Annotated in this window: 45 protein-coding genes (1 of these 45 running past the window's edge); 29 read left to right on the top strand and 16 right to left on the bottom strand. The window is 71.3% G+C overall.

Going from position 1 to position 57,671, the window contains the following annotated elements:
- The 7 genes from ACGWYJ_RS16190 to ACGWYJ_RS16160 form a co-directional block, all read left to right on the top strand.
- A protein-coding gene (locus ACGWYJ_RS16190) for a family 78 glycoside hydrolase catalytic domain (RefSeq protein ID WP_395106801.1) crosses the window boundary here: on the top strand, positions 1 to 1,051 show its 3' end. It extends 2,120 nt beyond the left edge of the window; 1,051 of the gene's 3,171 nt are visible here — the last part of the coding sequence; the start codon falls outside the window, past its left edge; the stop codon is at positions 1,049 to 1,051.
- 63 nt (positions 1,052 to 1,114) lie between these two features.
- Complete coding sequence (locus ACGWYJ_RS16185; protein WP_395106800.1) at positions 1,115 to 4,096, top strand: glycosyl hydrolase; 2,982 nt, start codon at positions 1,115 to 1,117, stop codon at positions 4,094 to 4,096.
- Between the two features lie 89 nt (positions 4,097 to 4,185).
- Positions 4,186 to 6,249, top strand: a complete 2,064-nt coding sequence (locus ACGWYJ_RS16180; RefSeq protein WP_395106799.1) for an alpha-L-rhamnosidase C-terminal domain-containing protein — start codon at positions 4,186 to 4,188, stop codon at positions 6,247 to 6,249.
- Positions 6,250 to 6,390: 141 nt separating this feature from the next.
- Positions 6,391 to 7,062, top strand: a complete 672-nt coding sequence (locus tag ACGWYJ_RS16175; protein WP_395106798.1) for a dienelactone hydrolase family protein — start codon at positions 6,391 to 6,393, stop codon at positions 7,060 to 7,062.
- Positions 7,059 to 7,424 carry a hypothetical protein gene (locus ACGWYJ_RS16170; RefSeq protein WP_395106797.1) on the top strand — a complete coding sequence of 122 codons (366 nt, stop codon included), beginning with the start codon at positions 7,059 to 7,061 and terminating at the stop codon, positions 7,422 to 7,424. The genes ACGWYJ_RS16175 and ACGWYJ_RS16170 overlap by 4 nt, the downstream gene beginning before the upstream one ends.
- 39 nt (positions 7,425 to 7,463) lie before the next feature.
- Positions 7,464 to 7,751, top strand: coding sequence for an ArsR/SmtB family transcription factor (locus ACGWYJ_RS16165; RefSeq protein WP_395106796.1), 288 nt, complete (start codon positions 7,464 to 7,466; stop codon positions 7,749 to 7,751).
- Complete coding sequence (locus ACGWYJ_RS16160; protein WP_395106795.1) at positions 7,748 to 8,134, top strand: VOC family protein; 387 nt, start codon at positions 7,748 to 7,750, stop codon at positions 8,132 to 8,134. The genes ACGWYJ_RS16165 and ACGWYJ_RS16160 overlap by 4 nt, the downstream gene beginning before the upstream one ends.
- 410 nt (positions 8,135 to 8,544) lie before the next feature.
- Here the strand turns inward: ACGWYJ_RS16160 and ACGWYJ_RS16155 are convergent, their stop codons facing one another.
- Together ACGWYJ_RS16155 and ACGWYJ_RS16150 are read right to left on the bottom strand one after the other, a co-directional pair.
- Entirely contained in the window at positions 8,545 to 8,916 is a 372-nt protein-coding gene (locus ACGWYJ_RS16155; protein ID WP_395106794.1) for a VOC family protein, read from the bottom strand.
- A gap of 500 nt (positions 8,917 to 9,416) precedes the next feature.
- On the bottom strand, positions 9,417 to 10,121 hold the full coding sequence (locus ACGWYJ_RS16150; RefSeq protein ID WP_395106793.1) for a TetR/AcrR family transcriptional regulator: 705 nt from the start codon (positions 10,119 to 10,121) through the stop codon (positions 9,417 to 9,419).
- Positions 10,122 to 10,243: 122 nt separating this feature from the next.
- Between ACGWYJ_RS16150 and ACGWYJ_RS16145 the strand changes: the two genes are divergently transcribed.
- Together ACGWYJ_RS16145 and ACGWYJ_RS16140 are read left to right on the top strand one after the other, a co-directional pair.
- Positions 10,244 to 10,687, top strand: a complete 444-nt coding sequence (locus ACGWYJ_RS16145) for a nitroreductase/quinone reductase family protein (RefSeq protein ID WP_395106792.1) — start codon at positions 10,244 to 10,246, stop codon at positions 10,685 to 10,687.
- Between the two features lie 273 nt (positions 10,688 to 10,960).
- The gene (locus ACGWYJ_RS16140) at positions 10,961 to 11,395 is read left to right on the top strand and encodes an SgcJ/EcaC family oxidoreductase (protein ID WP_395106791.1); all 435 of its coding nucleotides are present in this window, start codon (positions 10,961 to 10,963) and stop codon (positions 11,393 to 11,395) included.
- Between the two features lie 942 nt (positions 11,396 to 12,337).
- On the opposite strand, the gene ACGWYJ_RS16135 is transcribed toward ACGWYJ_RS16140, so the two are convergent.
- Positions 12,338 to 12,736, bottom strand: a complete 399-nt coding sequence (locus tag ACGWYJ_RS16135; protein WP_395106790.1) for a hypothetical protein — start codon at positions 12,734 to 12,736, stop codon at positions 12,338 to 12,340.
- 148 nt (positions 12,737 to 12,884) lie between these two features.
- Between ACGWYJ_RS16135 and ACGWYJ_RS16130 the strand changes: the two genes are divergently transcribed.
- From ACGWYJ_RS16130 to ACGWYJ_RS16120, 3 genes are all read left to right on the top strand, one after another.
- On the top strand, positions 12,885 to 13,718 hold the full coding sequence (locus ACGWYJ_RS16130; protein WP_395106789.1) for an aldo/keto reductase: 834 nt from the start codon (positions 12,885 to 12,887) through the stop codon (positions 13,716 to 13,718).
- 208 nt (positions 13,719 to 13,926) lie between these two features.
- Entirely contained in the window at positions 13,927 to 14,307 is a 381-nt protein-coding gene (locus ACGWYJ_RS16125) for a hypothetical protein (protein WP_395106788.1), read from the top strand.
- Positions 14,308 to 14,512: 205 nt separating this feature from the next.
- Positions 14,513 to 15,679 carry a glycerophosphodiester phosphodiesterase gene (locus tag ACGWYJ_RS16120; protein ID WP_395106787.1) on the top strand — a complete coding sequence of 389 codons (1,167 nt, stop codon included), beginning with the start codon at positions 14,513 to 14,515 and terminating at the stop codon, positions 15,677 to 15,679.
- Positions 15,680 to 15,728: 49 nt separating this feature from the next.
- Here the strand turns inward: ACGWYJ_RS16120 and ACGWYJ_RS16115 are convergent, their stop codons facing one another.
- The gene (locus tag ACGWYJ_RS16115) at positions 15,729 to 16,817 is read right to left on the bottom strand and encodes a DUF2293 domain-containing protein (protein WP_395106786.1); all 1,089 of its coding nucleotides are present in this window, start codon (positions 16,815 to 16,817) and stop codon (positions 15,729 to 15,731) included.
- A 66-nt stretch (positions 16,818 to 16,883) separates the two neighbouring features.
- On the opposite strand from ACGWYJ_RS16115, the gene ACGWYJ_RS16110 reads away from it, so the two are divergent.
- The gene (locus tag ACGWYJ_RS16110; RefSeq protein WP_395106785.1) at positions 16,884 to 17,147 is read left to right on the top strand and encodes a hypothetical protein; all 264 of its coding nucleotides are present in this window, start codon (positions 16,884 to 16,886) and stop codon (positions 17,145 to 17,147) included.
- 104 nt (positions 17,148 to 17,251) lie between these two features.
- A complete protein-coding gene (locus ACGWYJ_RS16105) occupies positions 17,252 to 18,172 on the top strand; it encodes a ribokinase (protein WP_395106784.1) in 921 nt (306 codons plus the stop codon).
- A gap of 10 nt (positions 18,173 to 18,182) precedes the next feature.
- Here the strand turns inward: ACGWYJ_RS16105 and ACGWYJ_RS16100 are convergent, their stop codons facing one another.
- Together ACGWYJ_RS16100 and ACGWYJ_RS16095 are read right to left on the bottom strand one after the other, a co-directional pair.
- Positions 18,183 to 18,617, bottom strand: coding sequence for a PH domain-containing protein (locus ACGWYJ_RS16100; RefSeq protein WP_395106783.1), 435 nt, complete (start codon positions 18,615 to 18,617; stop codon positions 18,183 to 18,185).
- A gap of 23 nt (positions 18,618 to 18,640) precedes the next feature.
- Complete coding sequence (locus ACGWYJ_RS16095; RefSeq protein WP_395106782.1) at positions 18,641 to 19,564, bottom strand: RDD family protein; 924 nt, start codon at positions 19,562 to 19,564, stop codon at positions 18,641 to 18,643.
- A 153-nt stretch (positions 19,565 to 19,717) separates the two neighbouring features.
- Between ACGWYJ_RS16095 and ACGWYJ_RS16090 the strand changes: the two genes are divergently transcribed.
- The gene (locus ACGWYJ_RS16090; RefSeq protein ID WP_395106781.1) at positions 19,718 to 20,647 is read left to right on the top strand and encodes a Ppx/GppA phosphatase family protein; all 930 of its coding nucleotides are present in this window, start codon (positions 19,718 to 19,720) and stop codon (positions 20,645 to 20,647) included.
- 208 nt (positions 20,648 to 20,855) lie between these two features.
- A complete protein-coding gene (locus ACGWYJ_RS16085) occupies positions 20,856 to 22,976 on the top strand; it encodes a protein kinase (RefSeq protein ID WP_395106780.1) in 2,121 nt (706 codons plus the stop codon).
- A 38-nt stretch (positions 22,977 to 23,014) separates the two neighbouring features.
- On the opposite strand, the gene ACGWYJ_RS16080 is transcribed toward ACGWYJ_RS16085, so the two are convergent.
- The 4 genes from ACGWYJ_RS16080 to ACGWYJ_RS16065 form a co-directional block, all read right to left on the bottom strand.
- Positions 23,015 to 26,224 carry an error-prone DNA polymerase gene (locus ACGWYJ_RS16080; protein ID WP_395106779.1) on the bottom strand — a complete coding sequence of 1,070 codons (3,210 nt, stop codon included), beginning with the start codon at positions 26,222 to 26,224 and terminating at the stop codon, positions 23,015 to 23,017.
- A gap of 161 nt (positions 26,225 to 26,385) precedes the next feature.
- Entirely contained in the window at positions 26,386 to 27,945 is a 1,560-nt protein-coding gene (locus ACGWYJ_RS16075; RefSeq protein ID WP_395106778.1) for a DNA polymerase Y family protein, read from the bottom strand.
- Positions 27,942 to 28,493 (bottom strand): hypothetical protein, encoded by a 552-nt coding sequence (locus ACGWYJ_RS16070; RefSeq protein WP_395106777.1) that lies wholly within the window; start codon positions 28,491 to 28,493, stop codon positions 27,942 to 27,944. The genes ACGWYJ_RS16075 and ACGWYJ_RS16070 overlap by 4 nt, the downstream gene beginning before the upstream one ends.
- 891 nt (positions 28,494 to 29,384) lie before the next feature.
- On the bottom strand, positions 29,385 to 29,810 hold the full coding sequence (locus tag ACGWYJ_RS16065; protein ID WP_395106776.1) for a YybH family protein: 426 nt from the start codon (positions 29,808 to 29,810) through the stop codon (positions 29,385 to 29,387).
- 182 nt (positions 29,811 to 29,992) lie between these two features.
- Here ACGWYJ_RS16065 and mtnA point away from each other — a divergent pair, with 182 nt between their 5' ends.
- Positions 29,993 to 31,039, top strand: a complete 1,047-nt coding sequence (gene mtnA, locus ACGWYJ_RS16060) for an S-methyl-5-thioribose-1-phosphate isomerase (protein WP_395106844.1) — start codon at positions 29,993 to 29,995, stop codon at positions 31,037 to 31,039.
- Between the two features lie 174 nt (positions 31,040 to 31,213).
- Here the strand turns inward: mtnA and ACGWYJ_RS16055 are convergent, their stop codons facing one another.
- Complete coding sequence (locus tag ACGWYJ_RS16055) at positions 31,214 to 32,506, bottom strand: glycosyltransferase (protein WP_395106775.1); 1,293 nt, start codon at positions 32,504 to 32,506, stop codon at positions 31,214 to 31,216.
- Between the two features lie 206 nt (positions 32,507 to 32,712).
- Positions 32,713 to 33,795, bottom strand: a complete 1,083-nt coding sequence (locus ACGWYJ_RS16050; RefSeq protein ID WP_395106774.1) for a transferrin receptor-like dimerization domain-containing protein — start codon at positions 33,793 to 33,795, stop codon at positions 32,713 to 32,715.
- A gap of 149 nt (positions 33,796 to 33,944) precedes the next feature.
- On the opposite strand from ACGWYJ_RS16050, the gene ACGWYJ_RS16045 reads away from it, so the two are divergent.
- Entirely contained in the window at positions 33,945 to 36,164 is a 2,220-nt protein-coding gene (locus ACGWYJ_RS16045; protein ID WP_395106773.1) for an ATP-dependent RecD-like DNA helicase, read from the top strand.
- Here ACGWYJ_RS16045 and ACGWYJ_RS16040 read toward each other — a convergent pair.
- Positions 36,154 to 37,674, bottom strand: a complete 1,521-nt coding sequence (locus ACGWYJ_RS16040; protein WP_395106772.1) for an ABC transporter substrate-binding protein — start codon at positions 37,672 to 37,674, stop codon at positions 36,154 to 36,156. The two genes, ACGWYJ_RS16045 and ACGWYJ_RS16040, sit on opposite strands and share 11 nt — an antisense overlap.
- A gap of 309 nt (positions 37,675 to 37,983) precedes the next feature.
- Between ACGWYJ_RS16040 and ACGWYJ_RS16035 the strand changes: the two genes are divergently transcribed.
- From ACGWYJ_RS16035 to ACGWYJ_RS16025, 3 genes are all read left to right on the top strand, one after another.
- Positions 37,984 to 38,739 (top strand): hypothetical protein, encoded by a 756-nt coding sequence (locus ACGWYJ_RS16035; protein WP_395106771.1) that lies wholly within the window; start codon positions 37,984 to 37,986, stop codon positions 38,737 to 38,739.
- Positions 38,736 to 39,425, top strand: coding sequence for a hypothetical protein (locus tag ACGWYJ_RS16030; RefSeq protein ID WP_395106770.1), 690 nt, complete (start codon positions 38,736 to 38,738; stop codon positions 39,423 to 39,425). The genes ACGWYJ_RS16035 and ACGWYJ_RS16030 overlap by 4 nt, the downstream gene beginning before the upstream one ends.
- Before the next feature lie 99 nt (positions 39,426 to 39,524).
- Entirely contained in the window at positions 39,525 to 40,595 is a 1,071-nt protein-coding gene (locus tag ACGWYJ_RS16025) for a M14 family zinc carboxypeptidase (RefSeq protein WP_395106769.1), read from the top strand.
- A gap of 21 nt (positions 40,596 to 40,616) precedes the next feature.
- On the opposite strand, the gene ACGWYJ_RS16020 is transcribed toward ACGWYJ_RS16025, so the two are convergent.
- Positions 40,617 to 41,165, bottom strand: coding sequence for a CGNR zinc finger domain-containing protein (locus tag ACGWYJ_RS16020; RefSeq protein WP_395106768.1), 549 nt, complete (start codon positions 41,163 to 41,165; stop codon positions 40,617 to 40,619).
- A 60-nt stretch (positions 41,166 to 41,225) separates the two neighbouring features.
- Between ACGWYJ_RS16020 and ACGWYJ_RS16015 the strand changes: the two genes are divergently transcribed.
- Positions 41,226 to 41,477: a hypothetical protein gene (locus ACGWYJ_RS16015; RefSeq protein ID WP_395106767.1), complete on the top strand. Its 252-nt coding sequence runs from the start codon at positions 41,226 to 41,228 to the stop codon at positions 41,475 to 41,477.
- 133 nt (positions 41,478 to 41,610) lie between these two features.
- Entirely contained in the window at positions 41,611 to 43,158 is a 1,548-nt protein-coding gene (locus ACGWYJ_RS16010) for an Nramp family divalent metal transporter (protein ID WP_395106766.1), read from the top strand.
- Positions 43,159 to 43,204: 46 nt separating this feature from the next.
- Here ACGWYJ_RS16010 and ACGWYJ_RS16005 read toward each other — a convergent pair whose 3' ends face one another.
- Positions 43,205 to 44,635 carry a glutamine synthetase family protein gene (locus ACGWYJ_RS16005; RefSeq protein WP_395106765.1) on the bottom strand — a complete coding sequence of 477 codons (1,431 nt, stop codon included), beginning with the start codon at positions 44,633 to 44,635 and terminating at the stop codon, positions 43,205 to 43,207.
- 126 nt (positions 44,636 to 44,761) lie between these two features.
- On the bottom strand, positions 44,762 to 45,157 hold the full coding sequence (locus ACGWYJ_RS16000) for an acyl-CoA thioesterase (protein WP_395106764.1): 396 nt from the start codon (positions 45,155 to 45,157) through the stop codon (positions 44,762 to 44,764).
- A 121-nt stretch (positions 45,158 to 45,278) separates the two neighbouring features.
- Between ACGWYJ_RS16000 and ACGWYJ_RS15995 the strand changes: the two genes are divergently transcribed.
- The 6 genes from ACGWYJ_RS15995 to ACGWYJ_RS15970 form a co-directional block, all read left to right on the top strand.
- The gene (locus ACGWYJ_RS15995) at positions 45,279 to 48,650 is read left to right on the top strand and encodes a DUF4132 domain-containing protein (RefSeq protein ID WP_395106763.1); all 3,372 of its coding nucleotides are present in this window, start codon (positions 45,279 to 45,281) and stop codon (positions 48,648 to 48,650) included.
- Positions 48,647 to 52,012, top strand: coding sequence for a DUF4132 domain-containing protein (locus ACGWYJ_RS15990; RefSeq protein WP_395106762.1), 3,366 nt, complete (start codon positions 48,647 to 48,649; stop codon positions 52,010 to 52,012). Before ACGWYJ_RS15995 ends, ACGWYJ_RS15990 begins: the two co-directional genes overlap by 4 nt.
- A 57-nt stretch (positions 52,013 to 52,069) precedes the next feature.
- A complete protein-coding gene (locus ACGWYJ_RS15985; RefSeq protein WP_395106761.1) occupies positions 52,070 to 53,176 on the top strand; it encodes an AAA family ATPase in 1,107 nt (368 codons plus the stop codon).
- Positions 53,176 to 55,575, top strand: a complete 2,400-nt coding sequence (locus tag ACGWYJ_RS15980) for a DUF5682 family protein (RefSeq protein WP_395106760.1) — start codon at positions 53,176 to 53,178, stop codon at positions 55,573 to 55,575. The genes ACGWYJ_RS15985 and ACGWYJ_RS15980 overlap by 1 nt, the downstream gene beginning before the upstream one ends.
- Positions 55,572 to 56,726, top strand: a complete 1,155-nt coding sequence (locus ACGWYJ_RS15975) for a VWA domain-containing protein (RefSeq protein ID WP_395106759.1) — start codon at positions 55,572 to 55,574, stop codon at positions 56,724 to 56,726. The genes ACGWYJ_RS15980 and ACGWYJ_RS15975 overlap by 4 nt, the downstream gene beginning before the upstream one ends.
- The coding region (locus ACGWYJ_RS15970) for a hypothetical protein (protein ID WP_395106758.1) at positions 56,723 to 57,671 on the top strand (949 nt) is incomplete at its 3' end. The genes ACGWYJ_RS15975 and ACGWYJ_RS15970, both read left to right, overlap by 4 nt.

The raw sequence follows: 57,671 nt of genomic DNA, 5'->3' as shown, positions 1-57,671 counted from the left end.
GGAGTACACCGTGTTCGGCGGCGGGTTCCGCGACGACCCCAACTGGGGCAACGTCATCATCTTCGCGCCGTGGCAGATGTACCGCGCCTACGGCGACACCGCCACGCTGCGCACCTACTACGGCAACATGCGGCGGTACCTGGACTACCTGTCCGGCAAGGCCGAGGGCGACCTGCTCGACTACGGGCTGGGGGACTGGATCACCTTCGACCCGAGCACCCCGGTCGGCGTCACCGCCACCTTCGGCTACCACCGCGCCGCCACGGCCCTCGCGCGGATCGCCGAGGTCATCGGCGAGGACGCGGACGCCTCCCGCTACACCGCGCTGGCCGCCCGCATCGGCGACGCGTTCAACGCCAAGTACCTCAAGGAGAACACCTACGGGTCCGGCAGCCAGGCATGCGACGCCCTGGCCCTGGACATGGGGATCGTGCCGGCCGACCGGCGCCAGGCCGTCCTCGACCACCTGATCGGGAGCATCCGCGACAAGGGCTACCACCTCACCGTCGGGGAGATCGCCCTGCCGTCGGTGTTCCGCGTGCTGTCGGCGGCGGGCCGCGACGACATCGTGTACGCGGTCGCCACGCAGACCACCAGCCCCAGCTACGGCTACCAGGTGGTGCACGGCGCCACCGCCCTCACCGAGAACTGGGACGGCCCGACCTCCGGCAACTCTCAGAACCACTTCATGCTCGGCGCGATCGACGAGTGGTTCGCCGCCGGGCTGGCCGGGCTGGGCCAGGCGGACGACTCGGTCGCGTACCGGAAACTGCTGATCCGCCCGGCGGTGGTGGGGGACCTGACCTCCGCGGGCGCCGACCACCAGACCCCCTTCGGCAAGGCGTCCAGCTCATGGCGCCGGACCGGCACCACCCTCCGCCTGGACGTGACCGTCCCGCCGGGCGCCACCGCCCGCGTGGAGGTCCCGCTGCTGGGCGGCACCAAACGTCCCGACGCCACCAAGGGCGCCCGCTGGACCGGCGTCCGGAACGGGCGCGGGATCTTCGAGGTCGGCTCCGGCACATGGACCTTCGAGGTGTCCCGCCGCTGACGACCCCTCCGACCCCCCGAGTCACCGATAACACGCAAGAACCGAGAACACGCAAGGAAACCCATGGAACAACACGGATTCGCCCGGCCGCTGAGCAGGCGCCGGGTGATGCAGGCAGGGCTCGCGGCGGGCGCCGTCGCGGCACTGCCCCTTTCGGTACGGCCGGGCACCGCCGCCGCGGACCCCGCGCCGTTCCCCGCCGCCCACTTCGCCCGTCCCGGCGCGGAGGTACGGCCGCGGTTCCGCTGGTGGTGGCCCGACGCGCACGTCACCCCCGCCGAGATCCGGCGGGAGATCGACCAGATCGCCGACGCCGGGTTCGGCGGCGCCGAGATCGTCGCGCTGCACCACAGCATCAAGGACAAGTCCGTCCTCGACCCGGTACACCACGGCTGGGGCACCCCGGCCTGGAACGCGGGCGTCGAGGCCGCGCTGGACCAGGCCCGCAAGCGCGGCATCACCGTGGACCTCACCATCGGCCCCGCCTGGCCCGCGGCCGTGCCCTCCATCACGCCCGACAGCCCCGCCGCCGTGCAGGAACTGGCGTACGGGATGGTCACGCTGGCCGGGGGAGCGACCCACGACGGCCCCGTTCCCGACCCCGTCGTCGCACCCCAGCCCGGGGTGACCCAGCGGCACCTGGAGGCCGTCCACGCCGTCCGCAAAGACCCGGCTTACGACAACCGTGACGTGATCGGCCTCGCCCGCGACTCCTGGCAGGACCTCACCTCCCGCGTCCGGAACGGCCGGATCACCTGGACGGCGCCGGACGACGGCGAGTGGGTGCTGCTGTCGTACTGGCGGCGCGGCAGCGGGCAGCGTCCCGAGTCGGGCCCGCACAGCGCCCCCGACGCGGCGGTCGTGGACCACTTCAGCCGCGCCGGGACGCAGGCCGTCATCGACTTCTGGGAGAAGCGGCTGCTCACCCCGAAGATCCGCAAGCTGCTCCGGCAGGCGGGCGGCGCGCTGTTCGAGGACTCGATCGAGCTGGAGACCGAGGCGCTGAACTGGACGCCCGGCCTGGCCGCCGAGTTCCGCAAGCGGCGCGGCTACGACCTGGGCCCCTACCTGCCGGTCGTCCTCCTGAACGACGAGGACCCGGTGTTCGCCTACGACGCGGAGACCACCGAGCACGCCCGGCACGACTTCTGGCTGACGGTCTCCGACCTGTTCCACGACAACCACTTCAAGCCGCTGGCCGACTGGGCGCACTCGATCGGCCTGGAGCTGAGCGGCCAGCCGTACGGGCTCCAGACCGACTCCATCCGGGTGGCGGCGACCCTGGACAGGCCGGAGGGCGAGTCGCTCGGGTTCAAGAACCTCGACGACTACCGCGCCCTGATGGGCGGCCGCGACATGGGCGGGCGCAAGGTGCTGTCCTGCGAGGCCGGGGCCTACCAGGGTGGCGCCTACAGCACCACCTGGAAGAAGCTGCTGCTCACCATGGGCGGCGCGTACGCCGCCGGGCTCAACCAGACGACCCTGCACGGCTTCTCGTACGCGACGGCGCCCGGCGTCAACTGGCCGGGGTTCGCCGGGTTCACCCCGTACAACGGCGGGATCGGGTACGCCGAGTCGTGGGGGCCGCGCCAGCCCACCTGGCGGCACGTCCCGGACGTCGCCGACTACTTCGCGCGGGTCCACGGCATCACGCAGGCCGGCAAGAACCGGATCGACGTGGCCGTGTTCCGGCAGAAGGGCTACAGCAAGACCGGCATCGGCGCCGGCTGGTTCACCGCCAACGGCATCCCGATCGGCTGGACCCACTCGTTCGCCAGCGAGCCGATCCTGTCGCTGCCCAGCGCCACCGTCTCCGGCGGGCGGCTGGCGCCGAACGGCCCCGCCTACAAGGCGCTGTTCGTCGAGGGCGACCGCTTCGCCGGGAAGAAGAGCACCCTCACCGTGTCCGCGGCCGAGCGGATCCTCGCGCTCACCCGCAAGGGCCTGCCGGTGGTGTTCATGGGCGACTGGAGCGCCGCCACCGTCCCGGGCGTCGCCAAGGACGGCGAGAACGAGCGGCTGCGGGCGGTCCTGCGGCAGCTGTTCGACCAGCCGAAGGTGAAGGTCGTCGCCACCGAGCCCGAGGTGCCCGGCGCCCTCGAAGCCCTCGGCGTGCGGCGGGACGTCACCCACGAGACCTCCACCCTCCTGCACGCCCGGCGGGTGGACGGGAACGTGGACTACTACTACCTGGTCAACGGGCGGCACAACGAGACGCCGAAGCCGCCGATCGCGCCCATCGACCACGAGGTCACCCTCACCCGCACCGACCGGAAGGCCGTGCCGTACCGGCTCGACCTGTGGACGGGCGAGATCGAGCCGGTCGCCCTCTACCGGGCGGACGGCGACACGGTCACGCTGCGGGTGGCGCTGCAGCCGGGCGAGGCCACGGTGTTCGTCCTGGCGCCTCCCAAGGGACACGCGACCCCGTACGCGACCGCCAGCGAGGCGGCCGAGGTCCGCGTCGCCTCGACGAACCGGCTGGCGATCCGCGACACCCGGCCCGGGACGTACACCACGACCCTGGAGGGCGGCCGCACCGTCCGCTCCACGATCGGGGAGCTGCCCGCCGCGCTGACCCTGTCGAAGTGGCGGCTTCAGGTCGAGGACTTCCAGCCGGGACGCACCCCGACCGAGACGGTGACCACCCGGCACGACCTCGTCCTGGACGAGCTCAAGCCGTGGCCGCAGATCCCGGAGCTGGCCGACGTGTCCGGGGTCGGCCGCTACACCGCGACCGTCGACCTGGGCAAGGACGGCTGGCCGGGCGCCTACCTGGAGCTCGGTGAGGTGTTCGACACGTGCAGGGTCACGGTCAACGGGCACCGGCTGCCCGGCGTGGACCTGCTCAACCCGATCGTGGACGTCGGCCCGTACCTGCGGCGCGGCACCAACACGATCGAGGTCGAGGTCGCCACCACCCTGATCAACCGGCTGCGGGTGGCCGACGCCGCCGTCTACGGCGGGGCGTCCCGGCAGAACTACGGGCTGCTCGGCCCGGTCCGGCTGGTCCCGTACGGCGAAGCGGTGATCAAGCACCCCTGAGCCGACACATGTGCGGGAGGGCGCGGCAACGCCCTCCCGCACACGAACTCCCCATCCCGTCCTGTCACGAACCGGAACACGAGGAATCCATGACCACCAGCGTAGTCAACCGGCTGAGGGGGAAAACCGCCCTCACGCTGGGCCTGGCCGCCGTCACCGTCCCTCTCATGATCAGCGCCCCGGCGGCGACGGCCGAAGGGCCGCGCCACGCCAAGCCCTGGGACGCCTACAACCTGTCCCCGGCCACCCGCACGGTCCGCCCGGTCGCGGTCTTCGCCACCCAGGGCGAGGTGATCGATCCGCAGGCCGTGCTCAAAGGACGCCGCACCACGCTCAGCGGTGCCGGGGCGTCCCTCACGCTGGACTTCGGCAAGGAGGTCAGCGGCCTGACCACGGTGAGCTTCGCCGGGTCGGACGGGCCCCAGACGGTCGGGCTGGCCTTCGCCGAGTCGTCCCGGTACGCGGGCTTCCCCACCAGCGACGCCTCCACCGGCGGGCCGCGCAGCCGGGACGGCGCGCTGACCACCGCCGTCGACGGCCGCACCACGTACACGACCCCGGCCCGGTACCTGCGCGGCGGCTACCGCTACCTGACGATCTTCCTGGAGTCGGCGGGCCGGGTGGAGCTGGACGGGGTCTCCCTCCACTTCACCGCCGCCCCCAAGATGAAGGACCCGGCCCGCTACGCCAACCACTTCTATTCGAGCGACGACCTGCTCAACCGGATCTGGTACGCGGGCGCCTACACCGTCCAGCTCAACACCATCGCCCCCAAGACCGGCCGGATCTGGGAGCCGCCCGCCGAGCTGTGGGACAACGGCGGCACCGTCGGCGTCGGCGACACGATCCTGGTGGACGGCGCCAAGCGCGACCGCACCGTGTGGCCGGGCGACCTGGGCATCGAGATCCCGGCGGCGTACGCGGCGTTCGACGACACCGAGTCGGCCCGCAACGCGCTCACCACCCTCTACCAGCACCAGCGGGACACCGGTGAGCTGCCCTACTCGGGGCCGATGATGAACAAGTACGGCTCGGACACCTACCACCTGTGGACCCTGGCCGCCACCTGGGACTACTACAACTACACCGGCGACCGGCGGTGGCTGGACCAGGTGTGGGACGGCTACAAGCGCGGCATCGACTTCAGCACGGCGAAGCTCAGCGACCGGGGGCTGCTGTCCATCACCGGCACGTCCGACTCGGTGCGGATCCTGGAGAAGGGCGAGAACCTCATCGCCAACGTGCTGCTGTGGCGCGCGCTGGACGCCGGTTCGCGCCTGGCCACCGCACAGGGCGACAAGGCGCTGGCCAAGTCGTACGCCGGCCGGGCCGCGGCCTTGCGCACCGCCGTGAACACCCATTTGTGGGACGAGGCCGCCGGGGCGTACAGGTTCTACCCTGACTCCACCATCCACCCCCAGGACGGCAACTCCCTCGCCGCCTGGTACGGCCTCGCCGACCGCGCCAAGGCCCGCCGCATCAGCCACTACCTGACCGGCAACTGGACCTCCATCGGCACCACCGCCCCGGAGAACAAGGGCAACCCGGGCGTGTTCTCCGGCTCGATGGAGGTCAACGCCCACTTCCAGGCGGGCGGCCAGGCCGCCGACAAGGCCGGTGTGGAGATCATCCGGCGCCAGTGGGGCTACATGCTCGACCACCCCGAGGGCACCAAGAGCACGTTCTGGGAGTCGTTCCGCAACCCCGAGGACGGCTGCGCCACCTGTAGCTCCTACACGAGCATGGCGCACTCCTGGGCGACCGGCCCCACCCCCGCGCTCACCTTCTACGTGCTGGGCCTCAACCCCACCGGCACCGCGGGCCGGACGTTCGACTTCGTGCCGCACACCGCCGACCTGTCGTTCGCCCAGGGCAACATCACCACCACCTACGGCCCGGTGAACGCGTCCTGGAAGGTCACCAAGGGGACCTACCGCGCCTCGCTGGAGGCTCCTCGTGGCACCGAGGGACGCGCGGGCGTGCCGACCTTCGGCTCACGCGTCGACGTCTACGTCGACGGGCGCCTGGTCTGGGACGGGAAGAAGGGCAAGGCCCGCGGGCCTCACCACGCGTACAGCGATGGCGAGTACATCTACGTGCAGAAGTTGCGCGGGGACCACAGCATCGAGAGCAAGCCGGTGGGGCGCTCGTAACCGTCAGTCGGCGCGCGTTCATCGGCACGGCAGGGGCGGCGGCGACCTCGATCGGCGCCGCCCCCGCCGCGGCCTCGCCCGCCCGGACGCCCCCGCCGGGCCGCCCTTGCAGGGCGTCCCGGCGGGGGCCAAGATCGGTGCATGGCTTCCCGACAGAACATGAGCTTCGACAACGGACACGGCTACCTGGCCATGCCTCCCTCGGGGCGTGGCCCCGGGCTGATCGTGATCCAGGAATGGTGGGGGCTCGACGACCATATCGCCGATGTCACCGACCGCTTCGCCGCCGAGGGGTTCGTGGCGCTCGCCCCCGACCTGTACGGCGGCCGGGTCGTGCACGAGACCAGCGACGCCGCCAGGCTGGCGCGTGAACTGCCCGTGGGGGAGGCCGTCGACCTGCTGTCCAGCGCGGTCGACCACCTGCTCGCGATGGACGAGGTCACCGGCGACCGCGTCGGGGCCGTCGGGTTCTGCATGGGCGGCGCGTTCGTCCTCACCCTCGCCGCCCGCGCCGGAGAGAAGATCGCGGCGGCCGTCCCGTTCTACGGCGGCGCCGGGGAGAGCCCCGACTTCAGCAACCTCAAGGCGCAGATCATGGGGCACTACGGGGAGAAGGACCAATCCGTCCCCGTGGATGCGCTGCCCGACCTCAAGGCCGCCATCGAGCGCGACTCCGGCATCACCCCGACCTTCCACGTCTACCCGGCCGGGCACGCCTTCTTCAACGACCAGCGTCCCTCGTACCACGAGGAGTCCGCCCGCCTGGCATGGAACCGCACCCTGGAATTCCTCCGCGCCAACCTCGCGGGGTGACCGCGGAGGCCGCCTGGCCCAAAAGCAAGCTGAGCGCGTTACGGCTCGGCGGGCGCCTGGTCGCCGAGGTGCCGTCCACCGGCCCCGGCCGCCGGGCGTTCGTCGAGATCCTTCCGCTCCTCACCCCGGCCGACGAGCAGGCCGAACGTGAGGGCTGGAAGCGATCCGACCGTGCCCGCGTCTACCGCGTGAGGCACTGGGACTACGACGCCGACTACCTGGACGGAGAGGACTACGACCTGGGCGCCGTCCTGGTCCGGCAGGTGATGGCCGACGGTGAGGCCGCGCTGACGGCCGTGCTCGGCGCATGGGGCGTGCCTCCCGAACGGTTCGACCATCCGTGGCGTACGGATGCCCCGTGACATTGACAGGCAAGTCGTTGCTTGCCTAACGTTCGGTGAGTGGGTGACGTCTTCAAAGCACTGGCGGACCCCACCCGCAGGGCGATCCTTGACGAGCTGACCGAACGGGACGGGCAGACGCTGTTCGAGATCTGCACCCGGCTCATCAACAAACACGGGCTCGGTTCGTCCCGGCAGGCGATCTCGCAGCATCTCGCGGTGCTGGAGGACGCGGGACTGGTCGAGACCCGGCGGGAGGGCCGGTACAAGTTCCACCACATCAACGTCGGCCCGCTCGAACCGATCGTCACGCGGTGGCTCAGCCCCAACGGACGGAGAACCACATGAGGATCAACGTGACCAGCGTCCTCGTCGACGACCAGGAGAAGGCGCTCCGCTTCTACACCGAGACGCTCGGCTTCCAGAAGAAGAACGACCTGCCGGCAGGCGAGTCCCGCTGGCTGACGGTGGTGTCCCCCGAAGAGCCCGACGGCGTCGAGCTGGTCCTCGAACCCGACGAGCACCCCGCCGCCAAGCCCTTCAAGGAGGCCCTGGCCGGCGACGGCATCCCCTTCACCTCCTTCGCCGTCGACGACGTCCACAAGGAGTACGAGCGCCTGCGCGGACTCGGCGTGCGCTTCACCCAGGAGCCCACCCAGATGGGTCCGCTGACCACCGCGGTACTCGACGACACCTGCGGCAACCTCATCATGATCGCCAGCCACGCCTAGAACCCGTGCCACGGACCCTCGGCCGGACAAACCCCGTCCGGCCGAGGAATCACACCCGACAATGGGCACCGACGGTGCGATGAGCCGACCGCACGACTTGAGCGAGACGGCGCCCCACCCGGGTCATTCGCCCATGTCGGCTACAGCGGCTTCTACTGGGTATCTGCGCCCACACGGCATTCCCAGAACATCGCCCGTCCAGAGTCCGTCGTCTTCAACCCCGAAGCGCCGACCGGGTAGGCCAGGCCGTCTACGTTTCCACGCATGCCTGCGCCGGGGCTTCCCACCCATGCTTGCGGAGCCAAGAGCTTTCAGCCGCGCGAACTCTGGCGAAGCCGAATCAGCCCCGGCCGGAATCCGTATTACGGCGCCGGCATCGACGCCATGTCAGCAGATAGGGGCCGCGCGGCTCAAGAGACACGTGACCGAAGCAGGCAGAACTCATTCCCCTCCGGGTCGGCGAGCACATACCAGGGCTCGTCGCCGGTCTGGCCGACGTCGGCGTGCCGCGCCCCCGCGGCGAGAAGGCGTTCAAGCTCGGCTTCCTGCTCGCGGTCGGTGGCGTTGACATCGATGTGCAGGGGCAACTTGCCGTTCTTGGGCTCGTCGGTCCGGCTGAGCACAAGGATGGGCTGGAGACCGCCGAACCCCTCTTGAGGTCCGATCGCGATATCGTCCCCCTCCTTTTCCAGGACGACATAATCCAAGACCTCACACCAGAATGCAGCGAGTTTCTCCGGCTCGCGGCAATCCAACACCAGCTCCGTGATACGGCATGCCATGCGCCGACACTACCCCGCCCCCGCCCGCACCCCCTCACTACAGGGCTCCGCCCACCCCGTTCGCCTCACAGCCAACCGGAACGGCCCGCTTAACACCCCGCCCGCACCTCGACACCCCGCCATAACGCTGCGTGACTCCGGTGCAAACCGACCCCGCAACCGTGGCCCGGACGGCGACGCCTGCCAAGCCGCTCAATCTGAACGGGGCAGTGGCCTGCGGGACGGTGCCGCACCGCTCACGAGGGCCGAGGCGAGGACGATCGCGGCGTTCTGGCGCGCTGCCCTGGTCTTCACGGCCTCACCGTTCCAGCAGGTGATCGCAATGGCCGGGGTGTCCAGGCCGCCCGATGCCCGTGTCTCGATTCCATCGTCGTGCCGCCGGATCTCGATGGCCTCGCCGTACTGCGGCGGGATCGCCGGTGTAAGTCGACCTCCTCTACCGGTCCGCGGCTGTGGCCGGGGGCGGGCGGAGGAGCGGGGGCGAAGGTCCGTTTCCTCGGTCAGGTGGGGAGGCCGAGGAAGTCGGCGATCAGGTCGGTGGTGTGGGTGAAGATCGGCTCGGCGGGGTCGAAGCTGTTGGCGAAATGGCCGAACAGCTCGAAGCTGATCAGGCCGAAGACCTGGGTCCAGGCGACGCCGAACCGGACCATCACGGGTGGTGGAAGCTCAGGACCGACCAGCGAGGCGGCTTTGGCCGCCTGCTCCGTGAGTTCGGGTGACAGGTCGTCCTGGGGCGGGGTCAGGACGCCGGCCTTCAAGGCGTCGCGCAGGGGGGCGGCGAGGACGATGGGTATACGGGCGGCCGGGGCGATGGTGTCCTCGGGCGCCTGGTAACCGGGGACGGGTGAGCCGTAGATGAGCGCGTACTCGTGCGGGTGCTCGCGTGCCCACTCCCGGATGGCGGCGCAGCAGGCGCGCCAGCGCTGGCGGAAGTCCCGGAACTCGGTGGTCTCGGCGGACGCCGACGCGGCCTCGACCCGGTCGGCCAGGGCGTTGTAGGCGTCGATGATCAAAGCTGTGAGCAACTCGTCCCGGCTGGGGAAGTAGCGGTACAGGGCCGAGGAGACCATGCCGAGCTCGCGCGCCACCGCGCGCAGCGACAGGCCGTTGGGGCCCGAGGCCCGTAGCTGGCGCCGGGCCTCCTCCTTGATCTCCCGTGTCAGCTCGGCACGGGCTCGTTCCCTGGCGGTACGGCCGGCGTTCATGGGGCCAGTCTGCCAGAAACAAGAGCGCCGAACAAAAGAGAGAGCACTGCTCTTGCGAAGTGGGGTGGGTATGGTGCACACTGATCTCAACGGAGAGCAGTGCTCACACTCGGAGAAGAGTCATGACCAACGCCAATCGCCACGTCCAGGCCAGCGGCATCGAGGTGTACTTCAACAAGGCCGTCGCCTTCCTGACCCGGCACGGGATCAGCCTCATGGGCACGCGCATCCTCGCCGTGCGAGGGCGCACCAGCGGGAAGTGGCGCACCGCCCCGATCAACCTGCTCACCCTGGATGGGACGCGCTACCTGGTGGCCCCGCGCGGCCACACTCACTGGGTCCGCAACATCCGCGTCTCGGGCGAGGGCGAGCTGCGCCTGGGCCGGAAGGTCGAGCCGATCACGGTCACCGAACTTCCGGACGCCGACAAGCTGCCGATGCTGCGCGCCTACCTCAAGCGCTGGGGCTGGGAGGTCGGTCGCTTCTTCGACAACCTGCCCAAGAACCCGACCGACGAGCAACTGCTCGACGCCGCCCCCGGCATTCCCGTCTTCCGCATCAACTGAGAGACCTGGTTGCCCGGGGGATGAGTTGAAGACTCCGCCATCCCGTCCATCTCACTCGGACCGCATCATCGAGGGCGCCGCGCCGTGACGGAGCACCAGGTCCCAGGCGAATCGTGGCAGCCGTCCCAGCGCGTGGTGCCGCATGCACCGACACGGCGGCAGGCGGTGTTCGGGCGAGATTGGGCTTGACCTCAAGATGACTTCAGGTTGTTGAATCGTTTTTAGGTGTTCATCGCCGGTTCGAGGGGACTTCGGCTACGGGGAGGCACGGGCATGGTGAGCGATGTTCTCGTGGTGGGGGAGATCCCGCCGGAGACGCAGGAAGCGGTCACCGGTGTGGTGAAGGCATTGGAAAAGGCGTTCAACACAAAGGACCCCATCGCTCTCAGCGAGCAGTACGCGGAAGAGACGTCCTGGTCGAACGCCAGGGGCGTGCGCCTGGACGGCCGCCAGGCGATCGCCGAGTCCGGCGCTCCCGCGATGAAGGGCTTCCTGCGGGATTCCTACGCTCGCTACGACGTGGTCAAGCTGCTGGAGATCGCACCCGACGTGATCGCGGTGAACGTGAGGCAGACACCCACCGACAGCGCGGGCTCGCCCATCCAGGGCACCGGAGGAGTAACCCTCTACGTGATCGCCCGACGCGGGAGCGGCTGGAAGATCGTGGCCGGTCAGAACACGCCGGTCGAGCCCGCTCCCGCTTCCTGAACACTCCGGGGCTACCGGGCCGGGCGCAGTTCTTTGGACGACCGGCGTCCCTTGTACTGCGGGAGCCTGTCCGCCTGGCATGGGAGCGCGGCTCGGAGTTCGTTTGCGCCAATCTCGCCTCACCGTGACCGCAGTAGAGCCGGTGGGCGATGCCGCCTGACCTATGGGCAGGCTGAGCGCGTTACGGCTCGGTGGGCGCTTGGGGGCGTCCACCGGTGCCGCGCATTCGTCGAGATCCTCCCGTTTCTCGCCGCGGTCGACGAGGAGACCGCATGGGTGTTAGAAGCCGTTCGGCGGTATTCCTCGCGCGGAGGGATGCGTCGGCTTCCAGCGGGTCGCCGACCAGTTTCCTGGCCGTGACGTTGGCCGCGGATGAAATGCGCGGCAGTGACCAGGCGGCCGGGGCCGGTTGTGCGCCACCGGCCCCGTGCGTCGGTCTCGGCTGCGCCCTGATCGGCGCCGTCCAGGTGAACGTGCCGCCTTCGCCCTGGCCGGGGTACAAGCGCCCGCGGTACGGCCGCCCACGGCGGGCCAAGTGCGCTGGCCTGGGACCACCTCGGCGGCTCCTCGACCAAGACGCCGCTCGTACCGTCTGGGCTGGACGATGGCCGATATCCCGCTCTCCCTCTATGGCCTCGGCCCGTTGACGGGCTTGGGATGCTGGTCGCGGACGCCGCAGGACGCCGACGGGGTCACGACCGCGTCGTACCCCGCGAACGCCTCGGCGAAGCCGCGCGCCAGGGCGCGGCCTGGGAACGGTATCCGGTGTTGAAGTGCATCTGGCCGCAGCAGGTTTCGCTTCGGGAAGTCGACCTCCTGGCCAAGCCTGCGCAGCGGCCGGGCGGTCGTATTGCTTGGCTCGGGGACAGGGCGACCCTGCGCCACGGGCAGGGCGGCTGTTCACCGGTGTCCACGCCGGCTGGGCGGCTTTGAGCGGAGTGGTCAGTTGGGGTGGTTCGGGGTCCAGGGTCGGGGGTCGTGAGGTTGTCCGTTGGAGGGTGGTGCTTGGTCGGCGGGGGGTTCTGGCTGCGCCTCTGGGGCAGGGCGTGGTGGGGTGCCGCCGGTTGACTTCTTGCGGCGGGGGGACGACTGGCGGGGACGTCCGCGGGGGCGCCGTTCCGGGTCGGGGAAGTCCAGTTCCCTCAGTTCGGACTCCTGCCATCCGGCGCGCTCCGCCTCGGCGTACAGGGTGCCGTATCGGCGTTCCGCCTCGTCCAGTTCGGCTTTGAGCCGGTCGCGTGCCTGCTTGGCCACGGCCAGTTCGCGGATCGCCGCCACGCGTCCGTCCAGTAGCCGCTGTGCCGCCCGCTCCAGTTCCGCGATGTCGTCTGAGGCTGTCATGCGCGGCAGCGTACGGGGTCGGTCACGCGCGGCGGAAGCGGGCACGGCGCGTGCTTGGGCGACGGCTGGGTATGGGGCGGGCGACCCGTCTCGGAACGTGAGGAGGCGGGCTTGAAATGATCTTGGATGTGTGTCCACAGGAGGGACCGTGACCGTTTCCGGCGTCGAGCTCAACAACGGGATCACCATGCCGCAGCTCGGATTGGGCCTGTGGCTGGTGCCGCAGGAGGACACCGAGAACGTGGTGCGGACGGCGCTGGACATCGGTTACCGGAGCGTCGACACCGCCTCGGCGTACGAGAACGAGGAGGGCACCGGGCGTGCCCTGCGGGCGTCCGGGATACCGCGCGAGGAGCTGTTCGTCACCACGAAGCTGCGGAACGGCGACCAGGGCTACGACTCGACGTTGCGCGCCTTCGACACCAGCATGCGCCTCCTCGGACTGGACTACCTGGACCTGTACCTGATCCATTGGCCGATGCCGTCCCGGGACAGGTACATGGACACCTGGCGGGCGTTCGAGAAGCTGCTGGAGGGCGGGCGGGTGCGGTCCATCGGAGTGTCCAACTTCACCGCCGGGACGCTGCGCCGGGTCGTCGACGAGGGGGACGTGGTGCCGGCGGTCAACCAGATCGAGCTGCACCCGTACTTCCAGCAGGCCGACATGCGCGCCGTGAACAGCGAGTACGACGTGCGCACCGAGGCGTACAGCCCGCTGGGGCACGGCGGGAAGCTGCTGCGGGACCCGGTGCTGACCTCCCTGGCCGAGAAGTACGACCGGACACCGGCGCAGATCGCGTTGCGCTGGCAGATACAGCTCGGGAACATCGTGATCCCGAAGTCGGTGACGCCGTCCCGGATCGCCGAGAACTTCGACGTGTTCGGGTTCGAGCTGGCCGACGACGACATGGCGGCCATCAGGAAGATGGACAGGGGCGCCCGTGTCGGCGAGGATCCCGAGACCTTCGATCTGATCTTCTGATCGGGGCGTCGTCCCCGATCCCGTTCCAGAGTCTCCGGCCCGTCGGCCGGGGACTCCGGATTCTCCGCTCATGGTGAGCCTGCGGTTTCCCATCGCCGGTCGCCACGCTCGCGAGGTACTACGCCTACAGCTCGCTGTCTCTCGTCGGCAATGACATGCCCCCATCTCGTCCAAGCCCGTCCAGGATCCGCACGGCTTCGCCGCGTACGTGGACCTGCCCGGTGCCCTCCCGGCCGTTCCGAAGCACCTGGTGTGGCTGCTGGCGCACCGCTCGGCGTACGGGCGGAGGCCGTACGCCGACCAACGAGACCGCCCCCGGTTCGCGAGCCTGTCCGTGGCGGGCGTGCGCTTCCGCGCCTACACCCTCGCGGGGCTGCCGTCGGGCGTGGCGGAGATCGTGATCGGCGCCCGGTTCGCGTCCGCCCGCCCGGACGCCGGGACGGCCGGCAACGGCATGGCGCTGCCCGCCATCACCATCGCCGTGCTGGGCGGCGTGGCCATCACCGGCGGCCTCCTCGTGGCCGCTCTCCTGGTCGTCTGGCTGAACGCGGGCATCCTGCTCTCGGCCAGTACCAGTTGCCGGTGTTGAGACTGCTGCTCGCCGTGGCCGTGCGGTGGTCGGGCGGATCCCCGAAGGCGGGCATCGGCGGCCGCGTTCACCGTGGGGACGATCAAGGTTGGCCGTGCCGTCATCGTGGAGGTCCTGGCTCGGTCGTCCCCCGCTCGGTACGTTGCGGGCGCGCGGTGATCTCCGGGCGAGGGTCGTCCGGGGACCCCGCCGGAAAGGAGCCGACATGGCCGCCCGGAGCACGAGGACGACACGACGCACATGGCGCGGAGCGGCTCTGCTGGGGGCGGGCGCCGTCCTGCTGCCGCTGCTGACGGTGGCGGGCCCGGCCGGCGCGGCGTCCCCCGGGGCGTCCCTGGCGTTCGTGGCGAAGGAGCGCGGCAGGGCACGGCCGCTCGTCGTCGGCCACCGCGGAGCCTCCGGTTACCGTCCGGAGCACACCCTGGCCGCCTACGAGCTGGCCGTGCGGATGGGCGCGGACGTCATCGAGCCCGACCTCGTCCCGACCAAGGACGGGCAGCTGGTCGCCAGGCACGAGAACGAGATCGGCGGGACGACCGACGTGGCGGACCATCCCGAGTTCGCGAACCGCCGCACCACCAAGACCATCGACGGCGTCAGCGTCACCGGCTGGTTCACCGAGGACTTCACGCTCGCGGAGCTCAGGACGCTGCGCGTGGTCGAGCGGATCCCGGCGGTCCGCCAGCGCAACACCCTCTACAACGGGCTCTTCCAGGTGCCGACGTTGCAGGAGGTCATCGATCTGGCCAAGCGCCTGAGCCGCGAGCACGGCCGCACCATCGCGATCATCCCGGAGACCAAGCACCCGACGTACTTCCGCAAGAGCGCGGGACTGCCGCTGGAACCCCGGGTCATCGAGATCATCAAGCGCAACGGCCTGGACCGGCCCGACGGCCGCGTGATCCTCCAGTCCTTCGAGCCCACCAGCGCCCGCATGCTGGACAAGGCGCTGCGCGTCCAGGTCACCCAGCTCATCTCCGCCAGCGGCGCCCCGTTCGACACGATCGACAACGGCCACGGACCGACCTACGCCGACATGCTGACCCCGCAGGGCCTGAAGGAGATCAGCACCTACGCCGACTGGATCGGGCCGGAGAAGACCCTGATCATCCCGAACGGGCCGGACGGCACGATCGGCGCCCCGACCACGCTGGTACGGGACGCGCACGGCGCCGGGCTCAAGCTCGCGCCGTACACGTTCCGCAACGAGAACCAGTTCCTGCCGGTCGACCTGCGCAACGGCACCGTCCCCAGCGACTACGGGCAGGCGCTGAGGGAGTACGAGCTCTTCTACAGGACGGGCATCGACGCGGTGTTCTCCGACAACCCCGACACCGCCGTCCTGGCGCGCTCCCTCTTCGCCGACAAGTAGCGGTCTTCACCCGAGGGGCGCCGTCGCGGCCGGCGGGCCGTGGCGGCGCTCAGCCGGGTTCGCGCCGCCAGGAGTCCAGCACGGCCTCGACGGTGGCGCGGATCCGGTCACGGGCGTCCCGCCGGGAGACGCCCGCCATCAGCAGCGCGTCGTAGTCGGTGTCCTGGTGCCTGATGGACGCGGCGACGGCGAGGCGCAGCGCGTCCTCGTCCAGCTCGCGTCCCGCGGCCGAGCGCCCGACCCGTCCGCTGCCGCGCAGGCTCGCGTGCGACGCGATCGCTCGTGCGCGTTCGGGCGGGCAGCCGGGGAACAGGCGGCGAATCTCCTCGGCCATCCGGGCTTGGAACTTCTCGTCCTGTTGCGCGCGGCGCTCCCGGTCGCGCTCGCGGCGCCGGGCCCGCGCGTCCTCGTCGGCCAGGCACTGCTCCTCCGCCCGTGCCAGGGCCTCCTCCTCGACCAGCACGCCGCGCCGCTCGTACCGTTTGCGCCTGCGGTTGGGCTGGACGACGATCGCCGACAGGCCGCTCTCCTTCTTGGCGCGCCGGCTCAGCGCGGCGTTCCCGGCGGGCAGGAACACCAGGTGGTCCATGTCGGCGCAGGTCAGGCAGAGCGGGTCGGCGTCCTCCACGACCATGAACTCGCCGCCGTCGCGGTGGCAGGACGCGCAGGTCCAGCCGGTGCGCGAGGGCAGGATCGCCATGAGGTCGGGCGCCTTGCTCTGGCGGGCGGTGATGCTCTCGCGCCGGGCGGGCGGCAGGCCGGGGGAGAGCCAGTGGGTGCGGTAGGCGCGCTCGATCTCGTCGGCGCGGTCGGCGGGGGTGCCGGTGCGCGCGGCGAACCGCAGCGCACGGCGGTCGCGGGTGGCGGCGACATAGGCGGTCTCCACCGGTTCCAGGCCGCGCTCCGCGGCCCAGTCGCGCAGCGCCCGCAACGCGGTGTCGATCTTGTCGGATCGGACGGTCAGGGCGGCTTCGAGCGGGTCGAGCCGTCCCTGGCGCCACTCGGTCACCCGGAGGGGCGGCAGCCAGCCGAGCCGCTGGAACACCTCGATCGCCGACACCGAGTGCGACCGCCGCACCTGCGTGGCCGCGGCCTGGGCGACCCGGCGGGCCAGCCGGGTCTCGTGCACCTCGCTCACGGCCGACCACGGTAGCGCCCGCCACCGACACGTTTCCGCTCGATCACTCTGAGTAATTATGATCTTGTGGGGACGGTCGGAGGGGACAACGGGGATCCCAGCCGGGAGACGGACGGGGACACCTGCTGGGCCGGTCCGGGACGGCTGAGGGTCGTGGCGGTCCGCCTGTCGGGCTCGCACCGCGTCTGGGCGAACTTCCTGGGGATCCCGCAGGACGTGGACGCCGCGTTCCTGGTGACGGACGGCGGCGGGCTGGTCGGCCGCGGCTACTACACGACGGTGACCGAGCTGGCCGAGGTCGTCGATCTCGCGACCCTCACCCCGTGCTGACCCCGCCGCGGGACGCCGCGAAGGGTTGCGGGATGCGCGAACGGTCGTGTAGGCGTGTGCTTCGCTTGTGCGAGCGGTGACGGTTCGTGAGAGGGGAGGGGCCGGTGCCCGCAGCGGGGGACGCGCGCCATGAGGTCGTGGTCGTCGGCTCCGTCAACGCGGATCTGGTGATCGGGGTGGAGCGCCGCCCCGGCCCCGGCGAGACCGTGCTGGGCTCCGACCTGGCCGTCTACCCGGGCGGCAAGGGCGCCAACCAGGCCGTGGCCGCCGCGCGGCTCGGCGGGCGGGTCGCGATCCTCGCCCGCATCGGGGACGACGGCAACGGGGCACTGCTCCGCTCGGCCCTCGCCGACGCCGGGGTCGATCTCGGTCATCTCCTCCGCACACCGGGTCCCAGCGGCGTCGCCCTCATCACCGTGGACCCGGACGGCGACAACAGCATCATCGTCTCGCCGGGAGCGAACCGGCGGCTGCTCCCCTCCGACGTCCCGCCCGCGCGGCCGTTGCTCCAAGGGGCCTCGGTGGTCTCGTTCCAGCTCGAGATCCCGCTTGAGACCGTCCACGCCGCCGCCCGCACGGCGGCGGACGCGGGGGCGCGGGTGGTGCTCAACCTGTCGCCGCCGGCGCCGCTCCCGGACGACCTGCTCGCGCTGTGCGACCCGCTGGTCGTGAACGAACACGAGGCCGCGTTCCTGCTGGGACGGCAGGGCCGGGGGGACGAGCCCGCGGCCCTCGCCGAGCGGCTCCTGGCCCGCGGCCCCCGCTCCGTCGTGATCACGCTGGGCGGGGACGGTGCCCTGGCCGCCGACGCGTCCGGGACGGCGTCCGTGCCCGCGCCGCGCGTCGAGGCGGTGGACACCACCGGCGCCGGTGACGCGTTCACCGCCGCGCTCTGCCTCCGCCTGGCCAGGGGCGACGCGCTGGCCGACGCCGCCCGCCACGCCGTCCGGGTGGGCGCCGCGGCGGTGCGGGCGCCGGGCGCCCAGAGCTCCTACCCGTACGAGCGCGACCCCCTGCCCGGCTGACGTCCGGCGGTCAGCGGTCGGCGCGGGCGCGGAGCCGCTCCAGCTCACCGGCGGCGTCCCGCACGTCGGCGCCGAGGTCGAACGCGCTGAACAGGTACAGGTCGTCGTCGGTCTCGATCTCCAGCAGCCGGGTCCGGTGCAGCAGGCGGCGCCGCTCGTCCACCCGGATCTCCCGCACCGAGGGCCACGGGACGCGGCGGCGTCCCGCGTAACCGGAGACGACGGTCACGGCCTCGTCGTCGGCCGCGACCCGTACGGGGGCGATGGCGTCGCGGAGGGCCAGCGCGGCGAGCCCGCCCGCGGCCACCAACGCCAGCAGCAGGAACGGCGGGTCGTCCAGCGACGCCGCCGCGACCACCGCGAAGGCGACGGCGGCGACCGCCTTGACGACCGGCTGAGCGGGCGGCACCCGCCAGCGACGCTCAGCGCCGTTCACCTCGTCCACAGCATCCACGGTAGCCGGGGCGGCTATTGCTCCTCGGGACGGGGGATCCGCTCGCCCGGCCGCTGCTGCTGATAGGGCACCGCTGGAGGCTGATACGGGACGGGAGGCGCCTGATAGGGCGGCGCGGGCGGAGGCAGCGCGGGCGGAGCGGGCGGAGACGCATCGCCTGAACGGCGATCCGCGTACGCCTGCTTGCCCCTCTCCAGGGCGCCCCGTCCCTTCGCCACCGCCCCGCGCCCCAGGTTCTGGACGCGGTCCTGCTCGGCCATCCGCTGCACCCCTTGCCACGCGGCCCGCCCGCCCTGGACGGCCTGTCCCGCCACGGCGCGAATCAGGTGCGCGCGTGCCACGCGAGTGCCGATGACACGATCCGACACGGTGAGGCGGCCAGGGAACACGGCGGGCAGCACGTTCACCCAGAACACGGTCACGGCGAGCAGCCAGCACACCACCGACAGCAGGAACGCGCCCTGGAGGAGCACACAGCACGCCACCGCGAAGAGCCCGACGTCGCACACCGTCGTGGACATCGCCCTCGCGCAGGCTTGCCGCTTCCCCAGCCGCGCGCGGCCGGGCGCCTCCACGCGCAGGTCGAGGGCCAGCTTGCCGAGCGTCCGTCCCCTCCAGGCGAGCCCGACGAAGTGGTACACGAACACGATCAGGACGAGGGCGGCGAACGCCTGCATCACATAACCGGACGCCGAGTTCCACAACGACGACCCGAAGTCGGCGGAGGCCGCCTTGATGTCGCCGCCCGAGCTGATGACCTCCCAGGCGCCCTGCCGTGCCAGCCCGGGAACGTCCTTCACCAGCGTGCTGATGCGCGTCCAGGTCCAGCCGCCCAGGAGCACGGCCACGGTCAGCGCCAGGGCGAAGTCGATCGCCCAGGCCGCGGCGCGCCGGACCGGTGCGGCACCGGGCGCGGAATCGTTCGCATCGACACTCATCGACGTCTCCGGGAGGGGGGAGCGGTTTCCGGTGGACTCTCCGGCGGTCCGGCACCGATCATTCTGCATGGCGGACCGGCCCCGGGGGTGGATCTTGCCCGATAAATCGAGATCCGCGGAAGTCCCGCCGGAGCCGTTCGGTAGCGTCGTCCCATGCGACTCGGTGTGCTGGACGTGGGCTCGAACACGGTGCATCTGCTGGTGGTGGACGCGCACCGTGGCGCGCGCCCCCTTCCCGCGTTCTCCCACAAGGCGGAGCTGCGGCTGGCCGCCCACCTGGAGGACGGCGACCGGCTGTCGAAGCAGGGCGAGACCAAGCTGCGCGCCTTCGTCCAGGAGGCGCTTCAGGTCGCCGAGGACAAGGGCGTGGAGGACCTGGTCGCCTTCGCCACCTCCGCCGTCCGGGACGCCGCGAACGGCGAGGAGATCCTCGACAGGATCAGGGAGACCGCGCAGGTCGACATCAAGGTGCTGGCGGGCGAGGACGAGGCGCGGCTGACCTTCCTGGCGGTGCGGCGCTGGTTCGGCTGGTCCTCGGGACGGCTGCTGGTGATCGACATCGGCGGCGGCTCGCTGGAGATCGCGTCCGGGATCGACGAGGAGCCGGACGTGGCGATCTCGCTGCCCCTGGGCGCGGTCCGGCTCACCAGGGACTGGTTCACCGCCGATCCGGTGCCCGCCGACGAGGTGCGCAAGCTGCGCCGGCACGTCCGCGCGGAGATCGCGCGCCATGTCGGCGAGGTCGCCAGGTACGGGCCGCCCGACCAGGCGGTGGCCACGTCCAAGACGCTCCGGCAGCTTGCCCGGATCGCGGGGGCCGCGCCGTCGTCCGAAGGCCCGTACGTGCGGCGCCAGCTCCGGCACGAGGACGTCACCGAATGGGCCGAGAAGCTGGGCGGGCTCGCCCCCGAGGAACGCGCCAGGCTGCCCGGCGTCTCCGAGCGCCGCGTCCCGCAGCTGCCCGCAGGGGCGATCGTCGCGGACGCCGCCATGGACCTGTTCGGCGTGTCGCGGCTTGAGGTCTGCCCTTGGGCGCTCCGCGAGGGCGTCATCCTCCGCCGGCTCGACATGCTCACCAACTGATGCCCGTGGCGCCGGGACGAACGCGGGACGCCGGCGGCGCGCGCCGGGTTCGGGCGAAAGATGACCTTAATCGGCCTGATCAGACACGGGTCGGCGGCTCCCATCCGGGGCCGACCTCTGTCATCGTGATTTCAGGGGTGGGTCCGGCGAGCCGACCGGTGGCGGCGGCCGTCCCGTCGTGGACCCGGGCGGCGAGAGGTGAACGTCGATGGAGAGCCGACCTGGCCGGGTGGGCGCGGTGCTGGGCGAACTGAGCGCCGACGACCCGACCCGGGTGGGCCCGTACCGGATCGAGGCCAAGATCGGCGAGGGCGGGATGGGCGCGGTCTACCTCGGCCGCGGCCAGGACGAGCGTCCCGTCGCGGTGAAGGTGGTACGGCCCGAGCTGGCCGGTGACCGGGCGTTCCTGGCGCGCTTCAACGACGAGTGCCGCAACGCCGAGCGCGTCGCCTCGTTCTGCACCGCGCAGGTGCTCGACCACGGCCAGGACCTCGGGCTCGCCTACATGGTGACCGAGTACATCGAGGGTCCGTCCCTGCTTGAGCACATCCGTGAGAACGGGACGCTCTCGCCCGGCCTCCTGCACGGTGTCGCGGTCGGCGTCGCCGCGGCGCTGGTGGCGATCCACTCCGCCGGGCTCGTCCACCGCGACCTCAAGCCGAGCAACGTGCTGCTGTCCATCTCGGGCCCCCGCGTCATCGACTTCGGCATCGCGCGGGCCCTCGACATGGCCGCGTCCCACACCGCGACCGGCGCGGTCGTCGGGACCCCCGGCTACATCGCGCCCGAGCAGATCCTCACCCAGCAGGTCACCCCGGCCATCGACGTCTTCGCCTGGGGCTGCCTGGTCGCGTACGCCGCCAACGGCCGCAACCCCTTCGGCCAGGGATCCCTTCAGGTCATGGTGGGCCGTGCCCTGCACGCCGATCCCGAGCTGGGCGACCTTCCCGAACCCCTGGCCGGTCTGGTCCGGGCCGCTCTGCGCAAGGACCCCGAGTCCCGTCCCACCTCGCGCGACCTTCTCCTCAGCCTGGTCGGCGGCGCCAACGAGGCCGCGGTGACCACCACTCTGGGCGAGTCCTGGACGTCCGAGCCGCCCACCCGGGTGAACACCCCCTCGCCCGCCGAGACCCGTCCCATCCCCGAAGTGGCGCAGGGCAACGCGCACCCTCAGCCCCCGCCGCAGCCGCAACACCGCCGCCCGGGGTACGCGGAGTGGAGCACCGAGCCCGTGGCCGAGAACGCCACGGGCGCCTCGTACGGGCCTCCTTCGCCCGTGCCGCCACCGCCCATGCCTCCCCCCGGCCCTGTGCCCAGTCCCTCGCCCGGGTTCGCGCCAGGCGGCGTACAGGACGGGCAGCGCCGCGCGACACGCCGCAAGGGGTTCCTGGTAACGGGCGCCGCGCTGGCGACGGCCGCGCTGCTGGCCGGGGGCACCTATCTGGTGGCGCGGCTCGGTGATGATTCCGGCGGCCGGGAGCAGGCCCGGCCGCCGGCCACGCCGGGCGGCCCCCCGAAAGAGCCGATGCTCGTGCGGATCGACACCGGGACCGGCTGGCCCCAGAAGTGTCATGCCGACATCGGCACCTACACCCCGGGGCAGGCGGCCCCCGTCCCGATCCTGCGGGGCGACACGTGCGACATCCTGCCGGAACGGTCCCCCGCCGACCGCAACAAGGTGGCCTTCACCCGCAGGTTCGCCGACCATGGCGAGGCGTGGGTGATGAACGCCGACGGCAGCGGCGCCCGCATGGTCACCGACCGGCTCATACCCGGCAGCAGGGTCACCTGGTCACCGGACGGGACGCAGCTCGCGTTCACGGGCAGGGAGGGCCGCGCCCTCCAGCTCTTCGCGATCACGATCGGGGAGCGCGAGCCGCGGCGCCTCACCGACGACCCGGCGCTCAAGGACGACCCCATGTGGTCGGTCACCGGCAAGATCGTGTTCTGGAGCAGGAGGGACGGGGCGCAGCAGCTCTACACCCTCGACCCGAGGAACCCCGACGCCCCCTGGACGAAGCTCACCCGCGACGAGGTCACCGCCAACGACCCCGAGTGGTCACCCGACGGGACGAAGATCGCCTACACTCGGGGTGACCGTCCCAACGGGGACATCTGGGTGATCAACGCCGACGGCTCGGGCGCCAGACGGGTCACCTCGGGCGACGGCCACGAGATGGACCCGGCCTGGTCCCGGGACGGCAAGTGGATCTGCTACGTGAGCGGCCCCGTCGAGACGCCGTCCGTCCGCACGATCCGCGTCGACGGCACGGGCGACCGCCCGTTCGGCCCCACCAACGGAACGATCGGCCACCCCACCTGGTCCTGATGCCCGTCGGCGGTACGCCACGCGCGGGCGGGCCGGGCTCAGCGGAAGTCGCGTGAGCGGACCCGGCCCGGGACGGGGAGGCGGCGGAGCCGGGTGGCGCGGACGTTGGTGACGCCGTCCGCGCGTTCCAGCCGTCCGTTGACCAGCAGGGCCTGCGAGTCCACGGCCAGGGCCCGGTGGCGCTGGAAGACCTGGGGCGGGCAGATCACGTTGACGATGCCGGTCTCGTCCTCCAGGGTCATGAACACGATGCCGCCCGCGGTCGGTGGACGCTGGCGGTGGGTGACGAGCCCGGCGACGACGAGGTTGGTGTCACCCGGAACCCCGGGCAGCCCCCGGGACGGGACCGCTCCCAGTTCGTCGAGTGCCTCCCGTACGTGGGCCATGGGGTGAGTGTGGGAGACGCCCGTCGCCCACAGGTCGGCCAAGGTCTCCTCCATCGGGGACATGGCGGGCAACGCGGGTGCGGTGGCGCCCGGTGTGACGCCTTCGAGCTGCCCCGGTCCCGTCCCGGCCAAGGCGCCCGCGGCCCACAGCGCCTCTCTGCGGGTCAGCACCTCGCCGGTACGGGTGGGAGCGCCGTCCCTCACGGGGATGGAGCTGAACGCCCCGGCGGTGGCAAGGGCCTCCAAGGCCGCCGACGATATCTGCACGCGCCGTGCGAGGTCTTCCATGCTCGTGTACGGGCGGCCCGCCGCGATCGCCTTGGCGGTCTCCTCGCCCAGGTTGCGGATGCCGTTCAAGCCCAGCCGTATCGCGGGCTGCGGCTTGAGCGGTGCGTGCGGGTGGTCGGACTCGACGGGAAGCTTCTCCTCCAGGGTGGGGTGCACGTCACTTGCGTTGATGTCCACGCCCCGTACCACCACCCCATGGTGGCGTGCGTCGGCCAGGAGGCTCTGGGGTGAGTAGAACCCCATGGGCTGGTTGCGCACGAGCGCCGCTGTGAAGGCGGCCGGATAGTGCCGTTTGAGGTACGCGCTGGCATAGACCAGATGGGCGAAGCTCTGCGCGTGCGATTCGGGGAAGCCGAATCCCGTGAAACCCAGGATCTTCTCGTACACGTCCTCGGCGATGTCGGCGGGGATGCCGCGTTCGGCCATGCCGTCCAGGAGACGCTGCCTGAGCCGTTCGACCCGTTCCGGCGCGCGCTTGGCGCCCATCGCCTGCCTCAGCTCGTCGGACTCGGCCGGGGAGAAACCCGCGCAGTCCACGGCGAGCTGCATCATCTGCTCCTGGAACAGCGGGACGCCCAGCGTTCTGGCGAGCGCGCTCTCCATCAGCGGGTGCGGGCAGGTGGCGGCCTCCTCACCCTTGCGGCGCCGCAGGTACGGGTGGACGGACCCGCCCTGGATGGGGCCGGGTCGTATGAGCGCCACCTCCACCACCAGGTCGTAGAACTCGCGCGGCCTCAACCGGGGCAGCGTGGCCATCTGCGCACGCGACTCCACCTGGAACACCCCCACGGTGTCGGCGTCGCACAGCATCTCGTACACCTTCGCGTCGTCCGGCGGGATCGACTGGAGGTCGTATCGGACGCCGTGGTGCTCCTCCACAAGGTCGAAGCAGTCGTGCAGCGCCGCCAGCATGCCCAGCCCCAGAAGGTCGAACTTCACCAGGCCCGCGGCGGCGCAGTCGTCCTTGTCCCATTGCAGGACGCTGCGTCCCGGCATCCGCGCCCACTCGATGGGGCAGATCTCCCCGACCGGCCGGTCCGCAATCACCATCCCCCCGGAGTGAATCCCCAAATGCCGTGGCAGAGCCAGCATCCGCCCGGCCAGGTCCAGCACGGAGCCGGGGATGCCCGACTCCGCGTCGGCCAACTGCGGCGAGGCGTGGCCAGGGACACTCACGGCGCGCGAATCCACGTCACGCGACCAGGCGTCCTGCTGGCCGGGGGAGAAGCCCAACGCGCGCGCCGCGTCCCGCACCGCCATCCGCGGCCGGTAGGAGATGACGTTGGCGACCTGGGCCGTGCACTCCCGCCCGTACTTCTCGTAGACGTACTGGATGGCCTCCTCGCGGCGCCGGTGCTCGATGTCGAGGTCGATGTCGGGCGGCCCGTCCCGCCCCGGCGACAGGAACCGCTCGAACAGCAGGCCGTGGCGCACCGCGTCCACCCCGGTGATGCCCAGCGCGTAGCAGACCGCCGAATTGGCCGCCGACCCGCGCCCCTGGCACAAAATGTTCTTCCTCCTGCAGAACTCCACGATGTCGTGCACGATCAGGAAGTAGCCGGGGAAGCCCAGACTCTCGATCACGTCCAGCTCCCGGGCGATCTGCGCGTAGGCGCCGGGCGTCTTCTCCTGTCCCGGCGGCCCGTAGCGAAGCCGCGCCCCCTCAGCGACCAGGTGACGCAGCCAGGTCGCCTCGGTGTGCCCTTCCGGGACGGGCCAGTCGGGCAGCCGCGGCGCCATCACCTGGAAGTCGAACGCGCACTCACGCCCCAGCGCCACCGTCCGCTCCCGCACGCCGGGGAACCGCGCCAGCCGAGCCGCCATCTCCGCGCCGTCGCGGATATGGGCCGTGCCGCTCGCCGGAAGCCACCCCACCATCTCGTCCAGGCTGCGCCGCGCCCGCACCGCCGCCAGTGCCTGCGCCAGACGCGCGTCCGGGCCCGGCGCCGCGAAATGCACGTTGTTGGACGCCACCACGCCCAGCCCCGTGCGCGCGGCCAACGCGAACAGCGCGTCGTTACGGGGATCGTCATCGGGCTGGTCATGGTCGATCAGCTCCACGAACACGTTGTCGCGGCCGAACAGCTCCGCCATCCGGCGCAGCTCCCGTTCCGCCGCGTCCAGGCCACCCGCCTCCAACGCAGCGGGGACCGGGCCTTTGCGGCATCCCGTCAGCACCGCCCAGTGGCCGTCATGCGCGTCCGCCAGCGCATCCAGGCCGTACACGGGACGCCCCTTCTCGCCCCCCGCCAGTTGCGCCGCCGTGATGGACGAGCACAGCCGCGCGTACCCCTGCGGCCCTCGCGCCAGCACGAGCAGGTGCCGCCCCGCCGGATCGGGCTCGCCCGTCTGCGGCCCGGGAAGCCCCAGGCTCAGCTCCGCCCCGAACACGGTCCGGATACCGGCGTCACCGGCGGCCTGGGCGAACTGCACCGCCCCGTACATCCCATCGTGGTCGGTGATGGCCATCGTCTCCACGCCGAGCCGCGCCGCCTCCTCCACGAGCCCGCGCGGGTCGCTGGCCCCGTCCAGGAAACTGAACGAGGAGTGGCAGTGCAGCTCCGCCCAAGCCACCTCCGTGCTCCGACGTCCGTCCCTCTTGCGCTCCGGTACGTGAGGAGGGTCGCCACCCGGTGGGCGATCCCCGCCACGGGACGTCCCCCAGGACAGCCGCTTCTCGAACTCCCGCCACGGCACGGACGGGTTATGCCAGCCCATCGGCCCTCCCGCCTCGCTCAGTCATAGGCGGCCTCCACGTGCCAGCGGCGTCCCTCGACGGCAAGCAGGAACGCGGCCCCGTCATCGGTCACCACCTGGAACCGGGCGCGGCGGCGCGCCTGCCGCGGATCCCACCAGCGTTCGATGACAGGCCACGGACCCGTCCAGGCGGTGATGGCGGCGGGCGGCCTCCCGTCCACCTCCAGGCGCGCGGGCGGCGCGGACACCGCGCAACGCGCCGACACCGTCACCGGGGCGCCCTCCGCGTCCACGACCTCGGCGGGCCACGGCCTGCGCGGGACGACCGCGGGCGCGGGCACCGGCACCCGTCCCGGCCACGGCCCGTCGGGACGGTCGGCGGGCGGCAGGTCACCGATCGGCACCCTGGTCACCCGCTCGCCCGGCCCGCGCCCGCCCGTCAGCACGGGACGCGTGATCGCCCGATGCCCCAGCAGGCCCTGGATCCGGTCGGCGGCGCGGGCGATCCGCTCGGTCACCGCCGCCCGCCCCCACAGCGACTCCTGCCTGCCATGGTCGGGAACGAGCTGGTCCGGCGCCATCCCCAGCCACACGACACCGCCCCAGACCGCGGTGTCCCGCTGCGGCCCCTCGACGCCGTCCTCATCGGTGCCCGCCTTGGGGCGCTCACCCTGCCACGCCGACAGCTGCCACCGGACGCGCTCCGCCACCGCCGTCGCCGACAGCCTCCCGTCATGACGCCACAGCCGCCGCAGCACATGCCCGTCCGCGAACCCGATCTCCACCGCGAGCCGGACACACGTCATACCGCCCGCGGCGAGCCCCTCGTGCAGGTCCGCCGCGAGCCGCTTGCCCGCGAACACCACCTGCCCGGCCTGCTCCGCCGGAGGATCGAACTCAGTCCGCACGGACAGATCCGCGGTCGCCGGAGCGGGCGCCACCGGCCGTGGCTCCTCCCCGCGCGCCAACCGGTGCGCCAAGGCCCCGTCGGGTCCGAACCGCCCCGCCACATGCCCGGACGGCAGCGCCGCGAAGTCACCCAGCGTCCTGATGCCCAGCCGCCTGAGCAGGTCCGCCAGCTCCGGCCTGTCCAGCACCGACAGCGGGTAGGGGGCCAGGAACGCCGCCGCCCCACCCGGCTCCACCACAACGCCCCCACCACGCCTCGCCGCCAGCTCGGCCGCGAAAAGCCCATCCGCTATGCCCGTCCCGCAGTCGAACCCCGCCTCCACCACCGCGTCCTGCACGAGCACACGCAGCGCCTCCTCACCCCCGTAGAAGCGAGCGGGCCCACGTGCCGGCACCGCGCACAACCCTGGACGCACCACCTCCACCTTGGGCGTCAGCTCGGCAACGGCGTTCGCCACGGCCTCGAAGAGGCGCCCCTCCTCGTCGGTATCCCGCTCCTTGACGACGAGATCCGGACACCGGCGCTGCGCGTCCCGTATCCGCTGCCCCCGCCGCACCCCCTGCGCCCGCGCCGCCGCCGTACACGCCGCCACCTGCCCGTCGACCACCACCGCCCCCGGCGTCGCCGCGTCCACCCCGACCGCGGTGACCGGCCAGTCGGGGCACCACACCACCAGGACCCGGCTCACGCCGCCCCTTCCCCTCCGCCGTTCCAGGCGCCCCGGACCGAGCCGCTTCCCGGCAGCACCTCCAGAACCGGACGCCGGGACGCCGTCTCGACAGGGGCCACCTTCCCGTCCGGACCGGGCAGCCAGACGAACGCCTGGCGTCCCCGTCCCGGAGCGTCCCGCCCCTCCGCGGTCACCCGTACGCGACGGCCCCGCAGGACACCATGACCGTCCCCGAGCCCTTCCCAAGCGGCGTCGTCCATGCGCAATCGCAACCGGGTGCCCGGCCAGTCCCGCGCGTACGCTCCCGTGAGCGTCAGGACGCAGCCGTGCTTACGGGCCAGCGCGGAGAGCCGCCGCACGGCCGTGGACGGCGGACGCTCCGGCAGGCGGAGCAGCACCAGGTCAACGGCCTCGACCAGGGCGGCCACCACGTCGGGCCACCGCCCGCCCGGCTCGTCCACCAGCAGCAGCCGCTCGGGATCCGCCCCCATCCCCACGGCCGCGACGACACCGAACTCGGGCAGGCCCACCACGCCGCACCAACCGACGCCCTCGGCCCCGGTCACCCCGGCCACAAGGGCGGCACCAAGCGACCCCGCACCGGGCCCGTCCAATCCCAGGACCGAACCCGGCCGCAGACCTCCGCCTGGTATCACCGAACGCAAGGGGGGAAGCACGGTCACAAGGTCCCTCTGAGCCGGGGCCTCGAGCCGGAGCGGATCAACAGGAACCGCCCTCGCCCGTGCCGCGTCCGCCACGCATCACCTCCCCGCCTGCGCGGCCTCATCATCGAACACAAATTCGAAACCTGTCAAGTTTTCGCAGGTCAACGCGTGATCCAGCACACCCCACCCCGCGCCGCCCAAGACCACGAGACCCCACCGAATCAACCCGCGAACCCCCTCGCCCAAGACCCCAAGAACCTCCGCAAAACCGCCCGCCCGACAAGCGACCACGCATAACCCCGCACCACGCCGAAGCAGGAACGCAGGCGGCTTGCGAGTCATCGGGCATGAGCCGGCGGGCGCGTCGAGCTGCCCCAGGTCAAGCGTGCGCCTGGTGTCCTCGGCGCCGTGCGCAGGCGTTCACTCTGAACGAGCCTGTGCAGAACGAGCCAGGCCGCCTCGCGCTCCGGCGTCAGGACGCGGGCCAACTCCCGGCACGAGCCCCGCCGCTACCCGGCACCCCCACATGACTTCTGTGGCCCTCGGGTATCCCCTCATGGTCGTCCAGGCCGGTGAGTAAGAGACTGCCCGACCCGGGATGCAGTGCTGGGCTGTGCCCGTCCTCCAACAGCCGCGGCCCGACCGTAGGATCGTTCGAGCCACATTCGGCTCCCGACCCAGCCCCCTACCTGGGCCTTCCGGTGCCCAGCTGACAGCTCATACATCCCAGTTGAAACTCACCGAAGAGCCCGTGGGCCGCAGTGCACACGGAAAGTGGCCGTCCGCGCGAGATCAACCGTCTTGGGCGGATGCCGTACTCGCGTCGGTGAGTGGGAAGGAGTGGTGCTCGTGGGCGACGACCCACCGTCCCCCTTCCCTGCGCAACCCGAGCGTCAGCCGGAGCCGGTTGTCGGGGTTGTCGCTGAACTCCTTCTCGGTGCCGCACCGGAGCAGCGCGTAGGCGAACGCGACGTCGTCACCGGCCACGACGTCAAGGGATTCGATCTTGAAGACGGCACCCGTCGCCAGCCACTCGAAGAAGGGCGGCCACGTCTCGCGATAGGCGTCCAGCCCTCGTACGCCCTGGTAGGGCGGCGGTACGTCGAACATCACGATGTCGTCCGCGTGGTCGGCGAGGACCGTGTCCATGTCGCGGACGTGAACCGCCTCCGCCCAGCGCTCGATCAGCGTACGGATCTCTTCCTCGTGGGTCGGCATATCCAGGCCAGTCCTTCCAGCTCGATGCGTCTCGGGCAATCTGACTCGGCCGCGACCCCGAACTCATCGCGCCACATCGTTCGGGTCCCCATCACGTCGCCCCTTGACATGCAGCCATCGTCGACCGGGTGGATCGGTGGTGGGAGCATGGTGTTCGTACGGGAACGCGTGGAGTTGTGGGCATGGGAAGCGATATCCGGGCTGTGACCTGGACGGGGGATGGGCTGCGGCTCATCGACCAGACCGTGCTGCCCGGACGGTTCGAGCATTGCGAGGTCCGGGACACCGCTTCGCTGGTCGACGCGATCCAGCGGCTGGTCGTGCGCGGTGCGCCCGCGCTGGGGGTCGCGGGTGCGTTCGGAGTGGCGATCGCCATGGCGGAGGCGGAACGGAAGGGGTGGGGCGAGACCGAGCGCGATGAGGCGATCGAGCGGGTGCGCTCGGCCCGTCCGACCGCCGTGAACCTGGCGGCGGGGGTCGACCGGGTGGTGCCGCTGATCCCCAAAGGCGTCGATGCCGTCATCGCGGAGGCCCAGGCGCTCCTGGAGGAGGACGTGCGCGGCAACCGGGCGATCGGATGTGCCGGGGCGGACTGGATCCTCGCTCGTAGCGGCGACCGGCCGCTGAGGGTCCTCACTCATTGCAACGCGGGCGCGCTCGCCACTGCCGGTTGGGGGACCGCACTGGGCGTCATCCGCGAATTGCACGAGCGGGGCCGGCTTCAGCTCGTGTACGCGGACGAGACTCGTCCACTGCTTCAAGGCTCGCGGCTCACGGCCTGGGAACTGGAGCAAGCGGGCATCCCTTATCGGGTCCAGGTGGACGGGGCCGCCGCGAGCACCATCCTGCGCGGCCTGGTGGACGTGGCCGTCATCGGTGCCGACCGGATCGCGGCGAACGGCGACACCGCCAACAAGATCGGCTCCTTGGCGGTGGCTCTGGCCTGCGCCGATGCCCGGATCCCGTTCGTGGTCGCCGCTCCGCGCAGCACCATCGATTTCGCGATGCCGTCCGGCGACCAGATCCCGATCGAAGAACGCGCGCCCGGCGAGGTCCTCACGTGGAGTGGTGCCTCCATCGCGCCCGATGCCGCCAATGCCTTCAATCCGGCCTTCGACGTCACCCCCGCCCGCCTGGTGACCGCCCTGGTCACCGAGACCGGGGTCCTCGAAGTCTCAGCAGGCGACACACCCGCGACCCACCCTGACCCGCCAAAGCCGAACCACTGAGGTAACCCGGGGTTTGATGAACCCGGTCTACCTGGCGTCGGTTGGCGCTGGTGTGTTGGTCGGACGGTAGTGGGTTGCCTTGTATCCGGCGGGGCGCTGGTGGGTCGGGTGTTGGTGAAGTCCATGTTCTGCCAGCCGATCAGGGTTGTGCCTGGGCCTGGGTTTGTGGGGTGGTTAGGGTGCGCTGCGTCTCAGAGTTTCAGGGCCGTTGGGTGCTGGATGCTTGTTTGATCGTCCGCTTCGGTTGCTGGGTTTGGTTGTCATGGGCGTGCGGTCGTTGGTGCTTGGAGAGTTTGGAGGGTGGTGGGTCGGTTTATTGGTTGTTGGGGTGGGTGGAGAGTTGGTGGTGATTGGGTGATGGGGATTGTTGCGGGTTTGTTTGCGGGGGCGGGCGTGGCGGGGTTGGTAGGTGGGGGTGTTCGATCGGCCTTTTTCGTAGGTGGTCAGGGGTTGGGCCAGGTTCAGGGGGACGAGGAGGAGTTCGGTGATCAGGGCTTTCCAGGCGTAGTAGGTGTTGACGGCTCTTGTCGCGTAAACGCAGGGGAGGTTGGTCAGGACGTGGCGGAAGGGCAGTCGGCGGCGCTTGGCGGCGTAGAGGAGGGGTGGGGTGATGAGGAGGAGTTCCGTGCCGGCCCACCAGGCGAGGGCGTGGGTGGCGGGGACGTGCCAGAGGAAGGTGAGGAGGGCCGGGGTCGTCCACCAGAAGGGGGTTATGACGATTTCCAGGATGGCCAGGCAGACCCAGAGGGCGAGCATGGGCTTGCGGGTCAGCAGGCGCGGGAGGTGGAGGCGGACGTTCTGGAAGAAGCCGGCCATCCAGCGGCGGACTTGTTTGCGGAGGTAGGGCAGGGTCTCGGGGTCGGCGGCCCAGGCTACGGCGTCGCCGACGTAGGCGGCTTTGCGGCCGGCCAGTTGGAGGGACCAGGTGAGGTCCATGTCTTCGACGATGGTGCGTTCGGGGAAGCCGCCGTAAGCGAGGAGGGCGTCGCGGCGGAAGGCGGAGCAGCAGCCGGAGCACACCATGGGGCTGTGGGCGGCGGCCTGGATGGGGCGGTGCCAGTGGAAGCCGAAGAGGTATTCGGTCGAGCGGCCGCGTTCCCAGACGGTGCGGGTGAAGCGGGTCTGGACGTTGCCCGCGGCGATGGCGACGGCGGGGTCGTCGAACGCGGGGGTGAGCTTCTCGATGTAGTCGGGGGCGAGGATGGTGTCGGCGTCCACGGCCAGGACGATGTCGCCTTCGCAGTGAGGGAGGGCGTGGTTCTGGGCCTTGGCCTTGCTGCCGAGGTTGTGCGGCGGGCACAGGACGGTGACGCCGTAGGAGCGGGCGACGTCGCCGGTGCGGTCGGTGGAGCCGTCGTCGACGACGATGATCTGGTGGGCGGGTCGGGTCTGGGCGAGCAGGGACGCCAGGGTGGCCGGAAGGCCCTGCTCCTCGTTGTGCGCCGGGACGATGATGGAGACCTTCATCGCCGGTTTCCCAGCACGCGAGCGATGATCAGGACGAGTCCGACAAGTGCATAAATCAGGGTGCTGAGCCCGATTCCGCCGTGCATTTTCTCTCCCCTCTCGAATCCTTGGAATTCATGGTCGGATCGAGTGGGGGTGGGGCGGAAGGCGGGCGGGGGATTGTGGATAACTTGCCGGGCTCCGATGATCCGGAGCCCGGCGAGGTCTCAGATGGTCGGAATGGTCAGTGTTCCTGTCGCGGCGCGCAGGCTTTCATAGAGGCGCGCCTCGTATGCCTTGGCGGTTTCGGGGTCGTTGTTGGTGAACAGCGCGTCGTACAGGGCGGGCAGGCGTTGCGTGGCGTAGCCGGTGTCGATGCCCGGCGCGTAGAGCTGGTGCTTGTACCAGGGGCGGCTTGGGAGGCCGTCCTGGGTCAGCAGGTCGCGCTCGGCCTGCATGATGCGGTTGTTGAGTTGGTTGAACAGGGCCGTGTTCCCCTGGCGCAGGGCTTCGTTGGCGCGTGCTTGCAGGGATTCTACGGCCCGGCGCCAGGTGTTGGCCTGGTCGATGGTCCGTGTTACGTCCACGACCACTTCCCCGAGGCGGTCCCGTTGTGCCTCAATGAAGTCGGCGAGGTCACCGGCGACCTCCAGGGCGTACGGGGCGTAGCCGATGGGCACGATGTCCGCGTTGGCCATTCGTAGTGCGGCGATGCCCGCGAGGCGGGACATGGCCGCGTGGTACTCGAAGCCGGGGTCGCCGAAGCGGGCCTGCCAGTAGAAGTCGTCGCAGGCGCAGTGATAGCTGCCCGAGGAGCCGGGCGTGGACGAACCCAGGTCCATGGCGGCCACGCCGTAGCGTTCAAAGAACGTTTGGAAGTCGGAGCCGCCGCCGATGCGGTCGATCGGGGTCTCACCGTCGTTCTGCGCCTTCCACGCCTCGTAGAGGGTTCCGCCGGTGGACGGCCACCGCACTTCCTTGGAGGCGTCGATGATGAACCGGTCGAGCGCGGGCGTCGCCGCGGCGCCGAAATGCGATCCACCGGCGCCGTCCATGTTGATGTAGGCGACGGCGTTGTGGAGCTGGCGTGCGCGGTCCTCGGCGTACTCGGTGGAGCCGAAGAGGCCGTATTCTTCGCCGTCCCAGGTGGCGAGCATGATGGTGCGCTTGGGCCGCCACCCCTTCTTGAGGAGCGTGTCCAGGGCGCGGCGGCCTTCCCTGGCGGACGGGATGGCGCTGAAGAGTTTCTCGTATCGCCGTTGCCATTCGCTGTTCTGGTCGGTGAAACCGGCGATAAGCCTCCAGCACATGCGGTACCAGGCCCGGACCGTATGCCCCGATCACCTGCCCGTCCAGATCAACACTTGCCAACGTGCCTTTCCTCGCCTGGCCTGCGGTTTCGCCGGTTCTCGCGGGATAAGGGCGGGGGCTGTCGGCGGGATCCGCCATCATGAGGTCCGTGACGAGCGCATCGGTACCGGCGCGGCCGGTGGTCCTGGAGGCGGTGCTCGAACGCGTCACCTACGCCAACGACGACACCGGCTACACCGTGGCGCGTGTGGCCACGGAGCGGACGGGCGGTGAGCTGCTGACGGTGGTGGGGGCGTTGCTGGGCGCGCAGGTGGGCGAGAGCCTGCGGATGACCGGGCGGTGGCGGTCCCATCCCAAGTACGGGCGGCAGTTCGAGGTGGAGTCCTACACCACCGTGCTGCCGGCGACCGTGCAGGGGATCCGGCGCTACCTCGGCTCAGGGATGATCAAAGGGATCGGCCCGGTGATGGCCGATCGCATGGTGTCCCACTTCGGCACCGACATCCTCCGGGTCATCGAGGAGGAGCCGGAGCGGCTGGTGGAGGTCCCCGGGCTGGGCCCCAAACGCACCAAGCGGATCGCGGACGCCTGGGAGGAGCAGAAGGCCATCAAGGAGGTGATGGTATTCCTCCAGAGCGTCGGGGTGTCCACGTCCCTCGCGGTGAGGATCTACAAGCAGTACGGGGACGCGTCCATCGACACCGTGCGGCGCGAGCCGTACCGGTTGGCCGCGGACGTGTGGGGCATCGGCTTCAAGACCGCCGACACGATCGCGCAGGCGGTGGGCATCCCGCACGACAGTCCTGAACGCATCAAGGCGGGCCTGCGGTACACGCTGTCGGAGGCCGCCGACGACGGCCACTGCTTCCTGCCCGAGCCCAACCTCATCACGGCCGCGGAGAAGGTGCTGGGGGTACCGCGTGACATGATCGGGCCCGCTCTGAACGACCTCGTGCAGGAGGAGGGGGTTGTGCGCGAGGCGATCCCTGGGGCCGGTGAGGAGGGCGCCACGATCCCGGCGGTGTACCTGGTGCCGTTCCATCGGGCGGAGCGTTCACTGGCGAACGGGTTGCGCGAGTTGCTGGACGCGGGGGTCGACAGGCTGAAGTCGTTCGCCGACGTGGACTGGAGCAAGGCCCTCGCCTGGCTGCGCACGAAGACGGGGTCGGAGTTGGCGCCCGAGCAGGAGGAGGCGGTGCGGCTCGCGCTCACCTCCAAGGTGTCGGTGCTCACCGGGGGACCGGGTTGTGGCAAGAGCTTCACCGTGCGCTCCATCGTGGAGCTGGCCGCCGCCAAGAAGGCCACCATCGTCCTGGCCGCGCCTACGGGACGGGCCGCGAAGCGCTTGGCCGAGCTGACGGGGCACGAGGCCGCGACCGTGCACCGGCTGCTCGGGTTGCAGCCGGGCGGTGACGCCAAGTTCGACCAGGACAATCCCCTGGACGCCGACCTGGTGGTCGTCGACGAGTGCTCCATGGTGGATCTGATCCTGGCGAACAAGCTGGTCAAGGCGGTGCCGCGCGGCGCGCACCTGCTGCTGGTGGGGGACGTGGACCAGTTGCCCTCGGTCGGCGCCGGCGAGGTCCTGGCCGATCTGCTGGCGGCCGAGGCCGTGCCGAGGGTACGGCTCACGAAGATCTTCCGGCAGGCGCAGCGGTCAGGGATCGTCGTCAACGCCCACCGGGTGAACTCCGGGCAGCACCCCCAGACGCAGGGCTTCCCGGATTTCTTCCTGTTCCCCTGCGAGGAGCCCGAAGCCGCCGCGGAATTGACCGTGGACGTCGTCGCCAACCGCATTCCGCGCAAGTTCGGCCTCGACCCGCGCAGGGACGTCCAGGTGCTTGCGCCGATGCATCGGGGCGCGGCGGGCGCGGGCACGCTCAACGGCCTGTTGCAGGAGGCGCTGACCCCGCACGACGAGGCCAGGCCGGAACGGCGGTACGGCGGGCGCGTGTTCCGGGTCGGCGACAAGGTCACCCAGTTGCGCAACAACTACGACAAGGGTGAGGCGGGCGTCTTCAACGGCACCGTGGGCGTGGTGACGTCGGTGTCGCTGGAGGAGCATCTGCTGACCGTCCGCACCGACGAGGACGAGGACATCGACTATTCCTTCGATGAACTGGACGAGCTCGCGCATGCCTACGCCGTCACCATTCACCGTTCGCAGGGCAGCGAGTACCCGGCCGTGGTCATCCCCCTCACGACCAGTTCATGGATGATGCTTCGGCGCAATCTGCTCTACACCGGTATCACGCGGGCGAAGAAGCTGGTCGTCCTGGTCGGGTCGCGCCGCGCCCTGGCCGCGGCGGTGCGCACGGCCGGTGCGGGACGCCGCCATACGGCGCTTACCCACCGCATCAGTCCTTGAGGGAGAGCCGATCCAGGCGCAGGCCGGTGAAGGGGTCGGCCGTCACGGTGCGGGTGCGTTCCGACCATACGAAGTGCTCGTGCGTCGTCCACAGGGGCATCACGGGCATGTCCCTGAGCAACGCGGATTCCGCTAGTCGTGCGGGTATGACGCCCTCTTCGGGAGTGGACGCGGCCTCGGCCTGCTCGACCAGATCGGTGACGCGGGCTTCGTCATAGCCGGTAGGCGCTTCCAGCAGGGGACGCAGGGCCGACACAGGGGCGGGGTAGGGAGCGGTCGAGTGCAGGACGAACGGCCCGTCGACCTTGCGTTCGTCAAGGGCCTTGCGTAACTCGGCCGCGGTGGTCTCGCGTGGCTGGACGTCGATGGTCAGGACCTTGCGGAGTTGTTCGGCGATGTCCTCGACCCATTCGGCGTCGGCCTTCTCGTGCCAGATCGTGAGCGTGCCCGTGAAGCCGCCCGCGTCGGTCAGCGCGGCGGTGGCGGCGCGCGGGTCGTGCAGGCAAAGCCTGCATTGGCCCTCGCGGTGCCCCGGGAGTATGCCCGGCGGCACCAGGGAATTGGCTGCCGTGGCCTGGTAGCCCAGAGCGCCCTCGGTTATCGCGTTGCGGTCGATCGCGATGGACAGTGCCTGGCGCAGGCCGGGCGTGAAGCGTTCTGCCCACGCCGGGAAGGCCAGGTAGGTCGTCGCCAGGCCGGGCAGGGTGAGATGCCGGTTGCGGAATTCGGTGTCCATCGACTCGTGCCTGTCCGGCGGCACTTCGGTCGCGACGTCCAGGTCGCCGACTTCCACGGCCGCGTACTGCCTGGCGGCATCCGGCATCGCCTTGATGACGACCGTGCGGGCATTGGGGCGTTCGAGGACGGTTTCGCGCGGGCCGTGGGCGGCGACGCGGAACGTGCCGTTTCCTATGGGGCGCCGTCCGTACGAGGCCCAGTCCCGGGATCGCAGCACGCTCTCAGGCATGGGCATGAAGGCGGGCGCGGCCACTAAGGAGGGGAAGCCGTTGAGGGGGCGATCCAGGGTGACCTCGAAGGTGAGGTCGTCCTTCACCGTGAGACCTTCGGCGCCGTCCTTCTGCGGGGCGGCGCCCTTGAGGCGGGCCACGTCCGTGAACAGCCGGGCCCCGGACCAGCCCTCGCGCAGCACCGCCGTCCACGCGCCCGTGAAGGACCGTGCGGTCACCGGGGATCCGTCATGGAAGCGCCCTCCCGCCTTCAGCCGTACCGTCCAGACTTTCCGGTCCGGGGACGTGATGGACTCGGCGGCGGCCAGGGTGGTGGAGCCGGTGCGGGGGTCGTAGGCGGTCAGGCCCGTCCAGACCACGCCCGCGACCATGCGTCCGGTGGCGTCCCTGACATCGCCGGGGATGAGTGTGGCGGGCGGGGCGGCGCCGACCGACAGCCGCGGATCGTCGGGACCGTTGAGCACCTTCATGACGCCCAGCGGCGCCACCAGCATCCCCACCGCTCCCACGACCAGCGCGGCGGTACGCGTGACGCTGTTCAAACGCGGCTCCCGTGCAGGCGATGGGGACGCCGGTGAGCGTACGGCACCCGGTTCACCCTCCGGAAGGTGCGCCCGATGGGGAAGGCGCACCTCACGTCCGCGCCGGATCCGGAAGCCGCAGGTGGGGGTATGCGGGCGGGTGGACGCTCCACGGGAGGTTGGGCGCTCACTCACAGCGGGACGGCAAGCATTTTGGGAGGTATCGCCTATTGATCATGAACGGGGGCCGGAACAGACTTGGCTCGGCGACGCCCGCACCGGGCGCCCGCGGCACGTCCACTCAGTCCACTCAAGGTGCGTGGGGGCACGATGCGGCTTCACAGAGGTTCCCGGAGTGTCCTGTTCAGCGCAGGCGCGGTCAGTGCGGTGGCGGTGCTGGCGGCGGGCACCGCATGGGCCTGCCCACCGGAGCCGGGCAACCAGCAGACGGCCACCTCGCAGGCCCAGGGCGAGGGCCGCAACCTCGGGGCGCACGCGGGCCACGTACGGCGCGACGCGGCCACGAGCACGCAATCCGCCGCCGCGCCGGGTGCTCAGAAGGGCGTCCAGCACGTGGGCAACGTGCCCGAGCCCAAGGAGGCCACGTCCCTGGTCTTCATGGACTACGGCAAGGGCAGGGCCAAGCGCACCATCATGTACGTGACGGGCCGGTTCGGGCTCAAGGCGTACGACATCAGTGCCGACCCCCGCGCCCCCAAGCTGGTGGGCTCGTTCGACCTGCCGGGGTACTGGCAGGGCGAGGACACCGAGGCCGACCACAAGCGGAAGATCATCTACTTGTCGCGGGACCCGCGGGCGTTCGGCGGCAACACCGACACCGGCGAGTCGGGCATCTACGTCATCGACGTGTCCCGGCCCGAGAGGCCGACGCAGATCGCCTACACGCAGGTCCCTGCCGGGCACACCACCTCGTGCGTCAACGACTGCAAGTACCTGTGGACGGGCGGGCCCGCCAAGGCGTCGTGGATGCCGGCGGACTGGGGCGGGCGCCCGATCTGGGTCACAACCCGCGCAAGCCCAAGGTCTTCAAGGACCCCATCGACACCGGGCGCAACGACGGCGTGACCGACTACTCCCACGACATCCAGGTCGACTCCGCCGGGATCGCCTGGTCGTCCGGGCGAGGCGGGGTACGCGGCTACCGCACCAGCGGGCGCCACTACGACCCTGTGAAGAAGCGCTACCGCGTCGCCACCCCATGGAACCCGATCCCCTACGCGGGCGGCGGCATCGACGAGGCCACCACCTTCTCCTCGTTCATGCACAACAGCTACCGCGCCGTGGGCAAGACCCGGGACCAGGGCCCCGACCCGCGCAAGTGGGGTGACGGGCAGACGCTCATCGTGACCGAGGAGACCTTCAACCCGGGCTGTGTGAACGACGGCCTGCTGGTGCTCGCCTCACTGAAGGGCTCGTACGGCGGCCAGGGGTGGCGTTCCACCCCGCAGAAGCCGTTCAGGCTCCAGACGCTCGGTACGTGGAGCGTGGCGGGGCAGGAGGGCAGCCTCCCCGAATCCCAGACCCAGGACTGCTCGGCCCACTACTTCGACGTCAAGAACGGCGTCCTGGCGATGGCCTTCTACTCGCAGGGCACCCGGTTCATCGACGTGCGCGACCCCACCAACCCCCGCCAGATCGCCTACTTCCGGCCGGAGAACGCCCAGGTGTGGGCGGCCTACTATCACGGCGGTTACGTCTACATCGCCGACCACCGGCGCGGCATCGACGTCGTCAAGCCCACCTTCCGCTGACCCGGACTCCATCAGGATGCGGGCCGTTCGGGGGCGCCGCCCGTTCGTCACGAGCACCAGGAGGCTCCCCTCGTGCGACCTACCCGACCCTTGCGAACTGTGCGATCCCTTCGGCGTGTCCGTCTCCTCCGGCCCTTCGTCGCGGGCCTGTCCGTAGCAGCCCTCACGGCGGGCCTGCTGGCTCCCCCCGCCAACGCCGCCGCCCCCTCGTACCGTCCCAGCGAAGGGCAGGACGTCCGGCGGCAGGGCGGCCCCGGCCAGGGCGCACGACTGCACACCAATGCCGAGCTGGCGCGCGCCCTGAAGAACCTGCAACGTGCCAGCCACGGGCGTGTGAAGGTCCGCAGCATCGGCAGGACCAACGAGGGGCGCCCGCTGTGGTTCGCCACCCTTGGGACCGGCCCCGAACGGCTGATGTACGTGACGCAGCAGCACGGTGACGAGCCGCTGGGCACCGAATCGGCCCTCCTGGCGCTGCGCAAGCTCGGCTTGGGCAACGACCGCGCGTCCAGGAAGCTGCGTTCCAGGATCACGCTGGGCGTCGTCGTCCGCGCCAACCCGGACGGCCATGTGCACGAGTGGCGCTACAACTACGACCCGGACGCGAACCCGGAGTTCGGTGAGCCGGGACAGGGCTACGACATCAACCGCTACCACGATCCCGCGGTGAAGCCCAAGGACAACCCGGTGCCGGAGGCGGCCGCGATCCGCCGCCAGTACGAGGCGTTCCGCCCCTCCATCATGGTCGACTACCACATGCAGGGCCGCTACGCGTTCCCGCCGCCGGACGGCCGCGAGATCACGGCGTCCATCTTCTGGCCGAACGCCGCGGGCGTGTCCGACGCCGCGCTCAACGCGTCCAAGCAGGTGGGCGTGCGGGTGTACGGGGCGTTCACCAAAGCGGGGGCGGTCGTGTCCCAGTACCCGGGCGGCACGTACCAGGGGATCGCGCGCAACGCCTACGGCCTGCTGGGCGGCGCGTCGCTGTTGGTGGAGCTGAGCAACCTGCCGCCCGAACGGCAGAACTTCCAGATCCGCACGGCCTACGTCACCATGGTCGACCTGGCGTACGCCGCCGCGGCCGGCGCGCTGGGCGGCATCGACCCGGCCGAGGCCGACAAGATCCCGCCGCGCGGCCCGAGCCTGCCCCGCGGCTCCTCCACCGGCTGAGCCCGCGGGCTCTCGGCGCGTTCAGGAACGGCGCTTGCGGGCGCGGAAGGCGGCGACGTTGGTGCGGTTGGCGCACGACTCCGAGCAGAAGCGGCGCCGTCCTGAGCGTGAGGTGTCGGCGTAGACGCGGTCGCAGCCCTCGGCCGCGCACACGCCCGTCCGGTTCAGCCCGTACTCGCAGACCAGTTCGGACAGGTTCATCAGCGTCGTCGCCCGGAACCTGTGTGGCAGCACGGCGGACGGTGGCGCGTAGTGGATGTGCAGCCCCGCCGGGTCTCCGTGGTCGGCCAGGTGCGGGTGCATCGGGATGCTCAGCAACTGCTCGTTGAGCAGGTCCACGGCCGCCTCCAGGTCGGTCGCCTCGAAGAACCGCCGCAGGACGCGTCCCCATTCACGGAACGCCTCGGCGTGCCCCGGCTCGAACTGGTGCCAGAAGAATCCGTGGTCGCGCAGCAGCCCCCGCAGGGCGTCCTCGGAGTCGTCGCCGTCCCGGCTGGTCACGGCGTTCACCAAGGCGACCGCGGCGGCCACCCCGTGGCTCTTGTATCCGCTGTACCCGCTGATCCGCATTGCCGGGGCTCCCGCTCTCTGCCATCATGATGTAAACGTCATTATAAAGATAACCCTTACATGTGGCGGGCGCGCGCGGACGAAGCGAAGCGACGGCTCCGCGAGGCGGCCGGTGGGAACGGGATCCATGTGAACGAGTGCCCGCGCTGCGGATGGCCTCAGTCCGACGTCTACGAGGTCATCTCCCGGCATCTGACGTCCGAGGGCGTGGTGACCTACACCAGGTGCGCCTGCGGCGCCGTCCAGATCCGCGTGCAGGCGTTCGAGGCCGGACGGGTGGTGACCACCGGGCCCCGGCCGGGCGCGTCCTGAAGAGGCCGCCCCGGGGCCATGCCGGAAACGGGGTCGTGACGGAAACGGGGTCTTGCCGGAAACGCCTCGCGGGCGGATCATGCAGTCACCGAGGAAGTCGGGGGCCGAACGTTCCACCACCGGGAGGCGCCCCATGCCTGACACCCCCGACCCGACGGAAAGCGTTCCCGACGAACCGCCATCGTCGCCCGTCTCCACCGACAAGACACTCGGGCTCGGCGTCAGCCGGCCCGACCTGCCCGTCACCGACCTGCCCACCCCGGAGGAGGTCTTCGGCGTACGCAGGATCGGACCCAAGGAGCTGTTCAAGTACGCCGTCGGCCCGAGCCTGATCGCGCTCGGCATCTCCATCGGCAGCGGCGAGTGGCTGCTGGGCCCGCAGGCCGTCGGGCAGTTCGGCTTCGAGGGCGTCGGCTGGGTCATCGTCGTCTCCGCTGTACTGCAGACCCTCTACAACATCGAGTGCTCCCGGTACGTCGTGGCGACCGGGGAGGTGCCCGTGGTGGGCTGGGGCCGCGTCCCGCCCGGCTGGAAGCTGTGGGTGCCGCTGTCGGTGCTCATCGTCATCTTCTCGTTCATCGTCGGAGGGTGGGCCGCCTCCGCGGGGCAGGGCCTGTACGCGCTGGTGCATGCCGAGACCGCGCCGGACGGCGCCGAGGAGCCGCGGCTGTGGGCGATCGCGCTGCTGGTCGTGGTGTTCCTGATCACCGCGGCGGCGCGCCGGATCTCCCGGGCGCTGGAGCTGGCCAACTGGATCATCGTGGGCACGATCCTGGTGGGCCTGCTGCTGATGTGCCTGTTCATCGTCCCGTTCGGGATCTGGTGGGACGGTATCAAGGGCTTCGTCACCCCGGCCGCGCCGCCCGAGGGCATCACCGCCACCCAGCTCGGCGGGCTCGCCGGTTTCACCGCGCTGGCGTCCGGCCTCAACTGGTACGTGATGGGCCACTACCGGGACAAGGGCTACGGCATGGGCCACAAGGCCGGGTTCCTGTCCGGCATGCGCGGGGAGCGCGTCCAGGTGCTGGCCAGCGGCGTGACCTTCCCCGACGACGCCAAGAACCGGGCGCTGTGGAAGCGCTGGTACCGGCTGCTGCTCACCGACATGTGGGGCGTCTTCTTCGTCGGCGCCATGATCGGCATGCTGCTGCCGACGATCCTGATGGCCCGCGCGGTCGAGATCTCCGGCCAGGAGGTCACGCAGGAGAACGTGCCGACCTTCGTGGCCACCGCGCTGGACGCCGAGTACGGCCGCTGGCTCTTCTACGTCGCGCTGCTCATGGGCGTGCTCGTCCTGTTCAGCACCCAGCTCGGGATCTTCGAGGCGATGGTGCGGGTGACCACCGACGCCGCGCACGCCACCAGCCCCCGGCTGCGGGCGCTGCTGGAGGGCGACCCGCGCCGCTTCTACTACCCGTTCATGCTGGTGCTGCTGGTCATCATCGGGATCATCCTGCACTTCGCGCTGCCGGTCAGCCTGGTGCAGTGGTCGGCGAACATGTCCAACCTGGGCGCGCTGATCTACCCGTTCATGCTCATGTACCTCAACAGCAGGCTGCCGCGCCCGGCGCGTCCGCGCCCGTGGCACTACGTGATCCTGGTCCTGAACTTCCTGTTCTTCGGGTTCTTCTTCGTCAACTTCATCGCCGACTTCGTCGGTGACCCGCTCGTGACGTTCTGACCCGGACGGGACCGGGCTCGCAGGGGAGCGCCGCCACCCGCAGGCGTCAGTGACGCCAGCGGGTGGCGGTGGTGATCTCCTCGGGAGTGGCGTCCTGGAACAAGGCCAGCTCGCCGCGCCGCACCACCGCGACGGTGTCGACGAGGGCCTCGCCTAGGGCGTCGCGCAGCACCGTGTCACGCTCGAACGCCGCCAGCGACTCCTCCAAGGAGGAGGGCAGCGCGTGGATGCCGCGCCGTTGGCGTTCCGCAGGGTCGAGCCCGGCAGGGTCGCCGTCGACCGGCTCGGGCAGAGTGAACTCGCCGTCCACGCCCGCGCGCCCGGCCACAAGCGCGGCCGCCAGGGTGAGATAGGGGTTGGCGGCGCCGTCGAAGCACTTGACCTCGACGTTCGCCGTTTGGTTGCGATCGCCCAGGGGCCCGGTGACGAAGCGCAACGCGGCCTCCCGGTTCTCCAGGCCCCAGCACGCGAACGCGCCCGCCCAATGCGACGGTACGAGCCGCAGGTAGCTCGCCACCGAGGGAGCGCCGATCGCCAACAGCGCTGGCAGTCGTTCAAGGATCCCCGCGGCGAACGCCTCACCGGTGCCCTGCATGCCGCACGGGCCGTCGCCCCCGGCCATCGTGTTGAAGCCGCCCTCGGCGGGATCGTCCTGCCACAGGCTCAGGTGGATGTGGCAGCCGTTGCCGACCGAATCGGGGGCGACCTTGGGGGAGAACGAGGCCACCAGGTCGTGGGTGAAGGACACCGACCGGATCGTCTCGCGTACCAGCACCAGCGTGTCGGCAGCGCCGATCGGGTCCTCGGCCGCCACGGACAACTCCATCTGGCCCGCCGCGTACTCAGGGTGGATCTGCACCACCTCGACCCCGCTCGCCTCCAGCGCACGCAGCAGGTCGCGCAAGTAGTCCGACAGCTCCGACACCCGGGTCATCCCATAGGCGGGGCCGTTGCACGCAGGGACGAAGTCCTCCCCGTCCCCGTCCGATACCGCCCACTCCACCTCGAAGGCGGTGCGGACCGACAGGCCCTGGGCGGCCAGCCGCTCGACCTCCCGGTGCAGCAGCCATCGCGCGTCGATCGGATGGGGCGTGCCGTCCTGGGTGAACCGTTCGGCCGGTGCCCACGCCCACCCCGGCATCCCCGCCAGCGGCACCAGGCGGTCCAGGACGGGGTGCAGCCGCAGGTCCCCGGCCGGGCCGCCCGCGTACCGGCCCTGGGTGATGGAGTCGTCCAGCAGGAAGACGTCGAACACCGGCGACATGCCCACTCCCCAGGCGGCGGCGTACTCCAGCCGGCTGAGCGGCACGGCCTTGGTCCTGGTGATGCCGCTGGTGTCCACCCAGGTCATCGCGACCGCCGTCACGTCCTTGACGGGCAGTTCCGCGGCCAGCGCGGCGGCACGCTCGCGCCGCCGCTCCCGTTCGCCGTCATCGAGACGAGGCTGCGGGGCGGCGGTTCCGTCGTACTGGTTCACGGTGACGCTCCAACCGGGGTCTTGAGGACGGCCCGAACGACGAAGAACGGTTCCAACGCCGCGGGACGGTTCCAAGGACGAAGGCGCGGTAACGGCATCGTAGAGTCAGCGGAGCCCACCTGAGCGTTATACGCTCAGCGCGTTACGCACCTCTTCCGGTATCGGCACCGGCTTCGGCTCATGCGAGCCCGGTTCGACACTGATGAAGACGAACTCGGCCACGCCGATGCGACGCCCGTCCACCGACAGGGCCACCGACACGTCGAACGACGTCCGTCCCCATCGGGTGACCTCGGGCCGCATCTCGACCACGTCGCGCCACCTCGCGGGCGCCTCCCACTCCAGGGACGCCTTCTTGACGACGTAGTCGAACCGCCCCAGGTAGTCCGGCCCCAGCTCGCTCTGGATCCATGTGTCCATCGCGTCGTCCAGGTAGACGAAGTAGTTCGGGTTGTACACGACGCCCTGCATGTCGCAGTCGCCGTAGCGGGCCTTCACCCGATGCGTGAACCTCGTGCCCACTCGAACCTCCGTGCGGTCGATATCCCGCTGACCGGGTTGATCAGTACTGACTGACTCTAATCAGTGGATCTCGGCGCAACCGGGCGATAATTGTCGGCGGGCTGCCCTACCGTGTGGCGACATGAGCGACCGATCCGCCGCCGACCGTCCCACCGACAGCCCCGACCAGCCAGAAGACGGCAAGCCACGAGACGAGCGGGAACTCGTGCTCCCCGCCGACTGGCGGCACCGGCTGCACCCGCGGCGCGGGGGAGGCGCCGTCCCGGAGGTCACGGTCGACGGCTCCTCCGCCGCGAAGGCCGCCGAGATGCTGGACGACGGGATGGCGGCGGTCGAGGCGGCGCTGGGGTCGCCCGACAGCGAGCGCGCTGTGGTAGGCGCCCTCCGCCGTCACCTGGACGGTGACCCGGACCCGCTCGGCGCGGGGGCGGTCGCCGCCGTCCTGGCGCACCGGCACGGGGGGTACGGACACGTGCTCGGACTGTTCGTGGACACGTGGATCCGCGAGCACGGGCTCACGTTCGCCGCCTGCGCTCTCACCGAGTTCGCGGGCATGGCGGCGCCCGGCTACCGCCATCTCGGGATGGACCACAGGGCGATCAGGTTCGTGGACCCCGGGCATGTGATCCACGGCCTTTTCGCCGCACGGCACATCCCCCGCAAGGTACGCGCCCTGCTCGCCGCGTCGGACGACGAGGCGTACGAGGACGCGGTCAAACACCTGGCCGACCACCGCGCCATGCCGGCGCAGCAGGCGATGGCCTCGTACCTGATACCGACCCGGGCCGACTGGGTGGAGGAATGCGTCGCCGTGGTGCCGACCGCCCGACTGCATTTCGGCGGCTGGCTGCTCTGGTGCTCGTTGAGCTCCCCCGACCACGCCGAGGTGCTGGGCACACAACTGCCGCTGGGACACAGCGAAGTGCATACCGACGTTCTCGCCACCATCATCGAGGGCGTCGGCACCGCGATCGTGCCGGCGCTCGCCGTATCCCTCGATAGCAGTCCCCTGGACGCCGACCAGCGCAGGCTGGCCCTGCGCACCCTGGCGATGCTGCCCACCGACGAGGCGTTCCAGCTCATGCTGGACCGCGTGGACCGGCCCTACACGGAAGCCGCGTTGGCCGACGCCGCCACACGGTTCCCCAAGCGCGCGCTGCGCTTGCTCACATCCGCGTCACGTGGCGTGTCCAAGACCTCGTCGTTGGCGGCCGACGTACTGAAGGCGCACGTCCCGGCCCACCGGGAGCTGGCACAACGCCTGCTGCCCGACCTGCCCGCCCAGGACAGGGCGGCCCTGGAGGCCGTCCTCGCCTCCACGGCACGGCGTCCCGAGGCACCGGCGGAGGAGCTGCCGGCGGTGCTGGTCGCGCCTCCGTGGAGCACACGCCGCAAGGCCGCGAAGAAGCTGACCGTCACTGGGCTCGAACCGCCCGACCTGCGCTCGGTGTCCTGGGCGCCGGGCGAGCGCGAGGAGTGGAAGGCCGATTCCGGGCCGTCCCAGCACTGGCGGGACCTGGACGAGATGATCCGCGATTTCGACGAGCTGCGCGCCATAGACCAGGTGTACGTGGTCCTGCACGGCCCCAGGGAGGCCGTCCTGCCGATGCTCCAGGACTGGGTTCCCAAGGAGAACTGGTATCTGGGCTGGAGGCTGCGTGGGTTCGTCGCCCGGTACGGTCTGGACGCGCTGCCCATCGCGCTGCGCCTCGCCAAGGCGGGGCCCGCGAACTGGGGCGGGGCGCTGCTGCCCTTCTTCGACCGGCGGGTCGCCGCGCTCCAGGCGAACTGGCTCGCGCGGCTGAAGTCGGCCCGCAAGCACGCCGTCGCCTGGTTCGACCGGCACGGTCTCGAAGCGGCGATGATGCTCGTCCCCGACGCCGTCGGCAAGGCCGGGGCCGCCCGGCGCAACGCCGAGGTCGCGCTGCGCCACCTCGCCACCCGCCACGGCGACGAGGCGGTCGTCGAGGTCGCCGGTCGTTACACGGCCGAGGCCGCCGAGGCGGTCGCCGCGCTGCTGGCCACCGATCCGCTGGAGGTCCTGCCCGCCCGGATCCCCAAGGTCCCCGCGTGGGCGGCGCCGCTCGGCCTGCCCCAGGTGTTGCTGCGCGACCGGGAACGCAGCCTGCCCCCGGAGGCCACCGGGCACCTGCTGACGATGCTGGCCCTCTCGACGCTCGACGAGACCTATCCAGGGATCGACATCGTCCGGGAGACCTGTGACCCGGCGTCGCTGGCCGCGTTCTCCTGGGCGGTGTTCAGGCGCTGGCAGGCGCACGGCTCGCCGTCCAAGGACGGCTGGGCGCTCACCCAGCTCGGGCTGCTCGGGGACGACGACGCCGTGCGCGGGCTCGCGCCGATGATCCGCGCCTGGCCGGGGGAGGGCGGCCACGCCCGAGCCGTGCAGGGCCTGGACGTGCTCGCCGCCATCGGCACGGACGTCGCGTTGCTGCACCTGTACGGCATCGCGCAGAAGGTGAGGTTCAAGGCGCTCCGCGCCCGCGCCCAGGAGAGGATCGAGCAGGTCGCCGCGGAGCTGAGGCTGACCCCCGAGCAGCTCGCCGACCGGCTCGTGCCCGACTTCGGGCTGGACGCCGACGGCAGCATGACGCTCGACTACGGCCCGCGCCGCTTCACCGTGGGCTTCGACGAGGAGCTCAAGCCGTACGTCCTGGACGGGGACGGCAAGCGCCGCAAGGCGCTGCCCAAGCCGGGCGCCAAGGACGACCAGGAGCTCGCGCCCGCGGCCTACAAACGGTTCTCCCAGCTCAAGAAGGACGTCCGAACGGTCGCGGCCGACCAGATCCAGCGGTTGGAGACCGCGATGCTGAAGGGCCGCCGCTGGCCGCTCGCGGAGTTCCAGAGGCTGTTCGTCGGCCACCCCCTGGTCTGGCACATCGTCCGCCGCCTGGTCCTGTCGGCCGAGCACGACGGCGGCACCACCTTCTTCCGGATCGCCGAGGACCGTACGTACGCCGACGCCGGGGACGACGTCATCGACCTCCCGGAGAAGGCGACGGTCGGCATCCCGCACCCCATCGAGCTGGGCGAGGCCGTGGCCGCCTGGTCGGAGATCTTCGCCGACTACGAGATCCTGCAGCCCTTCGCCCAGCTCGGACGTCCCGTCCACACGCTTCTTGAGTCCGAGCGCGACTCCGGCAGGCTGACCCGCTTCGAGGGCATCACCGTCCCGACCGGGAAGGTGCTGGGCCTGCAACGGCGCGGCTGGGAACGCGGCGAGCCGCAGGACGCCGGCATCGAGGGATGGATCTCCCGCGAGATCGGCCCCGGCCTGTACGTCTCCATAACGCTCGATCCCGGCATCTCCGCGGGTTACGTCGACATGTTCGAGAAGCAGAAGCTGGCCGCCGTCCAGCTGCGCCGCGCCCACGGCGCGGCGCCGGATTTCGGCGACCTGCCCGCCGCGATGGTCTCCGAGATCCTCACCGACCTGACGAACCTCACCGCCGAACACGAAGGAACCCGCCCATGAGCGAGGACATCCTGGTGGTCCCCGAGGCGTGGCACCGGTCGATCCATCCACGCCGTGGCGGGGTGGCCTTGGCGTCGGCCAAGGTGGCCAAGGGGGCGGTCAAGAAGGCCCAGGGCTATGTGGAGCAGTGCCAGGACTATCTTGACGAGCTCACCGGGGATGTAGGGGACGCCGGGCTCGCCGTTCAGGCGCGGCTGTACCTGGAGGGACAGGCCGATCCGCAGGGCGCGGCGGTCGTCGCGCAGATCGCGGCGGCGCGGCAGGGGAGCGCCGACCACGCGGCGGTGCTGAAGGTCTTCCTCGACGCCTGGATGATCGAGCACGGCGCCGCTTTCGCGGCGTGCGCGGTGGTGGAGCTCGGGTCGATCCGGGCCATCCATGGCACCAAATCCCGTAACAAGCACAAGCGGGGGGCCGTCCGCCACGATTACGCACTCGGCTCGACCGCGGCACGGGTGTGTGCGCGCAAAATGCGGGCGTTGCTGGCCGCAGCCGATGACGCCGAGTATGAGCAGGCCGTGGAGCGCCTTGCGGCGCTGCGCGACGAGAAGTACCGCAGGCTCATCGTGTCGTACCTGGTCCCGACCCGGCATGACTGGGTCGCGGAATGCTGTGCCGAGGTCGGCCGCGCGCACGCGTACAGCAAAGACGACCCGCGCGTGCCGCTGTTCCAGTCTCTGGGAACCGCCGACCACGTGACCCGCCTGGGCACGGACGCCCTGCTGTGGTGGGCGGAATGCACGGCCGAGGTCCTGACGACCCTGGTGGACGGCCTCGGCGCGGACGTCCTGCCCATCCTCACCGGATCCCTGGACGATTCCTATCTCGGCAGCGCCGAACGCCAGCGGATCCTGGACCTGCTCAGTGTGCTGCCCACTGACGAGGCGTTCCAGGCGCTGCTCGACAGGCTCGACCAGAAGCACGTGCGGCCCGCGCTGCCGGCGATGGCGAACCGGTTTCCCGTACGCGCGACGCGCATGCTGGCGACCGCCGCCGCCGAGCTACAAGCCAAGGGGGACGCCAAGTCCGCAGACCACCTCAAGGACCTGCTGGCAGGCCACCTGCTGAGCCACCCGGACGCGGCCGACGCCGCCCGCCCGGGGCTGACCGAGGAAGGGCGGGCGGTGGTGGCGGCCGTCCTCGCGGCCACCGTACGGGTGCCCGAGGCGCCGGTGGAGGCGCTGCCGCCCCTGCTGGCCGAGCCGCCCTGGACGCGCCCTCGCAAGGCGAGGAAGCCCGTCGTCATCGCGGGCCTTCCCGTGCCGGACGGCGCGGACATGGTGTGGGCCGAGGGCGAGCAGGACGAATGGGCGGCGCCCGCTTCGCCTGTATGGGGCGGGGCGTTCCCAGAGGGCAACGACTGGAATGCGTTGGCCGAGAAGTACCGGCAAGGGGAGCTGCCGTATTACCTGGTGCCCCACCTGATGGCGCAGGGCCCGGAAGATGTGATACGTCCCCTTCTCTTGGAGTGGGAAGGCCCCGTCTACTCGGACGCCGACGACGTGCCCTACATAAGGTCCATCATCGGCCGCTACGGCCTGGACGCGCGGCAGGTGGCGCTGAAGACGGCCAGGAACAACCCCGGCTCATGCGCCAACGTGCTCCTGCCCTACCTGGACGCGCAGGTCGCCGTGCAGATGGCCGCCTGGTACGAACGCTCGAAGACGGCGCGTAACGCGGCGGTGGCTTGGTTCGAACGGCACGGGGTGGGGGCCGCCCGCATGCTGATTCCGGCCGCGCTGGGCAAGCCCGGCCAGGCTCGCCGCCAGGCCGAGGGCGCGCTGGTGCTGATAGCGTCCGGTACAGGGCACGAGTCGATCGTGGAGGCGGCGCGCGAGCACGGCGACCGGGCCGCCGAGGCGATCGGCGCGATGCTGACGGCCGACCCGCTGGGCCGCCTCCCGGCCAAGATGCCCGAAACCCCGGAGTGGGCCGATCCCGCCAGGTTGCCGCAGGTGACGCTGCGCGGGGACGGGCGGGCGCTGCCGGCCACGGCGGCCCGGCATCTGGTCACCATGCTGGCGATGTCCAAGCCCGGTCAGGTGTACGCGGGCGTCGACGTGGTGAAGGAGACGTGCGAGCCCGGCTCCCTGGCCGCGTACTCCTGGGGAGTGTTCGAGGAATGGCAGCGCAACGGCGCCCCGTCCAAGGACGGCTGGGCGATGCACCAGTTGGCGTGGCTCGGCGACGACGAGACGGTGCGCCGCCTCACCCCGGTGATCCGCGCCTGGCCGGGCGAGGGCGGGCATCAGAAGGCGGTCGCCGGGCTGGACGTGCTGGCCGAGATCGGCACGGACGTGGCGCTGCTGCACCTGCACGGCATCGCGCAGAAGGTGAAGTTCAAGGGCCTGAAGACCCGGGCGCAGGAGAAGATCGCCGACGTGGCGACGAGGCTCGGGCTGAGCCCGGAGCAGCTCGCCGACCGGCTGGTCCCCGATTTCGGGCTGGACGCCGACGGCGGCATGACCCTCGACTACGGTGCGCGCCGCTTCACCGTGGGCTTCGACGAGCAGCTCAAGCCGTATGTCACGGATGAGGACGGCAAGCGCCGCAAGACCCTGCCCAAACCGGGCGCCAAGGATGATCAAACGCTGGCGCCGGCCGCGTACAAGAGGTTCGCGGGCCTGAAGAAGGACGTGCGGACGGTCGCCGCCGACCAGGTCGCCCGGCTGGAGTCGGGGATGGTGGCGCGGCGCCGCTGGACACCGGAGGAGTTCCGGAGCCTGTTCGTCGAGCACCCGCTGGTCTGGCACATCGCCCGCCGCCTGGTCTGGCTGGCGGAGGACGGCGGCGGCGCGGCGCGGGCCTTCCGCCTGGCCGAGGACCGCACCCTCGCGGACGTGGACGACGACGCCTTCACCCTCCCCGACAAGGCGTCCATCGGCATCGCGCACCCTCTCGATCTGGGCCGGGACGTGGCGGCCTGGTCGGAGGTGTTCGCCGACTACGAGATCGTGCAGCCGTTCCCGCAGCTGGGCCGGGAGACCCACGTGCTGACCGAGGAGGAGCGCGCGTCCGGGCGGCTGGCCCGCTTCGAGGGGATCAAGGTGCCGGTGCACACCGTGCTGGGGCTGGTGCGGCGTGGCTGGGAGCGCGGCATGCCGCTGGACGCCGGCGTCGAGCGGTGGATCTCCAAGCCCGTGCCCGGCGGCCTGCACGTGCTGATCGACCTGGACATGGGCATCAACGCCGGCTTCGCCCAGGGGAGCGGGGACCAGACCCTGGAGGTGGTCTGGATCAACGACCGGCCCGGCGACTTCTGGCCCAGCAGGCACCCGCGGCACACCTTCGGCGAGCTCGACCCGGTCACCGCGTCCGAGGTGCTGGCCGACCTGACCTGGCTGGCCGGATCCGCGCTCTAGCCCCCCGACGAACCACGCAGACGACCCACGCAGACGATCCGCGGATGAGAAGAGAGCATGACCGCACAGGCACGTGAAGAGGAAGATCGGCTACAGCGTCCCCCGGCGGAGCTGCGGTTCGCCGACGAGCTGGCCAGGCTGCGGGAGGACGACACCGCCCCGCGCCCGCCCGGCTGGGCGCTGAGCCTGGAGGCGGCGCGCCGTTTCATCGTCGGCGATCCCGACCGGGGCGTGCGGCGCAAGTTCGTCGGCGACCCCTCGCTGATCGACCGCGCCCTGGTCGCGCTGGCCACCAGCCGCGGGCTGATGCTGGTGGGCGAGCCCGGCACCGCCAAGTCGCTGCTGTCGGAGCTGATCGCGGCGGCCGTCAGCGGCGACTCCACCCTCACCATCCAGGGCGGCGCCGCCACCACCGAGGACCAGATCAAGTACTCGTGGAACTACGCGCTGCTGGTGTCGGAGGGCCCGTCCACCCGGTCGCTGGTGCCGGCGCCGCTGCTGCGCGGGATGGCCGAGGGCAAGGTGGTGCGGTTCGAGGAGATCACCCGGTGCCCGCTGGAGGTGCAGGACTCGCTGCTGTCGCCGCTGTCGGACCGGGTGCTGGCCATTCCCGAGCTGACCGGTCCCGACGCGATGGTGTTCGCCCGCGAGGGGTTCAACGTCATCGCGACCGCCAACACCCGCGACCGCGGCGTCAACGAGATGAGCGCGGCGCTCAAGCGGCGGTTCAACTTCGAGACGGTGTTCCCGATCGCCGACTTCGCCACCGAGCTCGACCTGGTGGAGTCGGAGGCGTCCCGGCTTCTGGAACAGTCGGGGGTGGGCGTGCCGCCCCGGCGGGACGTGCTGGAGGTGCTGGTCACCACGTTCCGCGAGCTGCGCTCCGGCAAGGCGGCCAATGGCCAGGCCATGGACCGGCTGTCGACGGTCATGAGCACGGCCGAGGCGGTGTCGGTCGCGCACGCGGTCGGCCTCCGCGGCTGGTTCCTGCGTGGAGAGGAGGGCACCCCGGAGGACATCGTGGAGTGCCTGGCCGGGACCGCCGCCAAGGACAACCCCGATGACCTGGCCCGCCTCCGCCGCTACCTGGAGCAGCAGGCTCCGCGCCGGAGCGGCCGGCAGTGGAAGGCCCTGCACGCCGCCCGCCACCGTCTCCCGGGCTGATGGCCGCGGTGCACGAGTCGCCCCTGGACGCGGCGGCCCCGCACAGCCTGCCCGAGGAGGAGGACGGGGTCACCTACATCGGGGTGCGGCACCACAGCCCCGCCTGCGCGCGCCTGGTCCGCGACACGATCCGGCGGCTGCGTCCCGCGCACGTGCTGGTGGAGGGGCCGGCCGACTTCAGCGGGCGGATGGACGAGCTGCTGCTCGGCCACGACCTGCCGATCGCGATCTTCAGTCATTACCGGGACGAGCGGCGGACGCACGCGTCCTGGTCGCCGTTCTGCGCGTACTCGCCCGAATGGGTGGCGATCAACGAGGGCCGGGCGTGCGGCGCGGAGGTGCGGTTCATCGACCTGCCCGCCTGGCATCCGGCGTTCGCCGACCGGCGCAACCGGTACGCCGACGCCGACGAACGCTACGCCGAGGTCACCGAACGGCTCTGCGCGGCGTTCGCGGTGGACAATGTCGACGCCCTCTGGGACCACATGTTCGAGGGCGACGACGAGAACGGTGACCTGGGCGAACGCCTCGCCGCCTACTTCGACCTCGTCCGCGGGGAGTCCGACGCCGGGGAGGACGACACCGCGCGCGAGGCGTACATGGCGCGCTGGGTGCGCGCGGCGGTGGCCGACGCGGACGGACGCCCGGTCGTCGTGGTCACCGGCGGCTTCCACCGGGCCGCCGTCCGCCGCCTCGTCCAGGACCGGCGCACGGACCCGGGTGGGAACGAGGCCGGCTGGCCGGAGGTGCCGATGCCGCCGGAGGGCGCGCTGGGCGGCAGCTACCTGGTGCCGTACTCCTTCAAGCGGCTGGACGCGTTCACCGGCTACCAGTCGGGGATGCCGTCGCCGGAGTACTACCAGCGCCTATGGGAGGGCGGGCCGGAGGCCGCGGCGGCCGGGCTGACCGAGGCCGTGGTGGCGCGGCTGCGCAAGCGCCGCCAGCGGGTGTCGACCGCCGACCTGATCGCCGCGCGGACGCTCACCGAGGGGCTGGCGCGGCTGCGCGGGCACCGCCACCCGTCCCGTACCGACCTGCTGGACGGGCTGGTCGCCGCGCTGGTCACCGACGACCTCGACCAGCGGCTGCCGTGGACGTCACGTGGCCCGCTGGAGCCGGGCGCGCATCCCGCGGTGGCCGAGATGGTCGCGGCGCTGAGCGGCGACCGGGTCGGAGCGCTGCGTCCGGGAACGCCCGCGCCGCCGCTGCTGCACGATGTGAACGCCGAGCTCGAACGGCTCAAGCTGGACGGCAGGGGCGCGGTGAACCTGAAGCTGTCCAACGACAGGGGGTTGCATCGCAGCCGCGTCCTGCACCGCCTGAGGGTGTTGGGGATCCCCGGCTTCACCCGCGAGTCGGGTCCGGCCACGGGAGCGGAGCCGGTGCTGGAGGAGCGCTGGAGGCTGGAGCCCGGCGAGCACCGGCTGGCGGCGCTGATCGAGGCGGGCGCGTACGGCGCGACGCTCCGGGACGCCGCCGCGGCCGTCCTGGAGCAACGGGCCCACGACGCGGGCACGGAGATCGGGCGCCTGGCCGTCGTCCTGTTCGACGCCGCGCTGTGCGGCTGCGCCGACATCTCGGACCGGATCGCCGGGACGATCACACCCGCCATCGCCGCCGCGACCGACCTGGGCGGGCTCGGGGACGTCCTCGGCACCACGCTGGGCCTGTGGCGGCACGACCGGCTGCTCGGCACGGCGGGCAGCCCGCTGTTCGGCACGGTCGTCGAGGGCTGTGTCACCCGGGTGCTGTGGCTGGTGGAGGGGGTGCGCGGCGGCCCCGCCCCGGCGGAACCGGCCCGGCTGCGCGCGCTCGCCGCGACCCGCGACGCGCTGCTGCACGCGTCCGGAACCCTCGACCTCGACCGGGACGCGGCGCTCGCGGTCGCGGAACGGGTCAGCGTCTGCGCCGAGGCGCCGCCCGACCTGCGCGGCGCCGCGTTCGGCCTGGGCTGGTCGCTGGGCGCCGCCGCCGATCCGGTACGCGCCGTGCTGGGCGCGGCGAGCCCGCGGATCGTCGGCGACTGGCTGGCCGGGTTGTTCGCCCTGGCCCGGGACGAGGTCCTGGCCGCCGAGGACGCGTCGGCGGGGCCGGGGGAGCGCAGCGTCCTGGCCGTGCTGGACGAGTTGATCGGCGGGCTGTCCGAGCACGACTTCCTGATCGCGCTGCCCGCGCTGCGGCAGGCGTTCGAGTTCTTCCCGCCGCGCGAGCGCGAGACGATCGCGCGGCGGCTGCTGGAGAGGCGCGGCGTGCGCGGCTCGGCCCGTTCCCTGCTGCGGACCGGGCGTGACCCGATGGTGCTGGCCGAGGCGCGCGCCCTGGAGGAGAAGGTGGACGCGCTGCTCGCGGCCGAGGGCCTGGCCTCCTCCGGAGCCGAGGTGCGAAAGGAAACGGAATGAACCCCCGGCCCGACCCGTCCCTGGAACGCTGGCGGCTGGTGCTGGGCGCGCCGGCGGAGGAGTCCTGCGGCGCGCTCGGCGGTGACGCGGCCGGACGCGACCAGGCGCTCGGCTGGCTGTACGGGCGCGACCCCGACCTGGAACGGCGGGGCGTGCGCCGGGGCGGCAACAGGCCGGCGACCGGCGAGCGGGGGGCCGGGGACGGACCGTCCGCGCTCACCACCGTCGACTGGCTCGACGACGTCCACCGGCTGTTCCCCAAGGAGACCATCGAACGGCTGGAACGCGACGCGGTCGAACGCTACGAGATCCACGAGGTGGTCACCGACCCGGCCGTGCTGGAACGCATCGAGCCCAACCCGACCTTGCTGCGCGCCGTCCTGCGCACCAAGCACCTGATGAACCCGGAGGTGCTGGCGCTGGCGCGGCGCATCGTCGAGCAGGTCGTCCAGGAGCTGATGCGGACGATGGCCACGCGGGTGCGGCAGGCGTTCCACGGCACCAGGTCGCGGCGTCCGAGCCGGTGGAAGCAGGCCCGCAACTTCGACTTCCACACGACCATCCGCGCCAACCTGGGTCACTACCGGCCCCAGGAAGGGCGGCTCTACATCGAGCATCCGCACTTCGTGTCCCGCACGAGGCGGCAGCTCGACCGGTGGCAGATGATCCTGATCGTGGACCAGTCGGGCTCGATGGTCGGCTCGGTGATCCACTCGGCGGTGACCGCCGCCTGCCTGTGGGGGCTGCCGGGACTGAAGACCCATCTGATCGCCTTCGACACCAGCGTGGTCGATCTGACCTCCGATGTCACCGATCCCGTGGAGCTGCTGATGAAGGTGCAGCTCGGCGGCGGCACCGACATCGGGCGCGCGGTGGAGTACGGCGCCGGGCTGATCGAGAACCCGCGCCGCGCCATCCTCGCCGTGGTCACCGACTTCTACGAGGGCGGTGACCCGTACCGGCTGGTCCGCACGGTGAAGCAGATGGTGGAGCAGGGCACGCACGTGCTGGGCCTGGCGGCGCTGGACGAGGAGGCCAACCCGTCCTACGACCGCGAGCTGGCGCGGCGCCTGGCGAACGTGGGGGCTCATGTCGGCGCGATGACGCCGGGCGAACTGGCCGGGTTCGTGGCGGAACGGATCGGCCGATGACCCGCGCCGACCTGCTCGCCCTCACGCCCGACTCGCTGGCCGCGCTGGCCAACCGGGGCCTGGTCAAGCGGGCGGCCAAGGATCTGGACGCGGGCACCGTCCCGGACGTGAGCGTGGCCGGCGACGGGTCCGTGGAGGGCGTGTTCCCCGACGGCACGCGCACCACGCTTCCCGGGGGCGGCGGGCTGGAGGGCGCGTCGTGCACGTGCGCGGCCACGGGCGTGTGCCGTCACCAGATCGGCCTCGTCCTCGCCTACCAGCGGCAGGCGGCCGAGGCGCCCGACGAGCCGGCCGCGGACACGCCCGAGCCGTTCGAGGACTGGTCGCCCGGGACGTACGACGACGAGGCGCTGACCCGCGTCTTGGGCGAACGCGCCCTCACGGCGGCGCGCCGCACGTACCGGACGGGCTACGCGGCGCGCGTCCACCGCCCCACGGCCGCCGATCCGGTCGCGTCGGTGGAGCTGCCGACGTGCACGGTGCGGTTCCTGGTGCCGGGGGAGCTGGGCTACGTCCACACCGACGCGGTCGCGGCGATGCGCGGCGAGGTCATCGTGCTCGCGGTCTGGGCGTTCCGCGCCGCCGACGAGCGAGGACTGCCGGGCCCCGACCTCCGCGTGGACGTCGGAGGCAAGGGCGCCGGACAGGGCACGGCCACCGCCTCCGGCCTGGAACAGGTGCTGGACCTGGCCGACCAGGTGCTCCTGGAGGGGGCCATGCACGCCGGTCCCGTCCTGGGCACCGCGCTGCACCGCGCGTCCCGCGAGCTCACGGCCAAGGGCCTGCACTGGCCCGCCGCCGCGTTCGACGACCTCGCCGCGCAACTGGCCGCGTACCGTGAACGCGGCGCCCACCACGAGCCCGAGCGCCTCGCCGCGCTGCTCGCCGAGATCCACGCCAGGCATCGCGCCGCGCTCGCCCAGGGCGGCAGCCCGCGCTCGCAGG

The organism is Actinomadura sp. SCN-SB (assembly GCF_043906805.1).
GTDB lineage: Bacteria > Actinomycetota > Actinomycetes > Streptosporangiales > Streptosporangiaceae > Spirillospora.
The sequence above is the reverse complement of the archived record's forward strand: the minus strand, read 5'-3'. Positions and strand labels throughout refer to the sequence as shown.

Bases quoted from the DNA above. Each gene is read 5' to 3' on its own strand.
- ACGWYJ_RS15985 (WP_395106761.1), top strand. From the start codon at position 52,070: ATGACCGCACAGGCACGTGAAGAGGAAGATCGGCTACAGCGTCCCCCG.
- ACGWYJ_RS15990 (WP_395106762.1), top strand. From the start codon at position 48,647: ATGAGCGAGGACATCCTGGTGGTCCCCGAGGCGTGGCACCGGTCGATC.
- ACGWYJ_RS16055 (WP_395106775.1), bottom strand. From the start codon at position 32,506: ATGAAGGTCTCCATCATCGTCCCGGCGCACAACGAGGAGCAGGGCCTT.
- ACGWYJ_RS16175 (WP_395106798.1), top strand. From the start codon at position 6,391: ATGGCTTCCCGACAGAACATGAGCTTCGACAACGGACACGGCTACCTG.
- ACGWYJ_RS16095 (WP_395106782.1), bottom strand. From the start codon at position 19,564: ATGAGTGTCGATGCGAACGATTCCGCGCCCGGTGCCGCACCGGTCCGG.
- ACGWYJ_RS16155 (WP_395106794.1), bottom strand. From the start codon at position 8,916: ATGGCATGCCGTATCACGGAGCTGGTGTTGGATTGCCGCGAGCCGGAG.
- ACGWYJ_RS16050 (WP_395106774.1), bottom strand. From the start codon at position 33,795: ATGTGCTGGAGGCTTATCGCCGGTTTCACCGACCAGAACAGCGAATGG.
- ACGWYJ_RS15980 (WP_395106760.1), top strand. From the start codon at position 53,176: ATGGCCGCGGTGCACGAGTCGCCCCTGGACGCGGCGGCCCCGCACAGC.
- ACGWYJ_RS16015 (WP_395106767.1), top strand. From the start codon at position 41,226: ATGTGGCGGGCGCGCGCGGACGAAGCGAAGCGACGGCTCCGCGAGGCG.
- mtnA (WP_395106844.1), top strand. From the start codon at position 29,993: ATGGGAAGCGATATCCGGGCTGTGACCTGGACGGGGGATGGGCTGCGG.
- ACGWYJ_RS16150 (WP_395106793.1), bottom strand. From the start codon at position 10,121: ATGAACGCCGGCCGTACCGCCAGGGAACGAGCCCGTGCCGAGCTGACA.
- ACGWYJ_RS16065 (WP_395106776.1), bottom strand. From the start codon at position 29,810: ATGCCGACCCACGAGGAAGAGATCCGTACGCTGATCGAGCGCTGGGCG.
- ACGWYJ_RS16185 (WP_395106800.1), top strand. From the start codon at position 1,115: ATGGAACAACACGGATTCGCCCGGCCGCTGAGCAGGCGCCGGGTGATG.
- ACGWYJ_RS16120 (WP_395106787.1), top strand. From the start codon at position 14,513: ATGGCCGCCCGGAGCACGAGGACGACACGACGCACATGGCGCGGAGCG.
- ACGWYJ_RS15995 (WP_395106763.1), top strand. From the start codon at position 45,279: ATGAGCGACCGATCCGCCGCCGACCGTCCCACCGACAGCCCCGACCAG.
- ACGWYJ_RS16035 (WP_395106771.1), top strand. From the start codon at position 37,984: ATGCGGCTTCACAGAGGTTCCCGGAGTGTCCTGTTCAGCGCAGGCGCG.
- ACGWYJ_RS16180 (WP_395106799.1), top strand. From the start codon at position 4,186: ATGACCACCAGCGTAGTCAACCGGCTGAGGGGGAAAACCGCCCTCACG.
- ACGWYJ_RS16090 (WP_395106781.1), top strand. From the start codon at position 19,718: ATGCGACTCGGTGTGCTGGACGTGGGCTCGAACACGGTGCATCTGCTG.
- ACGWYJ_RS15975 (WP_395106759.1), top strand. From the start codon at position 55,572: ATGAACCCCCGGCCCGACCCGTCCCTGGAACGCTGGCGGCTGGTGCTG.
- ACGWYJ_RS16140 (WP_395106791.1), top strand. From the start codon at position 10,961: ATGGTGAGCGATGTTCTCGTGGTGGGGGAGATCCCGCCGGAGACGCAG.
- ACGWYJ_RS16085 (WP_395106780.1), top strand. From the start codon at position 20,856: ATGGAGAGCCGACCTGGCCGGGTGGGCGCGGTGCTGGGCGAACTGAGC.
- ACGWYJ_RS16135 (WP_395106790.1), bottom strand. From the start codon at position 12,736: ATGACAGCCTCAGACGACATCGCGGAACTGGAGCGGGCGGCACAGCGG.
- ACGWYJ_RS16160 (WP_395106795.1), top strand. From the start codon at position 7,748: ATGAGGATCAACGTGACCAGCGTCCTCGTCGACGACCAGGAGAAGGCG.
- ACGWYJ_RS16010 (WP_395106766.1), top strand. From the start codon at position 41,611: ATGCCTGACACCCCCGACCCGACGGAAAGCGTTCCCGACGAACCGCCA.
- ACGWYJ_RS16020 (WP_395106768.1), bottom strand. From the start codon at position 41,165: ATGCGGATCAGCGGGTACAGCGGATACAAGAGCCACGGGGTGGCCGCC.
- ACGWYJ_RS16145 (WP_395106792.1), top strand. From the start codon at position 10,244: ATGACCAACGCCAATCGCCACGTCCAGGCCAGCGGCATCGAGGTGTAC.